Source organism: Paraburkholderia fungorum (genome assembly GCF_046027605.1).
Classification (GTDB): Bacteria; Pseudomonadota; Gammaproteobacteria; order Burkholderiales; family Burkholderiaceae; genus Paraburkholderia; species Paraburkholderia fungorum_F.
Map to the genome: position 1 here is coordinate 1 of NZ_JAQQEF010000031.1, position 57,671 is coordinate 57,671.

The following is a 57,671-nucleotide window of genomic DNA, read 5'->3' on the forward strand; positions in this document are numbered from 1 at the left end:
ATTTTCTTAGGAGAACATTATGAAATGGCTGAAAACTCTCATCATGCTGTTAGCTGTTGCCGCTGGTTGTGCGAGCGGCGCAGCGCATGCCGATCGCGTCCGTGTCCTGGTCGGGCCGGCATACCCGTACTACTATCCGGTGGCCCCGGTTCCGTATTACTACCCACCTGTCGTCGCCGTGCCCGCCGCCCCGGACAACTACGTCGAACAAGGGCCGGCGTCAGCCGGACCCGCGCAACCGGACGGGTCCTGGTACTACTGCGACGCGTCGAAAGCTTACTACCCATATGCGAAGGAATGCCCTGGCGGGTGGCGTGAAGCGCCGGCCCAGCCAGCATCATCCAATTGACGACTGGGGGAATATGAAATGAAACGTTCTGCGTTCGTCCTACTCGCCTCGCTGACCTGCGTGAGCGCCTGCACGATCGCGCCGACGGTTCCCAGCGTAATGGCACTGCCGGGCACCGGCAAGACCTTCGACCAGTTCCGCATCGACGACGGCTCATGCAGGCAATTTGCATCTGGACAGGTGGGCGGCGTCTTGGCAAACCGGGTGGCAACCGCCAGCGGGGCGGGCAGCGCCGCGCTAGGTACGGCACTCGGTGCGGCTGCGGGCGCTGCGTTCAATGGTGGCCGTGGCGCCGCCGTGGGCGCGGGTGCCGGCTTGCTGGCGGGTAGCGTGCTAGGCGCTGGCGCTGGGCAGACTTCCGCGGATGAGGTGCAGCGCCGCTACGACTCCGCATATGTGCAATGCATGTACGCGGCCGGCGATCGCGTTCCGCTCTCCGGCCGCCTGATGAGCGCGCCGGCCGCTGGCGGTAATGTGCCTCCACCGCCGCCGGGTTCGCCGCCTCCGGAGAGCTGATCGTGAGGCACACGGCATGGGTGTGGCGGCTCAGAGGTAAACAACAGACTTGCAAGAGGCAGGCGCCGTCCCGTCTGTCAACCCGGACTGGGGCGTACCAGCAATTTTCAACGCAATCCAGATGTTCACATGAAAGGAGGATGCTATGAAAGCACCAGGCAACAAGCGTATGGCTCTCGCTGCGGCCCTCGTGGCGGCGTTAGCGTTCTGGCTTGCCGGCAGCCCGGTTGAGGCGCAGGCCACGGACGCGGTTGGCGGCACTGTCACTGACACCAGTCGCGCCGGTAACGCAAACGTCGCAGGCTTGCCGCGGATCCAGCAACAGGGCGACGTGTCCTACGTGTCGGGCGGCGTCGGCCAGGACGAATCGACGGCGCTGGAACGCGCGCGAAGCCACTGGCCGCTGTCAATGCAGTTTATCGGACCGAGATCGGACTTTCTCGCTGATGTCCACGTCCGGATCGTAGACGCACATAACAACGAGGTGCTGCAAGCCGATTCGCTCGGCCCTTTCATGCTGGTCAAGCTGCGTCCCGGCCGCTATACGGTGCACGCGACCTACAAGGACCGCGATCAGACGAAGACCGTCAGCATTGCCAGCAAAGGCAGCGCGCAGGCGGCGTTCTACTGGAACGTCGAATAGCGGGAAGATCATCCTGGCGGGCCTGGTTTCTCCGCTGGTGAATTGCCACGGGGCTTGAACTGCACCCCAAAAGTTGGACACCCGTCCAACGATTTGGGGTGCAGTTCAAGCCCCGTGGCTTTTTGTTTTGGGCGGCTGCTGGCAGACGTGGATGAGTGGCCGTCACCCGGCAGCGCGCTGCCGCACACCACACCAGGCGCGGCCAGCAGTGGCCACACCACGCTCGCTTCCGCAGCACAGTAGAACTGCTTGCCGACAGATGCGGTGATACGTCTGCCTAACCGATACTGACGAACGCCTGATCTCTTTCCAGCCGAAAGGCCGGTAAGGGTTACGGTGATTCCTTCGCCCTTCGGGAAGCGGACATCCACGTCGCGGTGCTGGTTGGCCTTTGCCCGCGAACCGCGACCGTCAGTAAAGGCCGACTACGCGACAGGCATGATCCGCACACGACGGTCCGTTGTCTGGCGGAGCCGCCGTTCGAATGTTCGTGCGACAGCGCGAGCCAATGGCCGTAGATGCCCGCTCACTGCCCGTCGTCGATCGGCGGCAAGCGGCCCTTGGGGTGATCAATTCAAATCCAACTTCCAGTTGATAAACCGACACAACCCCTCAACATCGGGAAATAAGGTTCGTCGGTTGATGCCATGGCGATCAAGCGAGCGCAAAATATCTTCCCGTTTTTCGGCAGGGATTCGAATCTCTGTCAGTTCGGCTCTCGTCTTCCGATTGACGTCTAGCGGAACGAAGGCGCCCACACTCGACGAAAATCTGTGAAGAGTGAACCATCCGTGTTGAGCCACAATCCTCGGGTTGTTCAAGCGAGGCTGAAACGCCCGCGTGACCGGTACCAAGAAAGGATCTTTTACATCATACAGTCCTGTCTTCTGGAGTTTGTCAGCGACTAAGGCGTAGACGTAAGTATCGCCGTGCTTCGAATCTGCACAAGCAAACCAAAGGGCCGCCAATGGGTTGCTAGTCCAGTCGAGCAGTCTCGTCCTCAAGCCAAAATGTTGAGCGACGACTAGCAGGTCAAGCTGCGTCGCCCGATTCAGGTCTGCAAATGAGGCTCCCATAAGTCCGAGTTGGGCTAGTGCCAGTTTCTCCTTTGCCGTCGTATCTGCCTTGGGGTTGGTTCGGGCGATCCCAGGTAAAAGGCCGCCTTCGATTGCTTGGCCTCGGAACAGCACGAGATCAGCGACAAGATCGAATACCTCGGTTTCGTTAATGAACGCAGAAAAGCTCTCCGCAACAATTTTGCGCACGATGGCCTCTTGTAGTCGACGAAAGATGCACGCATGATGACGAACGCCCTAGCAAGCCACCTTGGGATCGCGCCCATCAAAAGCGGGGGGCGGCTCGCGGTGTGCCCAGATAGTCGGCCCATCGCTGCATTAGATCCCGACGTTCATTGAGCCATTGAGTTCGGTTGTACGCCTTTGCCAGACTATCACGCACCTCATGCGCCAACTGCATTTCTACAATCTCTGCCGGCATCTGCGGCACCTCAACCGCAACCTTACGGGCCGAACTCAGCCGGGTGGTGACTGGCTCGGTCCGGCCAGTTTCGGTCAATCGAAAGTGGCGCCTGGATCGTTGACGATCGGCACGACGTCCGCAATCGGTCGCACGCCATCAAACGAAACGAGCCCGTTCGGCGGGAGAGCCCAACACGGCACAGTCGCTGATTTATGGCATGCGATCATTAGCTCCCGGATCACAATCAAACTCTAATGACCACGTTTCCGACACTGACAACTTCGCGGCTATTATTGCGGGAGCTTTTGCCCGGCGACGCACCGTCGTTGTTTGCTGTCCATGGCGATGCTGAAGGCATGCACTGGTACGGTACTGATCCAATGACCGATATAGGGGAGGCCGATAAGCTGATTCAGGTATTCGCCGATTGGCGGCGCAGTGGCTCTGGCGTCCGCTGGGCCATCGAGAGGATTTCGGATGGCCTTTTCCTCGGTACATGCGGTCTTTTCCGATGGAATCGAAGTTGGCGAAGCTGCGTCGTCGGCTATGAATTGGCTCCGTTTGCGCGTGGCAATGGATATATGCACGAAGCGCTTTCTGCCGCGATCGATCACGGTTTCGATACGATGCAGATAAACCGCATCGAAGCCCAGGTTCACCCTCAAAACGCACCATCTATAGACACGCTGGAGACGCTGGGTTTTCTCCGTGAAGGGTTCCAGCGTCAGGCTGGGTACTGGCGTGGCACCTATCACGATCTCCTACAGTTCGCGTTGTTACGTGCTGAATTCCAGCGTCGGGTCTAGTAGACTGGTCAATGGTCGCACTTTTGCCATATGAGCGGCCGCTTTGGAGCAAACCGGATGACCGTAGCGGGTCGGGAGTGTGAATTCGCTGATGCAGGAAGCTGCCGCCGGCTGCTCGATGCCGCCGCCGTCAGCAATCCGCCACATTGCTGACGTAGAACCAGCCCGCCCCAATGTCGGCAATGGCCGATGATGCAATGTTCGACGTTGCGAATTGAATGACCGCTTCCTGGTAGAACCGACACCTGAGTGGCTGAGCGACATTGCGGGCGAATGGTGGTTCATGGCCGGCAGTACGCGTTCGTACCAACGCCGGAAAGCTGCCATTGAGAATTCCAGTATCCTCATTGCGGCTCGTTCATTGAACTGGTGCTATCGGCCAGGAGGCGTCATTTGCCGGTACCGTCGCTCGGACACTCAGATGTCAACTTGCGTCGGCAAACGGTCATTCGTTCGCTGAGACCCAACGTAGTCTCATTGCATCAAGTTTCGTTGGTCGAATGCAATTCGTAGACCGACTGCGCACAAGATGCAGGTCTCGTGCATGGAAGCGGTAGATGATCTTACCGCTCGTGCGTAGCAGCGCGGTATGTTCGGCACCCACGTGTCTTCGAGTCCCCAGTCGTTCCTCCCCAATCCCGAATCAAAATGCCGTCTGGCCTCGTGACGGCCGGATGTCCGCAGTTTACGGGCGAAGCGCGGCCGCGAAGACGCGTCGTCGACACGTTCGCTCAGGTAACATGGCGAGCAGAAAAATCATCGAGCGCAAAACATCATGGCCGTGCGGGTGGGTCGACTTGTCACGAGGGTAAAAGACGGCGCGGACATCTGGAAGATTCCCCAGTTTTTTGCCATCCTGTTCTTTTGCCAGAAGATCGTTCCCGCGTTATGGCCGTGGAAGCCGGAACGCTTCGACCTGCCGCCGGGTTCGACCATCCTCGGCTGGACGGTGTCCCTTGCAACCGGCACGGTGTCGTCACTGCTGCAAGGCGTGGTCGCTACCGTCGTCGCCGTGCTGATCGTCGGTCTTCTGTTCATGGAAGACCGGGAGAAGCGTTCGGCGAAGGAGCGTTTCTTCGGTCTCGAACTCGCATCGTCGATAGCCTTCGTGCTCCCCGCCACCCAGCCCGGCGGAGACGGCAATCTCAAGCTGTCCAACCGGGCGCTGGAGCATGCGAACACGCCCGGCTGGGGGTCGTTTCGCAATGCGTTCGCCTCGGTGCTCGGCACGGCGGACGTCAAGGCGTTTTCGTCCATCACGCAAAAGGCGAAGTCGATCGACATCACGCTCGGCGTTCAGGTCGATATCGACGTGGTCCACCTCAAGCGACTGGAGCCGCTGAAGTCGAAAGTGGAGGAAATGGCGTGCATGGTTTCGTTCGGTAGTCCCATGTCGAATCTCCTCACCAAGTGGATCTGCGAAGCGCATATGAGCGATCCGATCCTGCCTCGCTTCACGGACAACGCCGTGCAAATGAAGCGGCCGAGCACGGGCGCCGAAGGCCGGACGGTGCTCCAGTGGAGTGCGGAGCACACCGACTATGCCATCCTCGCGCGTTTCACCGATTCCACCGGCTTCAAGGCGCCGGCCACGTTCTTCGTGTGCGCCGGCGTCGATCAGGCGGGTTCCCTGTTCACCGCGCACAAGCTGTTCGACGACTGGGAGACGCTCCTCAAGGAGACCAGCGGCCGGGACTTCGTGTTTGTCTACGAGATCGACCGGGCGAATCTCACGAACGAGGAGACGTACGGGCAGGCGAGGGTGAGCAGGAAGTCGTCGTTCCTCCGGACGGACGGCGGTGCATGGCGTGAATTCCAGGTGACAGCCGATCAACCGGCCGAGATCGTGCGCACGGACGCCTGACGCTCGGCAAGGAGTTTTGCGCGCTCGGCCGCTATCACCTGATGACCCACCCAGCTCTTGCCGGACAACTCGTCGACAACCAGCCGCGCGGGTCAGCTCTCGGGATCGTACCCGAACTCGCGAAGTTCCTGCGAGCAGCGGCAAGGTTTGGCGATCTTCGCGGCCCATTGGACAGCGGCTTCGCGCGACGAGAGTTCCAAGACACAGAAGCCGCCGTCGAATTTCTTGGTCTGCGGGTAGGTCTCGTTCGTGACGGTGCCGTCGGCGGCGACCAATAGCGGCGCGACGTCCTCATTGATGGCACCGCCGAAGACATAGACGCCGGCATCCTTCGCCTCGCATATGACCGTGTGTGCCGCTTCGCCGACCGCAGCCATGTCTTCGTCGGAGATGTCCATTGCCGATCTGGGGAAGGAGATAAGGTACTTCGTCATCGTTCGTTCCTCCGTGTTCGAGTTTTGGAATTGCGTGTGGGCGCTTCTTGGCGGATAACCACCACTAGAACCGAAGACCTCTTGCGGCAAATCGTGGGCTGTCTAGCATAAAGAGGAAACCTGGAGCACTGTGCGACGCCGGGTCAAGGGCAGCTATGCCTCCGGACCGGCCGTTGCGGTAGCTTGAATTCGAACGGCGGCTCAGGGTCGGCTTCGGAAATTCAGCTATCCCCTAGGTATCGCGGTGACAAAGAGATCTCGTATTTCCGGATGCGGCCATGAGCCGTCATTGGCTCACCTCATCTGTTCGACATCCGGGAGGCGGCTCGACTCCAAAAGCGGTCGCCTGAGGGCGACTCCAGGCAAATGCGTCATTCTCTTATTCGATCCTGGGAAGCCTACTTCGCGTGACGCAACGCATTAGCAACGACGACGAACGCCGGAGTCGGCTGGCAGCGGCTGGGATAGTACAGATGGAAGCCAGAGAACGACGGACACCAGTCGGACAGCACCCGCAACAACTCGCCGCTCGCAAGTTGCGTCAATACCCGTTCTTCGGGAACGAAGGCGAGGCCGATGCCAGCAAGCGCGGCCTTTACGGCCATCGTCGCCGTATTGAAGACAAGTTGTCCTTCTACGCGGACGTTGAGCTCACGTGTTCCTTTTTTAAACTCCCACGCGTAAATGCCACCGGCCGTTGGCAGCCGGATGTTAATGCAGTTATGTGCCGTCAGGTCTTCGGGCGTCTTCGGCTTCGGATGCATGGCGAAGTAAGCGGGCGTGCTCACAACAGCCATGCGCACCTCAGGACCAATGCGAACCGCGACCATGTCCTTTGCTATTTGCTCTCCGAGCCGCACGCCTGCATCCACCCGTTGCTCGACGATATCCGTCAGTCCGTTATCGATGACGATCTCGATCGTGATGTCAGGATAGTCGGAAGGAGCCGTTGAATTACAGGCCACAGCAGCAATTCAGCCGCGTGCTCCCCGGCGGCAATGCGCACCGTGCCCGCCGGCTTATCGCGCAAAGCGGTGAGCGCGCTTAACTCGGCCTCGATCTCATCGAGCCGGGGGCCGACCGACTGGATCAGACGTTCGCCGGCTTCGGTCGGCGAAACCTTGCGTGTGGTTCGTGCGAGAAGCCGCAGTCCCAGACGTGCTTCGAGATTCCGCACCGTCTGACTCAGCGCAGATTGGGAAACGCCGAGCTTTGCGGCAGCCTTCGTGAAACTGCCCTCGCGAGCAACGGAGAGGAACGCCGTGATATCGGATAAATCGGAACGCGCCATTTATAAGCTCCCCTTCTAACTTCATGCGGATTTTAGCTCTTAATCGCAGTGGGACGCGCTGCTACATTAGAAATTCACGGCAAATATCGCAAGGAGCATTCATGCAAATCATCAGATGCGGCTCGCAGCAATCTGCGACGGGACCGGCTGAATATTTCACCGGGACGGTCAGGATCGACGCGCCGTTCACTGGGGTCGAGCCCGCCCGGATCGGCGGCGCAACCGTGACATTCGAACCAGGCGCGCGGACTGCGTGGCATACACATCCGCTCGGTCAGACGCTGATCGTGACGGCAGGTCTCGGCTGGGTGCAGAGAGAAGGCGGACTGGTTAAGGAGATCAAGCCGGGCGACATTGTCTGGATCGCCCCCGGAGAGAAGCACTGGCACGGCGCGACCGCCACCACAGCGATGACGCATATCGCCATCGCTGAAAAGGTGAACGGCAGCCCCGTCGACTGGATGGAACAGGTCACGAACGAGGAGTATCGGGCCGGCGTGACCGTGGACGGTTGAGGAGCTAGATGATGAAGCAACGCATTCTTGGAAAGAGCGGGCTGGAAGTCTCGGCAATGGGCCTTGGTTGCATGGGGCTGAGCTACGGTTATGGGCCCGCAACAGAAAAGGCCGACGCGATCAGGCTGATCCGGTCCGCCTTCGAGCAAGGCGTCACGTTTTTCGATACAGCCGAGGCATATGCGCAAGGCGCGAATGAAGAACTGGTGGGCGAGGCGCTTGCGCCGTTCCGCGATCAGGTTGTAATCGCGACGAAGTTCGGTTTCGAGGGCGGCGACGTTCAGAAAGGCGTAAACAGCAAGCCGGACAATATCCGTGCGGTGACGGAGGCCGCTCTCAAACGGCTGCGTACGGATCGCATTGACCTCCTTTACCAACACCGGGTCGATCCCGACGTGCCGATGGAAGATGTCGCTGGCGCAGTCAAAGACCTGATTCACGAGGGCAAGGTCAAGCATTTCGGCATTTCGGCATGTCGGAAGCAGGCACCCAATCGATCCGCCGTGCCCATGCTGTGCAACCGGTCGCGGCGCTGCAAAGCGAATATTCGTTGTGGTGGCGCGAGCCAGAGAGAGAGATCCTGCCGCTGCTCGAAGAGCTTGGCATCGGCTTCGTGCCGTTCAGCCCGCTCGGCAAAGGCTTTCTGACTGGCGCTATCGGCGCAAACACCGGCTTCGACAAATCCGACTTCCGCAATGTCGTGCCGCGCTTCTCTGAAGAGAACCGCAACGCGAATCAAGCCCTGGTCGACGTCCTCAAGCAGCTTGCCGCGAGTCTGAACGCGACGCCGGCGCAAGTTGCGCTCGCGTGGCTGCTCGCGCAAAAGCCGTGGATCGCGCCGATTCCCGGTACGACGAAGCTGCATCGACTGGAAGAAAACGTCGGCGCTGCTGCTATCGAACTGACGGCTGGCAACCTGAGCGACATTGATGCCCGGCTCGCGGACGTTATGGTGCAAGGCGAGCGCTACCCGGCACACCTGCAGGCGCGCGTCGGCAAGTAACCGATCCTCTTATCGCGAAGGTTGCGACCGGGCTTGAACTCTATGCTTTGCCAAAGAATTGGCGTGGCATCAGTGAACCGGAACACACGGAAGGAAGTCATGCAGAAAGTTGTCGTTGTTATCGGCCCGGGATCAATCGGGCAGGCCATCGCGCGTCGGGTGGGCGCGGGAAGGCATTTGCTGCTCGCGGACCTGCGTCAGGAGAATGCCGATGCAGCCGCTAGGACGCTCAGCGAAGCGGGCTTCGAGGTCACGACGGCAGTCGTTGACGTTTCGTCGCGCGTGTCGGTCGAAGCTCTGGTTGCTAAAGCGATGTCGTTGGGAAGAGTCCAAGGCCTTATCCATGCGGCCGGCGTTTCACCATCGCAGGCTTCGCCGGACACGATCCTGAAAGTCGATCTGTACGGCACTGCGCTGGTTCTCGAAGAATTCGGCAAAGTGATTGCAGAAGGTGGCTCGGCAGTCGTCATTGCGTCGCAGTCTGGCCATCGACTGCCACCCCTGACGTCGGACCAGAACAAAGCGCTCGCGACGACGCCCGTCGAGGACCTGCTGAAGTTGCCGATGCTCCAACCCGATCAGGTGAAGGATCCGTTGCAGGCCTACCAGTTATCCAAGCGAGGTAACGCCTTGCGCGTCATGTTCGAAGCTGTCCGTTGGGGTGAACGCGGCGCACGCGTCAATACCATAAGCCCATGCATCATCATCACACCGCTGGCAAAAGACGAACTGCATGGTCCGCGCGGCGCCGGTTATCGACGGCTGCGCGGCAAAGCGGGCCGGTACGCCGGACGAAGTTGCCAACGTGGCGGCACTGCTGATGGGACCCGATGGCGGCTTCATTACTGGCAGCGACTTTCTGATGGATGGTGGTGTTACCGCCTCCTACTGGTTCGGATCGCTTGCGCCCCAGTAGTGGGACCTCCTTGCGCTGAAAGCGCGCAGTCCGCGTAGGTGGATCGGACGTTCGTCTCTCTCGGCGCACGGTCGAATCGCAAAGCTATTAAACGTCGGGTTTTGCGTCGAGAGCGGCCGTTGCAGCTTCGTGGGCCCAGCGGCCGAGTTGGGTCGTCTGCGGAAGTTCGTCAGTCGAGTCGAGCGTGCTGCGCATCGGCTTCCGATGGACTTCCGGCCATCAACAGTCGTTGGCCAAGTTTTTTGCGGACGTTCGAACGTCGCTTCTGCGTTCGGCACCGGAAATTGGCGCGGCAATCGCGCCGCTTGCGTCGTCATAATCGTTTGTTACATGCCGTGGAATGATACCGGCTATGATCATCGGCACTTTCCTGAACCCGAAATCGTCTCTTCTAGGCTACAGCCCGTTTGCCTCATTCCATTTGACGAAATCATCGTTTCTGCTAGGAGAGGTTTGCCGAGACCCCGACCACTTATATCTTTGCGCCCGGAACGTTCCGTGTTGATTCAGCTATTGTCCTTTTGCCGCATCGCTGCTCTCAATACGGTAATCGTGATTTAGTCGAGCGATTACTTATTTCGAGGCTCGTCTGAGAGGACGTCGCCATTCTTGCTGTGCCACACACCGTCTCCCCAAGCATCTGGCTTCTGATAAATAATCGCATCTTTTCTGTAGCAAAACGGAATTTTTCGTTCCCCGGTATCCTTTTGTATTTCTATGGCTCCATATCGACTGATTAGAATATATTCGTTTGTGTGCACCATATTGACGACCCCGGGATATTGAGGATCAACGCGAAAACATTCGGCTTGTGAAGTGTAGAGCCTGTCACTGATTGTTCCGTCCAAGAAAGTTCGCGGCAAGTCCCAAAAATCACCGAAATATGCGTCTTCGATTTCATTTAAGGTATTAGAAATTTGGGCGTATGCTTCGAGCCCGGAACGGGCATGCTCTAGTTCATCCAGTCTCGCCAAAAGCTCTTTAATGCGCTCATGTTTCTTGGGCGGGGCGATATTCGTCTTGTTACTCATAACGCGTTTCCTCAGTTTTCTACATGGATTATAATCACGACGGCGGCCCTAGATTCTCTGGGCGAGCATCTCTGTCTCCCTGCTCCATATACTTTACTGCCTTCCTGAAAAGACGAGTAATAGGGAGTTTCGTGGTTTCCAAATCTACGTTTTCGCCGATAAGCGATAGTGCTTCGCGCCTCCATTTCTGAGGAAGCAACTCACAGGAGGTTTCAATTTCGTTTAGAAGGGTTAAGTCGCCTATTTTTGCAGCCTTTGGACCAGACATGATATCGCACCAAATGATAGATTGCGCTTCATAATGTGTTTCGATTATGGGCCGCAACGGAAGATTTTTGGCAAACTCGATTTTTTCTCGCAGATGACTTAGCGTTGATATCGACCCGGGAACTTCGATATCGGGCCACAGTCCGTAGCGCTCATGTACGTCGAAATACCAAAATCTGAAATTGTCGACTTGATTACGCTCTTCTTTTCGGTTGCAAATGTAAAAGTCGGCATCTTGGTTGCTCACAGCATAGCCTTTTGCGAAGCCGCCAAACACGAATCCGAAGGCAAGATTGCTTCCGAAAATATTGGGCACCACGTTTCGGAATTCTTCGAAGACAGCATCGACGATTGAGACGTCAAGGAGCTTTTTGGGATCGAAAATCCGCGTATGTATGTCGTCAATTTTCTTGTCATTGATTTCGGGATTCATGATTTTGTCCGGCTGCTGGTGTAACTCTCATCCGAAAGGAACATTTTTTTCGGCTTATGACGGTGTCAATGCAGTTTTCACCGGTTAAACCCAAGTGGGGGTTCTTCGGCGGCTTTGAATTTAAAGTCCTCCTCCGGAAAAATACCTTGAATGGAACGCTCGGCCATATCGCTGATAGCCCCCAATAGTTCCGGTAGTTTTATTCCCAGTTCGAAATTGTTTTTGGTGACAATGTCACTAAATCTTTTTCCGTACATGTGGATATAGAGATCCGAAGGCGGCGCGCTGAAGGTTCTACGGGCGGAGAGGTCAATGATTCCAAAGCAATTGACGCTTGAGGCAAGCTCGGCGATCCTCTGCTTGTAATCATCGTCGAGGTCCAAGGAAGCTATTACGATGCAGAATCCGCAGCCAGGGTTCACTGTTGGCAGATCGCTTAATTTAGAGATTATGCACTTGTTGGATAGCAGCCTTCTTAGCTTTTTTGGGGTGCGCGTAATCAGAGTGATCTCGTTCCAGTTCCTCTGGAGCGCTGCATTGACAAGAGCACGACCTAACATTCCGCCGCCAATAATGAAGAGAGCGTTCTCGTCCACAGACCAGCGTTTTGTTGCGTCCTCCGCAATGTCTAGTGCTATTTCCGGGTAATCGCGTATTGATCTAAATTCGTGCTGAACTTTTACTTTCTTCGCGATTTGAATGGCTTTGTTACCGAGCCATCGCAATTGTGTGTTTTCTTTTGTGTGCGAAAATGCTCGTTGAACTTGATGTTCAATGTATTCTTCTCCGAGCAGCCAAGAATGTGCACCGGCTGCGATCTCTGATAGCCGTCTAAGGACTTTGGTAGTTCCACGTATCGTGTGTGCATTGTCCATCAATGGACCGAGTATTTCCGCTGCTAGCTCGCGGTTTAGCTCCCCAAAACAGTATAGTTCGGCGCGCTGACAGGTCACTAACACCGCCGCTTGGCCTTCGGATATGTCGGGAATGGTCCGTTGAAACGTGTCTTCTAAATAGTCGGAAATTGCCTGTTTCTCAATCATTCCGTGATCAACGAAATGACAGATAAAATTTTTATTTTCGGTTCTCATACTAAGATTCCTCTTAATATTTTTTGCGCACGACAGTTACGTTCCTCCCAGGCTAACAATGTCTTGAAGGTGCACGCGTATCGCAGTAGCAGTTGTGGCCGAGATATGGTGAGATCTGCATGTGCACCCCACTCCATGAAGAAGAATGCAGCGTAGTGGTCGCCTAAGTAACTTTGACTCCTGCTAGCGTCCCGCGCAAGCCTTTTCAATCACCAGACGAATTTCGTCGTTGTATGTTACGTAAGTCCACGCCGATCACTACTTTTAAAGTGAAAGGTGGCGACCGTTGGGTGTTAGCAAGCTCGACCGCAAACAATTTGACTCGATTCCACTAGACTTGTCGCCTACCGACGACCTTCTTATTAGCAAGCGCACTTTGTGCGCTATTTAGAGCCGGTCCAATGCGCCCAGCAGGCTGGGCCGAAACGAGGCGCTAGCAGCGGCCGCGGTCGGCGAAGACGATCTCATTTTTCTGCGTTGGACTAGCTGAGGATGCCGGGTGTTTGCCCGTTACTTGGACTTGTACGAGGGCGGTTAACGTTGCGACCCCGCGCCGTGTCCCGAGCGAGCGACGACGAACAGTTGGTTTTCCTCCTTGTAGTATTAGTGGTCTCCGCGAGCACGGGTAGGGCGAAGAGTTCCGTGACACTCTCACGTGGCGCGACACCTCGCCGAAGAAGTCAAAGATCCTCTGCCAACTCACCTACAGCCATCATGCTCCTTTCGCTAGCAAGAATTTGCTTTGCTTTAGACTCAGCGCTTTCGACGTTCTCGAAACGGGACAACAACGAGTCGCAGAGCTCGCCTGAAAGACGTTGCTGCATATACGTCATTGCCATCAAGCTAAGCCACTCACCATGTCGACGTCCAAAGGCAACTTTGTATTCGTTATCCCCGTCTTTGATCCAGATTTTTTCTTTTCGGTTCACGTACTCAACATGCCGGTTGCAATAAGACCAGTCTTCCAGGATGACCGGTGCATTCACCGCTAATACGGGAGCCAATGGTACCGCTCCGTACATTATTTGAAAACCTAGACGTTGCAACTCTAGCCCGATCTGGTTCGCGTAATCATGCGCTGGCGACGTTCCGTCGGTGGTAGATGTCAAGAGCGCTTCATACTTTGTTTTGACAAAAAAGCCATTTTCGTCTTTACAAGAATCTCGCATCCATTTGCGTACATCATTAACACTTCGGAACGTCTCGGTCCCTGCGAACGGACGCCCAAAATATGCATTATCAAGCATCGATAGGTAGCGCCCCAGTTTTTCGGATTCAAACGATTTATGCAACTCATACATCGAATGATCCAGTTGTCGGCTTTGAACGGATAGAGCTACGACAACGGCGACAAGAGTTAGTGCGGAGTACAAAGTCCCTAATGTCTGGTAGCTACCACCAAGTTCAGACCACTGGTGCATCGTGATACTGCGGTCTCGTGAATCGAACAGTGACCAAAAATGTAAGCCACTCACATGGAAAGTAAAAAGCTCGAACAGCACTGTTATCAATAAAAAAACTACAAGCGCGGTTGCGAATATCGGCAAGTTACTTTGCCGAGCAGCATCTGGAACTCGACGATGGGAAGAAGGTTTCAGAACCGGGCGAATCGGCATGTCTGAACTCCTAAATCGTAATAACGATGTGGGCGAGCTAACGATGTGGGCGAGCGCATATAGTGTAACGCGGGCGTGATGGAGCCCTCGTGACTGAGGTCATGGTTGCTCTGTGGTTACGTTGCGTTTTGGTGTTACGGGCGTTCGCAGGCAGTTCCATAGAGGATTTTTCGGAGAAATGTCGGTTTGCAGGGCGGCACGCGCCCGTCTCGCTTCTTCACCCGACACCATGGGCGACTCGCCCACAGCTGACGTTGAATTAAGACGTCTAGAAATCTGCGAAGGCCGAGGTCACGAGCAGCGATCCGCCGATGTCCGTTGCACTCCGAGATGAGCCGCACGGGCGTGAGTAAACGACTGGCTGAAGTGGGTCGACATGAGGCGCTCGCGTCAGGCAGCAGTCGGCCGGGGTTGGCTGAGGTGAAGGTCTCGGCCGCCGGCTCCCATGCACTGGTCGATTGCCTCTAGCTGCCTTGCGTTTTGTCGCAGATGACTCGACGCGATATCGAGGGGTGGCAACGCGGTAGTGTTTCGCCGGTCATGGCAAGTGCAGCGAGCATCTGACAAACTCTCCAGAAGAATACTAAGAATGGAGGCAGTTTGCGGACGGTCGAATACCGCTTTACCACCATTTGGCGCATCGATGCGCCAGTGCAGGAAGTTTGGGCGGCAATCCAGGATTCGGCGCGCTGGCCCGAGTGGTGGTCTAACGTCGAGCGCGTAGACCAGCTAGAGGCGGGTTCCGATCAGGGCGTGGGCCTCGTACAACGCTATACATGGAAAGGCTGGTTGCCCTATCGCCTCGTGTTCGATATGCGGGTGACGCGCGTCGACCCGTTGGTCGCGCTGGAGGGGGAAGCCAGTGGCGATGTCGACGGCGCCGGTCGGTGGAGCTTTTCGACCGACGGACGCAACCTTACCGTGGTTCGCTATGACTGGTGGGCGCATACGAACCGCGCGTGGATGAATGCATTGGCACCGTTGTTGCGGCCCGTTTTTCAATGGAATCACGACGCAGTGATGCGCGAAGGCGGCGCGGCGCTGGCACGGCGGCTGGACGCGCGGCTGCTTGGCATCGAGCATGATTGAAGCGAGCGCTGCGTCGATTGAACGCTCTGCAACGTCTCCCCTTTACCTCGACGGCATCTCTTGGCGTCGAGGCGGATGATGCGCGTGAGATGGCGGAGCAGACTTGAATTTGAAGCTAGGCGTTGCCAAATGGCGATCAACCATCGGTCGCTGTTCGGCCACCCACGGACGTCGGGACTGCGGGCTAAATCGTCGACAAATCTGACCTGCGATCCGGAAAACAATGATTCGCTAGAATCGACCGCAAAGCGCCGCCGACGATTGCAGGTTTAGTGCGGAGAACCCTTCGGGCGGGCTAGCTGCGGTCGCACAGACGGCCCCCTGCCGCCATTCACCTCCTGCACCTTTAGATCGTCGCACAACTGTCCGACGATGAAATAATTGAGGCGCCATAGCTGGCTCGCCGGACGACGACAAGGAGCGACATGCTATGCACGCTGATCCCGTGGAATACCAGGCATCGACGATCATGCCCCTCGCTCCGGCTTCCATTCCGAGCTACGCAGCAACAGCGATAGTCACTCACCGGAATGGGCAACGCGAAACATTTGGCATTCTTGGCTATTTCGCATCCGAGAGCGCCGCATGCAGGTTGCCATTGAATACGCAAAAAGCCCATATCGACGGTCGGCGACGGCCGAGGTCACCGTTTTCCCTTCGGTAGGTCTGCGCTAGCCGTTCGTGCCGTCGAAGTCAGCGGCGCCGGATGGCTCGCGTAAATGACGGAGCGATTCCGGATGCATAAAAAAAGCCGCAGACATTGCTACGGGCCAAACACACACGTCGCGCAAGGGGCGTTGACGTCGGTTCCATCCTACACATCTGTGTTTCTCAAGCAATCGGGTATCTCGTCTGGATATCTGCGAGAGGCCGCGTTGTCGCGTCTGCCGTGGAGCCGGCGTGTGTCATAGCTGACGCAAATGTTGCGGAATGGCTACAGCGCTGGTCGTCCGGCATCAGGATCATGTATCCGCACTTTCAGCTCGCCGGAGCATTCGCCGGAATATCGTCCTGCCGTGTCGATGAATCAACCTCCGTGCTGGCGAGGTTATCGTCGCGCGAATCGATCCAGTCAATCGCCCATTGGCGCCCAACCTCGGTCGCCTCGTCTTCGCTTTCGAACCAGGCAAGATTGCGCTCGATGTGCATTTCAGTATCCGCATCATCGTCAGGCGATGCTTGGATGATCCGCGCATGTGCAAAGAACTGTCCAAGCGAAAATTCCGGGGTTGCGTCGATGACCCCGCCGCCGTACTCGTACTTCATGATCGCCTCCGATAGTTGGCAAATCGAGATTCGACTGACAAAGCATGGATTCATCAGGCTGTATTCGTAAACCATCCAGGGATGAATTGCCGACTTCGGGGTCGGCAAGCAGGCAGGACGTCGTCTTCGGACTGCAATACTGTTATAGGTCTATCAACGAAACGCGCCAGTTCTTTGCACATCGCGTAGCGCTAGTTCACCAGTTGGTCTTGCTGCTGAGATGCCAGACGTTCGCCGGCGGCGCATTCAACCACACGGTTTTGATGCGCTGCCAACGCAAGCCTATAGGGGCGACGAACGGGACGCGCGGTTGATACGTGAACTGCACTAGACGTCGAGCCCGGTCCGCGTAAAGGAGTTCGGCGAAGGCCGCAACCGTTGGTTCGACGACACCAGACGAAAGCGAACGAAACGGCAGTCCGGAGACAATAATCGTCTTCGCTGGCAGGTCTTGCAGGACCGCAACGTTCTTATGAAACTCCCCGCCGACCACTTGCGCGTGAGGAAACCGCTCTCCCAGTTCGGTGGCCAATTGATCTCCGAGCTCGAATACGATCAGCCGTGCTGATGGGTGCCGGCGCACGAGAGATTCCGTCACGACGCCGGTGCCGGCGCCCACCTCGACGATAGCCTCGAACGACTCGACACCGTCCGCCATGGCGTCGGCAAGACAGCGCGACGAAGGGGCCACCGCACCTACAGTTGCAGGGGTTTTTAACCACTGTTTGAAGAAACTCAGGCTCATGCGAGGAAACACGACGCTGGTCGGTCTATGGATCTATCCGTGTCGTGAAGCAATTGCGGAGACCGCATCGAGGATATCAGGCAGTAGTTAACACGAAACGGACACGGACATTACAAATTTGCCATGAGGCATCTTTTTAATTCGAGGCTGCCGTCCATTGCGGAGAAAGCCGAAGGGTCGCAGGGGGGGCGACGATGGGCGTTCAGGCGCGCGCGCCTTCTTCTCAACCATACGCGGATGCTTTGTGGCGAAGAGTGCGCAGTCGGAGGCTTCCAACGGGAAGCGGGCGGGATGATACAGGAGCTGGCAGCCTATCTGGTCTGGCAGGTACACGGGCGTTCGCTCCTCGTTTATGGTTAACCTGACCAAGGGAGAGAACCATGACCGAGTGGGAAGTCACTCAACTATTCGAGGACAGGATCGCTGCAGGCTTGTCGCTTACCCAGACACTGCGCGGTACCTGCGGCGCGCTTGCAGACTGGGCCGCTCGCGAGTGGGAGAAACTCTCATCTGACGACCGGGACGAACTGGTGACAGTAGGCGCTGTGTTGCTTTGCTTATCGGTTAGGAGCAAACCTCCCCGGAGCGGGTAACCAGGTGGTGGATGCTGCAGGCAGCATAGATCGCCGACTGGGGTATAGCTTAGTCGGCCACGACTGGCAGTCCGCGGACAGAAGTGGCCGAACAGTATCGCTCCCGAAAGTGGCCATTTGGCCAAGGTCAAATCGCAAGTCCTACTTGCCCGCGATAGTAAATCAAATTTTAGTTGCCTTCTAACCATATTGCGATTTAATGTATCTATGTTCGATCATTGCCTCTACTTCAATTCTTCGGCACTCGCGCGCCTCGCTGAGCGCGAATGGGCCGCTGTGTACGCACCATTCGGGCTGACACCAGCGCAGGGATTTGTGCTGCGTGTAGTGCTTGCATCGCCTGGATGCCTGAGTAGCCAGGTTGCAGACACATTAGGCATTGCTCGTCCCACCGCCACACGCCTTATTGATAATCTCGCTGAAAAGCGATGGGTCGAAAGACGCCAGGCTGAATCGGATGGCAGGGAATGGTGCGTCTACCCAACCCGTACAGGAAAGGCGCTAGACCGGCCCATCAACGATGCCAGTGCAGAGATCGCGAGAACACTGCGGGCGAAAGTTGGGCCGGAACTGTTCGAGTCAGCTGTCTCGAGCATGCACGGCATCAGGAAGGCGCTTTCGTGATGTTTTTTTTGCTCCAAATGATTGTCTTGCTAATTAATTAGAAGGATCAATGAGAGAGGCCTCAACACAAAGTACGACTACCCTGCGAAGTCTGCAGCGAGGGTCGTGGAGCTCGGGGAATGGCGTGCGATGGACCGTGGGCATCGCCATTCCGGTAGCGGCGATTGCATTGTTCCTCACTGCTGTCGCTTGTGCGCCGGCAAGCATGCGCGCGAACAATAATCTTTGTCTTCAACAGGTCGCGGACGACGAACACGCGAATCTCGAAGCGTTTTTTCAGAATCCCGCTGAACAGGACGCCTTGTTCAAGCCATTACCGTCTGTTCGCGTTGAACAAGGAGAGTCCGCACGGACACGTCATTGACGAGCGTCTGCTTGTTCGTTTCTCCGGGATACGCTGTGGGGGGATTCCGGTTCTGCGCACCATCGACGTTATATCTACCGCAGTACTGGCATAAACGATCTTATTGAATAGTCCGCGTCGACGCCTTTTTCGTTCGCCTGGTCCTGGCTGGTGACGCGGACGGAAGTGGGTTCACGACGGCCGCTTCGACGGCGCCTTCCGCGGCACTGTTCGCTCTGACAAGCGTCGCGCCGGCAACAGAGATAAGGAGACCCGGAACCGATTTGGTCGAACCGGCCTGACTTCTGACCGATGTTCCGGTCGCGGCGAACTCGACGTTAAGTGTCCAGTGGCCCTCATGGATGCCTTGCGCGCGTAACAGGGCGATCAGCAACTCCTCGAAAGAGAATCTGTGTTCATTGGTCGGCATCGTGCTCTCGACGAAATGGTTGATTCACATACCAGCTAAAGATCGGCCAGTTGCCAATCTAATTGCGTTTGATCCTGTGCAGGTGCGCAGCACATCTATCATGGATATTCCGCACGATCTTGGACCGGTAATCCAGTCGCCATCCGTCTGTGAATAATCTGGCGAGCTCCGTTGATTCAGCGAAGCCGGGCAGCGTCAAAAACTCCGACGCCAGATCGATCGAAGCGTCGGCCAGATCGATCTGCTCGAGCCAGTCACAGGCCCCGCCGTTTGATGCTAGCCAGATTCGGGTCGACTCGACCAGATGGCTGGTACGCAGCCATTCACCGGTCCGTGAGTGACCAACCAGTTGCGCGACCAGCAGATAGCTGAGCAGTTCGGCGCGCGCCTCATCATCAAGGTTCGAGAAGTCTGGCATTCACGTTTCACATTTCAGGGGAGGCTCGCCGTAAATGCCGTCAGCATTGCGCGGGAGTCGCGAGACGTCAATGTACCCCAAAATCCAGGGCGTAAGCTGTTCAGACCGGCCGTGCGATACTAGGACGCGCAATTCTATCCGGCCGCTCCCTGAGGAGCCTTCATAGTCCGCTTTCCTGCCACAGACTGCCTGCCGGGCGAGAAAGGTAGCTTCATTGGCCGCCCTGGCTCTCTCGCTGCATCTGCCGCGCCTACGATGCGCTCAAGCGAGGCCAGATGATGCGGATGAGCTACGCGTAACCAGGCAAGTACGTCGGGACTGCGAATCCAGGTACGGACGAAACTTATGCAAACCGCCAGACCAACGAGGTTGTCGGCATGGCTCACGCAGAGGACCTGGCTGCGGGCGTGTAATCCGATCAGCCGCTTTTCACTCCTTGCAAAGCTCCTCATGCGTAGGATGTCGGATCGTTGGGTCTGCACGACGCACGATCTTTCGCCCGCAGGCGTTGCCGCCAGCAGTGCACATGCGAAATCGCCGGTGAAATTGTCCACCAACTTCATCACAGCGATGACTGCGCTCCGCCTTGATGGCGCCATTCGGGCGAGTGCCTGGACCGTTCTGGCGGGTAGCATTTTTCTGGCGAAGAGAGCAACCCCGTCATCGGGTACACCGATGCGTTTGGCATGCTCTCCACGTGTCCTTCCCGATGTCGTCCCTGACACCGCTGGAATAGCACGATTGACAGGTCGTTGTTCCAGCAAACTTCGTTGAGTGAGGCACGGAATCGTTGTGACGCCTGCCGCCTTGAGCACGGCGACGAACCCGGCACGAGACAGTAGCTCTGTGAGAAGACTGTCGAGCGTCGCGATCTGGGCAGCAGCGGCTTCCATCTCCGAAAGTGCATCACGTTGCCGCTTGCACTCATCGTTGAGCGCGGCGCGTAACCTGAGTTCTGCCGGCTTCCGTGCAACCTGTTTCCGGGTTTTCCCAGTTGTCTGTAGTTCCGCTTCTGCGCCGTCTTGGGATTGCGGCAATCTGGAGGTTGTTTTTCTGCGCATACCGGTCGCGTCCTGAATGCGGGAATTCATATCGCACCTGCGTCGGGAACCTGATTCAGTACTTCAAGAGTGACAGCATCTGAAATTTCAACGATGAATTTAAGGTCTGGATGTCGAAACTCTTCAAATCTCGAGGCGCCGTTTCTGTACACAACGGTATATGCCCCGGGCGCAATGCTGCCTCGGGGAAGAATGTGAAAATCGATCGGGTCGGGGGACGCACGCTCGATACGTACATACACAAGGAAATCGATTGCAAAGCAGTCTGGCCAGCGTGCGACCCAGTACGGCGAATGGCCGCGAATCAGCCACGAGCTTCTGACCACAAACTGCAGCCTGAGCGCATTGTCCAGACACATCACATTCGTGTGCTTCTCAAATTTCACTTCGTGTCCCAGCTCCTGCAACGCCTCTGTCGTGATTTCAACTAGCAGGCGCTCCGTCTTCCGCTCGACGTGTCTGTTCCGGGATCGCTCGGGATTCAGATACGGCGAGTATCCGATCTCCTCATACGCGCCGTACAGACTCCCGAATTCACGCATGACGCGTTCAACAGATGGCGCGTTTCGATAGCGCTTCAATGTCGCCTGGTTCAGTTTGCCCGCTTTCTCCAGGATCTTGCGCAGACCCACCACGATTTCGTCCCGGCTGGGTGTTTGCATGGCCCGGACGAGCCTGAGCCGGGCGGCGGCAAAGAGCTGGGCGTCAACGACCGGCTCGAACGCACCGGCTACCCGTACCCATTCCGCCTCGGGCAACTGTTCCCATGGGGCATCCAGCTTGGAAGATGTCCGGCTGTAGACGTTCGTGCCGATGTATTTTTCGTTGCGCAGAATCTGAAGAATATTTCGAGGCAACCACGGACGGCCGGTGCCATTGCAAATGCCGAAGTCGTTCAGTCGACGCGCTATGTCCGTGGCAGTAATTTTGCGCGTCACATACCACTCGAACATCTTTCTGACAATCGCCACTTCATGCGGTGGCCCCGGAGCGAGGACCACGCGGTCGGTCTGGAGGCTTTTGTACTGATACGGTGCAAGCGGCCGACGGATGCCACTCTGGGCGTCCACCAATATGCGCTGCAAGCCGTACCCGGGTGGCCCGCCAGAGTGGTAACCACGCTCGACATTGACACAATGCCCCAGGAAAACCTTGCGAGAAATCTCACGGCTGAACTCGCTGGCCATCGCGCGTTTGAGCGCTTTCATGACGCATGTTGCCGGGCTGGCGTCGTTTTCAAAAGGCTCTGCGACGTAGATTACCCTTACACCGGCGCGGCGACAGGCGTATTCGTAAAAAGCCGCTTCATCAACGTCCTGAAATCGCCCCCACCGGCTTACGTCGTAGACCAGAATGATGGCGAACTTGCGGCCCGGATTTTCGACGTCTATGAGCAGTTGGGTGAGGGCAGGGCGCTCGCGGAGCGTAAGCCCGCTGATACCGGCATCCTCATAGTCCCGAACAATCCGGATATTGTGGGCCGCTGCGTACTCAGCGATCGCATGGCGCTGGAAAATCGGAGAGCATTGCTGATGGTCGGTCGACATGCGCACATATTGCGCTGCGCGGACCGGCACGGTGAAATCAGATCTGCGGTCCCTGGAAGACGGCATCCAGCTTACCAGAGGGTAGTAATGGTTAGTGATAGCTCGGTCGTTTGTAAAGTCAAGTCGGTCCCGTTGGTGTCCGCGTGGCATTCAGTTCTCTGGGCGCTCGGACTGCCTCCCATTATGCATCGGTAGCTGAATCCATCTGGTGCCGGTGGGTCGAGTGTGTCGCTCTCGTTTTCGCAACCCTGCGAATCATCCGTAGTATTGGCAGTAGAAAAATGTTGATTATGGTCCGGGAGAAATTGGCCAGGTTCGGTCGTTCGTAGCCGTATAACTTGCGTGTATTCGGGTTGATGAAACGGGCGCGCGAAGCACATCGCAAAGCGACGCGCGCATACGTCCGTTCGCGGGCCGGGTTGCCGCAAAGCCAACGTTAGACAGGCAGTTCGAGGAGTCGTGGGGTTCATGTGTGATCCCGGCGCATGGGCGGTGCGCCGCAGTGCCGGCAGATAAAGACGGGCCGGGTTTCGATGATGGCGTGGTCCGATGATGGGCTGCTCGCGGGTGCGATGTGCAGCAGATCGCGCACCCTCGCGAGTCTGGCGCGGCGCACCGGGTTGGCGAGCAGTCCGTTGTGACGGATCCGATGGAAGCCAGCGGGTAACACATGGAGCAGGAAGCGGCGTATGAATTCGCCGGTTTCGAGGGTCATGGTCTTGTAGCGGGGGTGTCCCTTCGCGCGGTAGTCCTTCCAGCGGAACGTCACGCCGCGCTCATCGAAGGCGACGAGGCGCTGGTTGGAGATGGCAACGCGGTGTGTGTAGCGTGAGAGATACTCGAGCACCGCCTTCGGTCCGGCGAACGGTCGCCTGGCGTAGACGACCCATTCGCAGGTCCGCAGCGGCGCAAGCCACCGGGCAAAGATGGCGGGGTCAGCGAGCCCGGTATCCTCGCCGAAGAACTGCAGGTCGCCACGGTGGTGAGCCGACTGGAGTGCCTCGGGGAAGCGGCGCCGGAACAGGCGTGACAGAACACGCGCGGGCAGGAAGAAGCCGGGGCGGCAGGCGATCCAGCGCTCACCGTCAACCACTGGCAGCAACTGGCTTTCGATGAATGCCGTCGCACGGTTGAAGACAGGTTTGCGCAATGTGAGCGCCTCGAGGCGACCTTGCACGAACCGGTCGTCGGCTGGCGATTCTATCCGGCCATACTGGGTCTGCAGACGATGCGCGGCATACAGTTCATCACCGCCGTGGGCATGCTCTCCGAATTGGGGGACCTCTCTCCGCTTCGAGCACCCACGCCAGCTGATGGCATGGCTGGGCGTAACGCCCTCAGAGCATTCTTCGGGTGAGCGGCGGCGTCAGGGCAGCATCACCAAGAACGGCAACAGCTATGCGAGAAAGCTGCTCGTTGAGGCCGCCTGGAGCAACCGATACGCGGCACGGGTCAGTCCGGAAATCCAGCGCCGACATGAAGGTATTCCCAAATGCATCCTTGACCGTGCCTGGGACGCACAGGTTCGACTCTGCCGCCGATATCGCAAGCTGGCCGCGCGCGGCAAGAATGTGAACATCGCTGTTGTCGCCATCGCACGGGAGCTTGCGGGGTTCATCTGGGACATCAGCAAGCTCGCGATGTCGCTTGCCGTAACGCGAAACGAGCGCCCGGCGTAGTGCTGAGCTCTGCTACACAGATTCGACGAGTTTCCTGAAGGCGGCGTAGCCCGGCACGCGAGCAACCCGCGGCTGGACTATGCAACGGACATCATTCGATTTGCGGCTTTAGATAGCAGCAGGCTCAAGGGGCGGACCTCTGTAATGCGGTAACCAACCCGCGGATATCAGTGCGATCCACCGTCGAGACTTACTGCTACGCCGCCTCCAGGAAATTCATGCGCCCACCAGAGGAAAACCAAAACCGATCCTGATTGACACGGAAAGTCATATCAGTCCGTCGGCCATGACGAGACATCCCCGGGAAACCGCTGAATGACCGGTCACCGTTTCGTTGCGGTCAACCGACCTCGCAGGACAGGCGGACAACGCATCGTCAACGCTTTCTTCCCTTCGCTCGCTTGCACAAGCGTCCCTCGCGCTGAACTCGCCGTCGGCTTCGGCCGCAGCAAAAGACCTTGATTGCCCGGCCGAGCGACCGAAGAAAAGAACGCGCGGGTCGCCCACCCTGATCGCATCGAATGACGAGGTAATATGTTGGCCAGTCACACCACCCTCGAAGACAGTCAAATCGGGAGTCGAATATGCCGAGCAAACGGCAACCAGGCGATACGATCCGGAACTGGACAGACAAGTGGGTTGCATCTGTCTCTGACTATTCAATTTGTGCGATTTCGTTGGAAGGCCGGATTCTGACTTGGAATCCCGGCGGCATAACTATCCACGGATACCAGCCGGACGAGATCATTGGCCAGATGCTGGACATCCTGTACACAGAGGACGACCGCCAGAAAAGGGCGCCTGCGGTCGGCCTCGAAAGTGCCCGACGGACAGGGCGCCACGACACCGAAGGCTGGCGAGTTCGCAAGAATGGGTCAACGTTTTGGGCCAGCGACTTGACTACCACATTGCATACGGAAGGCGGGCGACTTGCCGGTTATGTGAATATCGTGCGCGATATCACGGAGAAAAAGGCCGCGCACGAGGCGGTGCAGGAAAGCGAGCGACGCTTCCGCGTGCTGGTTAACGGCGTGACTGACTACGCGATCTTCATGCTCTCGCCGGAAGGCGTGGTCACAAACTGGAACTCCGGCGCACGGCGCATCAAGGGCTACACCGCAGAGGAAATCATCGGATCGCATTTCTCGCGTTTTTACACGCCGGAAGACGCTGCGACAGGCCTCCCGCAGCGCGGGCTGAACGCTGCTGCAAGGGACGGGCGGTTTGAAGCGGAAGGATGGCGGGTCCGGAAAGATGGCAGCCGTTTCTGGGCGCACGTCGTGATCGACGCGATCCGCGACGAAGATGGAGCACTTGCTGGATTTGCGAAGATCACCCGTGACATCACGGAGCGGACGGAAGCGAACCGGGTTCTAGAGGAGACCAGGACGGCACTGTTCCAGTCGCAGAAGATGGAGGCCATCGGTAAGCTGACGGGCGGCGTTGCGCACGATTTCAACAATGTATTGCAGGTATTGCGCGGTAACCTGGAACTGCTGGAAAACCGTCATGCCGGCGACGGATGGACCCGCGAGCGGCTCGACAAGGCGATCGACGCGGTAGAGCGCGGCGCGAAACTGGCATCCCAACTCCTCGCCTTTGGACGCCGGCAGCCCTTGCGACCGGTTGTGATTAACCTGGCACCCGCGATACGGGGCATGGATGATCTGCTGCGGCGCGCACTTGGCGAGACCATTGAAGTGGAGACGGTTGTCGCTGGCGGACTATGGAACACGATCGTGGACATCCATCAGCTGGAGAACGTCATCCTCAATCTGGCAATCAACGCGCGCGACGCGATGCCGGATGGCGGTAAGCTGACCATGGAACTGGCCAATGCAATGCTCGACGATCAGTACGTTGCCGGCTTGCCCGATGTGCCGGTAGGCCAGTACGTCATGGTTGCCGTCACCGACACTGGCAGTGGCATGCCGGCCGACGTGCTTGAGCGGGCATTCGACCCATTCTTTACGACGAAGCCTGAGGGGTCCGGAACCGGCCTGGGTTTAAGCATGGCCTATGGTTTCGTCAAACAGAGCGGCGGACACACCCGCATCTATAGCGAGGTCGGGCACGGCACCACCGTCAAGATCTACCTGCCGCGGTCCACCGAAACGGCAATCGAGCCTCCTGCGAGACCGAGCGTCAGGTTGCTGGGCGGAACGGAGACCATCCTCGTCGTGGAAGACGATCTGAAAGTGCAATCTACCGTTGTCGATACGCTGTCCGACCTTGGCTACAGTGTGCTGAAGGCGGACGGCTCAGAGCAGGCGTTGGCTGTGATTCGAAGTGGCATCCATATTGACCTGCTTTTTACGGACGTCGTCATGCCCGGGTCCCTGCGCAGCCCCGACATGGCCGCCCAGGCGGTGCAGCTTCTGCCGCGCCTGAAAGTGCTTTTTACTTCCGGCTATACGCAGAACGCGGTCATTCACGGCGGACGGCTGGATCCAGGTGTTGAACTGTTGAGCAAGCCATACAGCCGGGAACAACTCGCCTACAAGATCCGCCAGATGCTGGGCGCTACTCGCGCGACCCGTGAAAGCCAAAGCCCAACGCTGTCAGTAGCAAATTCTGGCACGAGAGGTCTACGGATTCTTCTAGTCGACGACGATCTCGCGTTACTGGAAGCTACGAGCGAACTGGTGAAAATGCTCGGACACGCTCCGGTTACGACTGGCTCGCCGGAAGAAGCGCTGCGTTGGCTTGGGGACGAGGCATTCGACGTTTTACTCGCCGATCTCGCGATTCCAGGCATGTCCGGAATCGAACTCGCCGGAAAAGCGGTTCAGTTACGGCCAGCGCTGCGCGTTATCTTCGCCTCAGGCAACGAGATGCCGGCTGTTCCAGCGCTAGCGTTCCGCTGGAAGGCGTTGCGCAAGCCTTATACCCTGGACGCACTGGATAAAGTACTGGCCAGTTCCGAGTTTTAGATGCGCTCAACGACGCGGAGCAGGACCGCGTTATTCTCTTCTGCGATATTGAGAGGCCAATGAAATTCGCCTGGGCGCAGGCGATCATCCGGATAGTCGGCGATTTTCTGCTACGCGCCGCGGCATCGCCGAATGAACTAGGCGATCGGACAGGCGGCCTGAATCGTGTATTCCGCTATGTGTACTCCGTGTGGCTAGCTGGCAAGCGGCTAAAGGCTTGGAATCGAACCACCTATTACGTCATAAAGTGGTGTCTGTTTACTGCGATCGCGATAGCCATCGTCTGGCACTAATGTGCTTTTGGGTGAGAATTGAATTTGAATGGCTGCTTGAGAGCACGTCGAGGGACCGCTCCGGGTCGATACTGTTGAAAAAATCGGTGACTGTCGTTCTAACCCAGTTTTCACGGGTCGCTTTTACTCTTAGCCGATGCTCGCGAGCGGTTTATGGGACGATCTGAGAGGTCGAGTTTTCGCTCGCGGTGTTAGGGCGATACACCACGACTTTTTCAAATGTGAGGGACTTCCCCATCTCGAGGCGACGTTGAGTCGCGCGGCATCGAGTGCCAGGATTGAGGTGTCAGCCGTCAATCTGAACAGGAGGGGAAGTCATGAACCAGCTTACTACCATCGGTATCGACCTGGCAAAGGATGTCTTTGCGGTCTGTGTTCTCGACGTGACGGGTGCGGTCATCGAGCGACGCGCGTTGCGACGCGATGCGTTTATAAAGTGGGCCGAACGACTGTCCCCATGCCGCGTTGCAATGGAGGTCTGTGGCTCAGCCCATCACTGGGGCCGGTGGTTTCAGCACGTGGTCACACTGCCTGTCTTATCGCCGCCGAGTTCGTCAAACCGTTCAGGCTCGGCGGCAAGAACGATGCGACCGATGCCGAGGCGATCGCCATCGCGGCCCGCCAGCCAACCATGCGGTTCGTTGCAATCAAGTCTGTCGAGCAGCAGGCGATTCTTGCCTGACACAGTGTACGAGCAGGCTGGCAGGAAGAGCGCACGGCATTGCTGAACCGGACACGCGGGCTGCTCGCTGAATTTGGCATGGTGATCGCGCGCTCTGCCGACCGCCTTCTTGCTGCATTGCCTGGTCTGGTCGAAGACGCGAGACTGCCTGACCCAGTGCGCACCATGCTGCTGGAAGTGTGTGAGCAACTGGTCGCGCTGAATGCGCGGCTTGTCGCCTGCGACAGGCAGATTGCCAGTCATGCTCGGCAGTGACGTCGCACGGCGTGCCAGCGAACTCCTTGGCGTTGGTCCTGTGACGGCAAGTGCGCTGGCCGCTGAGGTTCCTGATGCAAAGGTCTTCCGCAATGGCCGGCAATTTGGTGCCTGGCTCGGCCTGACGCCACGACTGCACAGCTCAGGCGGCAGGACACGACTGGGACACATCAGCTTGCGCGGCAACGTCCATCTACGAACACTGCTTGTTCAGGGAGCCCGAAGTACGTTGCAGTCAGCGCTGCATGTGACCCCGCGCACGCAGGCCGTCTGCAACGGTGGATCAGGCAGCTACACGAGCGCAAGGGCTACTACAAGACGCTGATCGCGATCGCCAACGAACACGCCCGAATGCTGTGGGCGATGCTCGCCAGGGGCGAGCGCTACGATGCTGATGCGTGGCAGCGTCATCCCATGAATCCATCTGTACGACCTGCAACGACATGACCCGATCACTTTGAAACTCCACTACTGCTCGACGCGATAGCGAAACGAGGTTGGACCGAACGGCAGAAGAACCCGACGATTCTGTTGGCGACTCAAGAGCGCATGCCGGTTCACCTCCATGCCTGATCGCCGGTTTTCAAATAGGGTTCTCCTGTGCGGCTCATACCGTGGCCCGCCCGACATACCGGGCAACAAGCCCGTTTGCAAAGACGCAGTCTATTCCTTGGTTTGCATTGCAAAACAGCGGTGGAAGAAACCGGAGAGCTGTCATGACCGAACAACCAACGGGGCCACCGGCGTCTGCGCCACGCATTGGCTGACATCCACAGACAACCGAGCTCGACTCTCGGGGGAAGTCCTTGCAACAGTATCGACCCGTTGCGGTCTTTCGCTGCACTGGTTTATGAGTAACCGCTGGTTTGTCAGGTCCGGACGAGGGAACTGCCAACGCCCGGACGCAGTACTTACACGTTCGCGATTTTAATCACCACCTTACCGAACGGACCTGACGACAGGTGCTCGAAGGCTTGCACGGCCTCATCAAAGCTATAAACGCGGTCGATGACGGGTTTGATCTTATGCAGATCGAGGAACACGTTCATACGTTCGAACGAGCTGCGCGGTGCGGCCGCGATGCCCCGAATCGTCGTCTGGCGAAAAATCACGGGCATGAGGTTCAGGGCAGTCGTCTGCCCTGTGAGGAATCCAACCTGGGCGATGATGCCTTGCACCTTCGTCGCGGCAACCGACTGATTGATACCGTTCCCGCCCGCGACGTCGATTGTGATGTCCACGCCGATGCCGTTCGTTAATTCGAGCACCTTGCGCTCCCAATCCGGATGCGTCCTGTAGTTGACGCCTTCGACGTTACCACGCCCGATCAACGCCTTCACCCTGGCGAGGTTTTCGTCCTTGCTCGACGTGACTATTACTCGCGCGCCGTGCGCGGCGGCGATCTGCGCCGCGAAGATGGATACACCGCCCGTGCCCTGCACCAGGACCGTCTGCCCTGGTTCGAGACGGCCGACGTCCATCAATGAATACCATGCCGTGAGCGCGGCGATCGGCAGCGTCGATGCCTCTTCATCGCTCATCGACGCGGGCGCGCAAACCGCGCTCTCCTCATGGATGATCATGTATTCCGCGAGGCCACCCGGAAGAGGCATGCCGAGGCAGTAGTTCGGTTCGTCCAGACCGGGCGCGCCGTCGATCCATCGCGAGTAGAGCGTCGAGTTCACACGGTCGGCTACCTTGAAGCGCGTGACGCCTGAGCCGACGGCCACGATCGTGCCCGAGGCATCCGAGACGGGAATCAGCGGCTTCGGCACGCGATGCGGTTCATAGATGCCGTCGACGATTGCTTTGTCGCGGAAGTTCAGCGACACCGCGCCGACCTTCACCAAAAGCTCGCCCGCCTGCGGGTCCGGCGTAGTCACTTCGCCCGGCTGCAGGTTTTGCAGACCGAAATCCTTGAGAAGCCATGCTTTCATTTCAATCCTCGCGTTTAACTTGACGGCGGGTGCCATCACGATGACGAGTGTAATTTCGGCCTCAAGGTTTAGTTAGGGGTTAAAATTCCAGACATTCGATCGTGGAATTCCTGAATCAATGACATATGACCGGTTTGCCGGCATTCGAGAATTCGTTGCGACCGTCGACCTTGGCAGTTTTACGGCGGCCGCCGAGACGCTCGGTATTACGGGCTCCGCGGTCGGCAAAAGCATATCGCGGCTAGAAGCGCGTCTCAGCGTACAGCTGCTGCATAGAACGACGCGGCGCATCGACCTCACGACCGCGGGCGAGACTTTCCTGCTGACGTGCCGCCGGATTCTCGAAGAACTCGATCAAACCGAAGCCTTCCTTTCCACCGGCCATGAGCAGCCCATCGGGAGGCTGCGCGTCGACCTGCCGACGACGTTCGGCCGCCGTCGTGCGGCGTTCCTTCGCTTGCCGACGACCTGCTTGCGCACGACTGCCTCATAGGCTGGAGACGGACTGGGCGCCCCGGTTGGCTAATTGCCGGGACCGACGGCGAAACGTCGTATTTCGACGTGCGTGCGCGGCACGAATTGACTGATGGAGACGCTCTGCTGTGCGCGTGTATTTCGGGCTGCGGCCTCGCCCAGCTTCCCGGGTGGCTGGCCAAAGACGGCTTGCGAACGGGCGCGCTGCGCGAGGTTCTGCCTGAACTTTCGACCACCATGCCGATTTACGCGATATGGCAGAAGACGCGCCACCTCCAACCGAAGGTGAAGGTTGCCGTCGATGAACTGGTCAGGCTCTCACTGGATGAAGCGCTCATCTTTAGCCCTTGACCACGCTCAGTTCTCGATGTCTCTTTGCGGATCGATATGCGACATCCAGATGCACCGTTCCGCTCCCGGATGGCCGTCCGAAACTGGCCGTTGTCTACCCATCGACGATAGGAGGAGCCGCTTCCTTGTCACCGCCATCTCCGTAATGAATCGACTTTTTGGCTACAACGAATAGCAGCAGGACCTAGCCCAGATGATCCATTGCGGCTGAACAACGCGGTCGTATGCCGGACCAGTCGTTGACGCGACACCGACCGCGAAGATCCAGGTCCTTCCATGCGCGCGCCGCTATCGCGAAGGCCACAGACCGACGTCTCTCGGCGGCTAAGACGCGTAATTGGCGATACCGCGCGCAATAGCGTTGCCGCCCCCGGCGGCCGAGGACATAAGTTACTTGAAAGGGTATCGGAGCGATGACATGCAGGGGAGCAGCAGACCACGCGATGCGCTCCAACATGCGATACTTTTTGTCCCGCTACTCCTACCGCGTGGTATAGCTGCCGCGCGGTTCTAATCAGAGGAACCTCATGCCATCCGCTCGCACTCCCTCGGCCACACCCGTTTGGTTTATTACCGGCTGTTCCACCGGATTCGGCCGCGAGCTTGCACGTGCCGTCCTTGATAAAGGCTGGCGTGCTGTCGTGACAGCTCGTCAACCCGGTTCCCTGGCAGAATTTGACGAGCGCCACGGTGAACGCGCACTGGTGCTCGAACTCGATGTAACCCAAGCCAGTCTGATCAAACACGCGGTTGAAAAAGCCCTGCAACATTTCGGCCGCATTGATGTGTTGGTCAACAATGCCGGCTATGGCTACCTGAGCGCCATCGAGGAAGGCGACGATCAGGACGTGCGCGAGATGTTCGAGGTCAACTTCTTTGGCGTTGCCGATACCATCAAGGCCGTGTTGCCCGCGATGCGAGAACAGCGCGCCGGGCACATCGTCAACATCACGTCCGTAGGTGGCCTGATTGGCAATCCGGGAAGCGGCTACTATGCAGCCAGCAAGTTCGCCGTGGAAGGCCTGAGCGAAGCGTTGGCCGCCGAGACCGCCGATTTGGGGATCAAGGTTACGGCGGTTGAGCCCGGGCCGTTCCGTACCGATTGGGCAGGCCGTTCGCTGAAGCAAGCCAAGAAGCCGATTGAGGCCTACGAGGCGGGCGCCGGCAGGCGCCGCGCTACCATCTCGACCGGTAGTGGCACGCAGCCAGGCGACCCGGCGCGCGCGGCCCTTGCTATCATCGCCGCAGTACAGTCACCAACGCCTCCGGGTCATTTGATTCTGGGCAGCAACGGGCTGGAGCGTGTCAAAACCAAGTTGGAGGCTTTGCGCGCCGAGATCGCCGCGTGGGAAGCCACCACCCTGAGCGCCGATTTCCCTAGCTAGGTAGATCCTCGCGGTTGCCGGCTCGATTCCAGTTCGATTGGACCACTGGAACGAGCGGCCGATGCCGGTCCGGTTCGGCTCCATGGAAGTGGCCGAACTCGACAATGGAGCTCGCCTGGTTTTCGCCGTTACCGATGGACCGGCCCAGCCGCAACACTACGGCTCATGATCAACGAGGTCGATTCGGATGCTGCCTTCGGCCGTAAAAGTCGCGTCATGGGCCAACCATTTTCGCTTGTTGGTGATGGGGGATAACGATCCTATTGAAATCGGTCGCCACTGGTTTTGTGACTTCATCGTCATTGCCACATTTCTTGGGCTGAGCGCGTGATAAGCGCTGGTCACGCTCCTGTCCTCTGATGCAAGGCAGCCGCCAATCGCGGACAACGCCATCACTTGTACGAATGCCAAGAGGCGTTAGGCAGCCCTTTGCACGTCACATTAGCACTGCCCGCTCAGCGCCAGACCCCGCTGTTCTCTGCCACGTTTACCGATGATATCCGCGCCATGGCGGCGGGCATTCTGCACGGCCCGGTCAATATCAGCGTCAGCCCGCCCAATGCCACGGCCAGCAAGATCAAGGAGTGGGTGGTGCTGGTGGATAAAAAGAACAAGCCTGACCTCTTCATGCACCTTGTGGCTGAGAACAACTGGGAGCATGCGCTGGTGTTCGTCAAAACCCGCAATCGCGTGGATTACCTGGCAGCTATGCTGGATGACGCGGGCTATGCGGTCGACACCATCCACGGCGACAAACCGCAACCCGCGCGCCTGCGTGCGCTGGAGCGCTTCAAGACGGGCGAAGTACATATGCTGGTAGCCACCGATGTGGCTGCGCGCGGGCTGGATATCGACGACCTGCCGTTGGTGATCAACGTTGATCTGCCGATCGTGGCGCAAGACTATGTGCATCGTATTGGCCGTACCGGCCGCGCGGGCGCCAGCGGCGTGGCGGTGTCCCTTGTGTGTGCCGATGAAGCGCCGCAACTGGCCGCGATTGAAGCGCCGATCCGGCAAACGCTGCCCCGTGAAGAAGAGCCGGGTTTTGAAGCCAAACACCGCGTGCCGCAAACTAGCGCGACGGGCCAGATCATCAAGAAACCCAAAAAGCCTAAGAAGCCCAAAGTGCCACAAGCTGCGCCGGGCGCCGTGCAGGTGCTCAGCAAAAAACCGCGCCCGCAAAGTGGCGAAAACAAACGCAAGCCTGCGGCGCAACGCGCTGTGGCCGCGGGTAAAGGCACAAGCTTGTCCAGCGGTAACCCATTCAGCGCGCAAAAGCCCCGCAGCAAACCCGTCAGCAAGCCAGCTGCGGGTTCACGTAAGCCGGCGGGCAAATTCGCGGGTGGCAGCGGCAAACGCCAACCTTGATGCGAGGGAACCCACTGCGTCAGATGGCGATCCGTTATCAAGCATAGCCGCGAGCCCGGTCCGTCCGAGCGGAAGTTCAAGCCGTGGGAGGACCAGCGGTCGAAATTGCCTGACGCCATCCACCGCATGTTATTTGACAGAACATATTTAGCCCTTTTATCTGCCTTGACTCCAAGCGCTTACGCCCATTGGATCTATAAGCTCCCAATGCCCGATTGCCCGAACTTGCCGATGCCCGGATGATGACCATTGGTTAGCGGCGAACATTGACCTGCATGACGGTTAACCTGGCCCGCGAGTCATGGGGTGAAGACTACCGGCACTGGCTTGGTGAACTCAAACAGAGGGTCGACCGAGCCCGACTTCGAGCAGTCACCAGCGCGAACCGCGAACTCGTGACGCTGTCCTGGCAGATTGGCCGGGAAATCCTGGATCGTCGGCAGCGATAGGGGGCGCCGGAGTAGTAGACCAGCTTACCCGGGACCTGAAAGCTGCGTTCCCGACGTGCGCAGTTTTTCCCCGCGCAACCTGAAATATATGCGCTCGCTGGCGCAAGCCTGGCCGGACGTGGAATTTGTGCAGCAGCCTGCTGCACAATTGCCTTGGTCCCATCTATATGTACCATGCTGGACAAGGGCAGGGATCCAGAGCAACGAAGCTGGTATGTCGGCAAGACCCTTGAGCACGGTTGGTCGCGGCAAGTAGCCGACATGGGGACAAACTTACCTCGTCCCTATGTGCGTGAGGGGAGTTCGACCTTAGACGTTCACATCGACCGGCGCGTCCGCGGCTTTGACCGCTTCAGCGGTCTCGGGGACGATGTCGGCCGGGCCGCCAGACTTCCTCGTGGAAGGCGTCTTTTCGGCGGCAACCTTCTTGAGGGTAGAACGCTTGACCACGACGTCTGCACCTCGGTTGGCGGCAGCCTTCTTTGCGGACGATGCTGAAGCCTTCTTCGATGCCGTTTTCTTACTTACAACAGGCGACTTCTCTACTGGCGCTTTCTTAACAACAACTTTTTTCGTTGTAGCATTCCTCGCTACGATTTTCGTGGTCGCTACATTCGGCCCGTCTGTCTTTGACGCCGTCGCTGGTGCCGCGGTCGCCCCATCAATCAAGAACTTTGAACGGTCTTTGGCACTTGCCAGCCACGCCGGCGCACGACCGCGTCCCGACCACGTTGCTCCCGATTTTGGGTCGCGATACAACGCCCGTTGCGGGCCACGGACATAAGCTCCCGCTGATTTCGTTTTGCTGGCAGGAGCCTGCTTCGCAATCGCAGGAGGTGCGTCTATCAGAAATCGGTCGCGGTTCTTCGCGGTTGCAATCCAAGCCGGCGCTCGTCCATGTCCGGACCATGTCGCACCGGTTTTTGGGTCGCGATATCTGGCGGCAGATGGAGTGGACTTACCGGTAGGTCGTTGCGCAGTTTTTTGGGAGCGCTGTTTGCCGGGAGCGTGCGCATCGATATCCGCAGCCGTCAAATTGTGCTTTTCCATCAGGTCGCGAATCTTTTCGATGACACCCGATGTCTGCTTCGCAATAAGTGCCTCCGCTTGCTGTTCGAGTTTTCTGATTTTTCCCTGAACTACTTCCAATGTCGTTGCCATGGAGTGGCCCCCTCATGAGTGGTCGCACTATGCCACGGTCGGAAGTAAAAAGGCTAGGGCATCAATTGGACGCGTGGAATGTAACGAGTTGATCCGGCGTGGTAAGAAACGCCTGTGCTGATCCAAGCCGACACTTGTTCTTATTGTGGACGTTTGCGCGGGTCCACAACGAACGCTCCTATTTCGGCGGATAACAACGTGCGCAGCGCAATCCAGATTAGGACGATCGCAAGCCAACTGGCACTTAACCCGGTCCCCCGCGAAGGTTACTCGCGCCGAATTCGCGGATGCGACCATTGATGAACAGGCATGCATCGTAACGGGCTTCGGCAGCGCGACGTCAGCCGCGCTACCTTGTCGCACGCGCGATGCTTCGCATGTCGACGGTGCTGCGGTGGGTTAGGGTGAAGTTTGATCTGATGGAAGGGTGAAGGGGATCAGCATCAAGAGGGGGGCATAGCAGGTATCGCTTTCGATCGATCTTATCAGCGCTCGCCATTGCACAATGTCGCGTTGATGGGATGGACATCATCATCAACTTTTCCCGCTCACGTCTTCGCACTGAATCAGCAGACGTAGTCAGCATCCTTCCGTGCGCGGCAGGCGGCCGAGCGTCGCACATATTACCGGCCACATGAAAGTGAACTTCTGTGTCCCGGCCCTTTTCATCTCCGTCACCCTTGCTAGGATGTGACCCAATTCTTGGCACACCCTTTGCGGCTCTCGACAGAAAATGCAACTAACCGTCAATTTCGCCACTATACTTACTCAACCCCCACCCCGAAGTTATGTAGGAAACGGACTCGGCGGGTCGCGCAAAGCACGGTGCACGCGCTGTCCGCATCGTCATCAAATCACAGATGCTTCCGGCCGCACCTGTGCGTCGGCCAGAAGGACCGGCAATGGATCGCAACGGCGTTGTCAGGTTGTTGGGGTCGTCGCGTCAGATGGCGCGATGAAGAAATCAAAATCGCTGTATCACGGTCACCGTTTCCCCGCTGGTGTTATCAGTTGCGCCGTGCGTTGGTATTTTTGCTTCCAGTTGAGCTTGCGCGACATTGAGGAGTTGCTCTTCGAGCGCGGCGTGGTCGTGACGTACGAGACGATCCGATGCTGGTGCGACAAATTCGGTGCAGGCTTTGCTCACCGCGTGAAAGCGGCCCGACGCAAGACAGGCAGCACCTGGCATCTCGACGAGATGTTTGTGACGCTGCGCGGGGAGCCTTACTTGCTTTGGCGCGCGGTTGATGAACATGGCGCCGAGCTCGACATCCTGTTGCAGAAGCGACGCGACAAGGCCGCCGCCAAACGCTTCTTCAAGCACCTGCTTCGTTCGTGTCCGGTGCCACGCAAAATCGTCACCGACCAGCTGCGCAGCTACCCGGCCGCGAAGGCGGACATCCGCGAACTGGCCAACGTCAAGCATGTGTTCGTTAAGGCCGCCGCCCGGTTAAACAACCGAGCCGAGGACAGTCATCAGCCCACGCGCGAACGTGAGCGTCGCATGCGGGGCTTTCGTGAGCGCAAACGCACGCAGGCATTTCTATCGAGCTTTGGTCCGATCCGGCAGCACTTCGCGCTCAAGCGACATCTGCTGCGTGCTTCGCTGTACCGCAAACAACTCAGCGAACGCTTTGCCGCGTGGCATCGATTCACTGAGCTCACCCAAAATCCGTCGACTGGTTTCTGAGCGATTGCCAGTTATCCTGAAGTCCGCCTGAATACGGCAAGTTGACAAAGCCGTACGAGACTCTGGGTCTCGAGCGCAGCGCGTCTCAGGAGGACGTCAAACGTTCGTATCGGAAGCTCGCGCGCAAGTATCACCCGGACCTCAGCAAGCACACCGACGCCGAGGATCGCTTCAAGGAACTGGGCGAAGCCTATGAGGTGCTCAAGGACCCGGAGAAGCGCGCAGCCTACGACCGCATGGGCAGCGAATGGCGCAACGGCCAGGACTTCCAGCCGCCGCCGAATTGGGACGAGGGCTTCGAATTCCGCGGCGCGGGCAACGAGACCGGCGAGCAAGCCGATCTCCACGATCTCTTCGAGAAGATGTTCGGCGGCGCGCGTGGCGCGCATCCTGGGCAGCAGCCTTTCGATGTGCGCGGCGAAGACCATCACGCGAAGGTACTGATCGATCTCGAAGACGCCTATCGCGGCGCCCAGAGCTCGATTTCGCTGCAAATGCCGGTGATTGATCAACAAGGCCATGTTTCGCTAGAAACACGCACGCTCAATGTGTCCATTCCCAAGGGGATTCGCGCGGGCCAGCATCTGCGACTGAGCGGGCAGGGAGCCGCAGGAGCAACTCCCGGAACCGCGGGGGACCTCTACCTGGAAATCGACTTTCGGGAACACCCGCGCTTTCGCGTGGACGGGCGTGACGTCTCGCTCGAGTTGCCAGTGGCACCGTGGGAAGCGGGCCTCGGTGCGCAGGTTACGGTGCCGACGCCTGACGGTTCGGTCGAGATGACGGTGCCGGCGGATTCTGCCGGCGGCAGGCGCTTGCGGCTCAAAGGCAAGGGCATTCCAGGCGACCCGCCAGGTGATCTGTATGTGATTCTGAACATCGTGCTGCCGCCGGCGAATAGCGACACTGCGAAGGCTGCCTACGATGCGATGCGGCGGGCGTTCAACTTCAATCCTCGCGCGAACTTCTATCGGTGATCATCGTGAAAGAGACGAGTACCACGACCTATTTGCAAGGAGAGATTGTCGATGAGAACGTCGAGTTCACTCTGGTTGAATTGAGCCGGGTGAGCGGAGCATCGGCGGAGGACCGGACACTGTAATTGTCGCGCTCCACCCCGGATAGTTGCAGCCATCCGACCCTTCGTTTCAGGGCACCATCCCGCGCAGAGGATCAATCACGCCAGCAAGGCGCCGCGCAGTCAGAGCCGCGCCGGCGCTGGACCGTACTTGCTAGTGCGACCGCCAGTCGCCGGTCTGCGTCCTGGACGCGTACCTTGCGCTTCTGCCTGCAACGCAGCCCACGCTTTTTTGCGCAGCCTTTTTATGCAGTGAACACCAAACCACACGCCGTGCTCGTCGAGGTGTTTCTGCAAGCATTCGGGCTCGCAGTTCTCATGCGAGCGTTGATGCGCTGCGAGCGCTGTTATCCCTTTCCTGCAAAGGTGATTTCGCCGCAGCGGGCTTCTGCCTTCGCCTGCCACACCCATATCATTCCAGACATGTAACTGCGACCCCGCAGGATGCATATGAACACCCGCGAAGCCGGAAGAAGGAAGTTGAAAGAATGCACGCAGATCGCGCTCTGCTGTCGTCACGACACGAACTGCGTCGCAGAAGAACACTCCCGCGAAGACTCGCGGCCATATAGACGCGCCATGGGGGGGCTGCGTGGTTGGAGTGGCTGGCGTGGCCTGCTATGGCCTCGTCGGCAAACTAACCCCGCCGATTTCTGCGTCCGGGAGTGTGTTTCTTTCCCTCCCCGCACTGCATGTTTCCGGCGACCAGCAGGTACAAGCGCAGTGAGCGCGCTACCTGCAGTCAAGCTCCGCCATAACTCGCCCCGGCCGAGTCACGTACTTTTCTAACCCTGTCGTTTCCGGCGTCTTCATCTCAACCGTTTCGGTTCCTCGGATCGCTTTTAGCTGAATCTGCCAGTTCATCGCGCGAGCAAACATGTCGAACCTGCGTGCCAAGGTAGAGAGTCTCCCGAACCCGGATCGACATTCAGCTAATCATGGGATGCGGCAACACATCACATTCAATCAAACGCCAATTCTGAAGGCAGACGCTTCCCGCCACCGATCGACAATCGTCATGATTCTCATGTCCGTTGCATTCGCTTCCTGCGCGGTGCGGGCCCTCTGGATTCAGGTTATCGATAACAAGTTCTACCAGAAGGAGGGCGCGTCACGAGTTGAACATGTCATTGATGTTCATGCGGAGCGCGGAAAGATACTGGATCGAAACGGCATGCTGCTGGCGACGAATGTTCCGGTGAGATCCGTCTGGGCCGATCCGAAGGCAATTCCGGACGACCTTGAACCCGGAAAACTTGCAATGCTGGGCCGCCTGCTCGACATGCCGGAGCAACAGATCAACGCCCAGATCGACAGTGACAAGACGTTTGTCTATCTCAAGCACCAGGTGCCGCTTGGCATTGCTGGCGAAATCAAGGCGCTGGACATCCCGGGCATCTACCAGATTCCGGAGTACAAGCGCCTGTACCCGGAAGGCGAGGTCACGGCGCAACTGGTCGGCTTTGGCGGCATTGCCGGTGGCGGCGAAGACGGCGTCGAGCTTGCGCAGGACGTGAAGCTGAAGTCCGTGGACGGTACCAGGTTGGCCATCCGCGATAGAGTCGGGCACGTAGTTGAATATCTTGGCGACATAACCGAGCCGCATCCTGGCACCGACATCCAGCTCGCGCTGAACAGCAGCATCCAGTACAGCGCCTTCAACGCCTTGCGATCGGCTGTGACCAGTAGCAATGCGGAAAGCGGTTCGGCAATCGTTGTTGACGGCCACACCGGTGAAGTTCTGGCTCTCGCGAATTATCCGAGCTATGACCCGAACGACCGGTCCGCGCTGCGCGGCCCCGCATTACGCAACCGCGCGGTGACGGACGTATTCGAACCGGGTTCGATAATGAAGCCATTTACCGTGTCGCTCGCTCTCGACCTCCGCCGGCTTACGCCAGATTCGCTCGTTGAGACAAACCGGACCTTCTCGCTGGACGGAGCTACCATCACCGACGACGCAAACTTCGGCACCTTGACAGTGGCGGGCGTGATCCAGAAGTCGAGCAATATCGGCGCGACGAAGATAGCGCTGACGATGAAGCCTGAAGAAATGTGGAATATGTACACTGCGCTGGGCTACGGCCAATCCCCGGACCTCGGGTTTCCGGGCGCGGGTGTTGGTATCGTGAGACCGTGGCGGAAGTGGCATCGCATCGACCAGGCGACGATGTCATACGGTTACGGTGTGTCCGTCTCTCTCGTTCAGCTCGCTCACGCTTACACCGTCTTCGCGAACAATGGCAGACTCGTGCCGCTTTCGCTCTACAAGACGGACGAAGCATCGATCACCGGTACGCAGATTTATACGCAACGTACAAGTGATGAAGTCAGGGCCATGCTGGAGAGTGTGGTCGCAAAAGGTGGCACCGCCCCTCAGGCTCAAGTCCCTGGATACAGCGTCGGTGGCAAGACGGGAACGGCATACACCGCCACTCGCCATGGCTATGAGAGGAACACCTATCGCGCCTCGTTCGTTGGGATCATTCCAATCAGGAACCCAAGACTTGTGATCGCTGTCTCGGTCGACAAGCCTAAAGGTGCCAGGCACTATGGCGGTGACGTTTCAGGCCCTGTATTCGCTGAAATCGCGCAGGCGGCCATGCGAGCGCTGGATGTCGAGCCGGACGAACCGATAGTCGGCACAGCCAAAACCCCGCGATGAAGCGGCACGCGGGCGCCATTCTGTGGATAGGTACATCTTGCGCGGCTCCAACTCGCTTCACGTCACCGATGGCAGTGCAAAGGGCTTTGTCACGTTAAATTGTTCGCGTCGCAGTAGTGCGATGGACGGAGCTTTCCTTAAAAGCCGGACGGGTTTTGGGTAAGCTCGGTGAAACGATGTCATGCGGCAAAGCGTTCGCCGAGTTGTTTGCGGTAGACAGACGCGCGCAGCAAATGTCGCTTGATCGCGAAGTGCTGCCGGATCGGTCCGAAGTTCGAGAGAAACGCCTGCGTGCGTTTTGGGTCGAGAAACCCGCGCAAGCGCCGCTCACGTTCACGCGTAGGTTGATGGCTATTGTCGGCCCGATTGTTCACACGGGCTGCAGCCTTCACGTACACGTGCCTGACGTTTGCCAGCTCGGGGATCCTGGACTTCGCGGCCGGATAACTGCGTAGCTGGTCGGTGACGATCTTGTGCGGCACGGGACACGAACGAAGCACGCGCCTGAAGAATCGTTCGGCTGCGGCCGTGTCGCGCCGCTTCTGAAGCAGGATATCGAGTTCGGCGCCGTGCTCGTCGACGGCTCGCCACAGCACATAAGGTTCACCGCGCAGCGTCACGAACAACTCATCGAGATGCCATGTATTGCCCGGTTTTTGCGGGACAGCCTTGACCCGATGCGCGAACCGGTGCCGAATTTATCGCACCAGCGGCGCACGGTTTCATAACTCACCACGATGCCGCGCTCGAACAGCAACTCTTCAGTGTCACGCAAGCTCAAATGAAACCGAAATTACCAGCGGACGGCACAACTGATGACCACCGCTGGAAAGCGATGTCCGTGATAGAGCGATTTAGAATTCTTCATCTCAAGAATTCTACGCGACCGCCTCGGTAACGTGACAAAGCCCGCAAAGCTGGTCCAACGGGTGGGTCAGAATTCAATGCAAATCCCGGGGGTCAGGATTCCATGCAAATCAATATGCTGTGAGTAGAACCAGAGCTCGACGCATACGTAACTGACGCAAAATCACCATGGACCAATCTCCAACGATTTCAACGAAGCGAGCCATGAACGCAGACCGACTCACTCCAGCGATAAGCGCTAGCGACTGTATTGAATGCGGCGTCCCCGCGCGCGCGACCATATCGGAAAATGCACGGGTGCGTGGCGCTCATTGATGGCCGCCGTGGCCCAGAGAGGGCCCGACACCCAGGGATTCCGCTTTGCGGACAAGGTCCGGCATAGAGCGCGACCTCATCTTCCGCATGACCTGTCCTCGGTGAACCTTGACCGTGATTTCGCTCAGGTTCATCTTAGAGGCAGTTTCCTTGTTCAGCAGGCCAGACAGCACGAAGGCCATCACCTCTTTCTCGCGCGGCGACAGGGATTCATACGAGGCGCGCAGATCGGCCAACGCCGCTTCCGTCGCGAGCCGCTCACTATCTCGCAGCAGCCCGTGAGCCACTGCGTCGAGCATGTCCTGGTCTTTGAAGGGCTTGGCAAAGAAGTCCAGCGCGCCGGCCTTCATCGCCTTCACACCCATCTCGATGTCTCCATGGCCGGTCATGAATATGACGGGAATACGCATGCCGATATTGACGATTTCCTGATGAAGATCCATACCGCTTTTTCCGCGGAACCGCACGTCGAGGATGACACAGCCCGGCCCGGCGGAGTGCGGAAATCGTAGAAATTCGTCAGGGGATTCGAACACCTCCACGCGATAGCCCACGGAGCGCATCAGCGAGCTGACGCCAAGCCGGATCGCGTTGTCGTCATCAACGATGTAGATGACGGGACCGTCGGTTATTGCCTTTTCAGTTGCCATTCGGTGGGGTGGACCAGCAGTCATCAATGGGTTATCTCGCGTAGCCGGGACGCGGTCGTCTCAAATACTCATGTCACATGGCTCACGTCGCAGACGCTCGCGCGGAGCATCGGCGTGATCGTGGAGAACTGCCAAAGGCTCCGCGATGGCGAACGACCAAAAACGACTGGCGATCGTCAGCGGCTCCTCTCGAGAGACTTAACAATATAGTCGGGTTGACCCCGCATCGACTTGCGATACACATTAGCCGTCTAATCTGGGAACACCGTCAGTCTTCGGGATGGTTGCGTTGTTTCGCCCTGTGCCATGACCGATCGCCGCCGGCATCGCATTCAGTGTCCGGGACGCGCCCTAAGTGAAGAGAATAGCGGTCGAAAGCCGTCATCTGTCAACCGCTCGAGTGCGAACAGGATCTCATGCTGTCGATCCGCGTCAAGATTCGCCGCCGCGATCTGGCGAAACTTTGCCGCCACTTGTTGCCTGTTCATAGGATTGGCGACGTCCCCTAACGGAAAGGGCACGGTTAGGCTCTGAGGTCCTTCGCCTTGGTCCAGGATCACACGGCAAGGTGTGCTGTTCGGAAATGTATTGTCGAAATCCTCGTGTGCAGCGAGTTCAATGCGAGCAGCAAGGGACAGTACTTCAGGATCGCGTAGGCTTTCAGGATCAACGGGCTGCAACGCTGCTGCACCTCGGAGAGCCGCCAGCGCGCAACTAAAATAGTAACTGTATTGGCCAGCTTCGAGAGTTTCTGGTGCGCGCTCGTTTGCCAATTTGAGGCCACGTGCGAAAGTTTCGATACGGAGACTGTTAATCGGCTTTCCTGAATGCCGCAAAGCCAGAATCCCATCTACAGCCGCGTGCATGTAACGACAGCATGCATATGGCTTGAGATAGCAGTCTTGCAGCAGCCAGCGCTCACCCAATCCACCGGTGAGCACCGACCGTTTGAAAAGTTCGTCCCGGTCAAGGAGATCACGCGGGCCCGTGCCGCCCGCCTTCGCGCGAAATGCAGCGGTCAGGCCGGCCACCACGGCGGGAGGAATCATTTCTTTGACGGTGCTGCCCGAAGTAGATCCAATTGGCCCCTCGGCGCCAGCGATTCCCAGTGCGTGCGCGAGCTGGAGCGCATTAAGGCCGAGCATCCAGCCGGCGGCGGCGGCAACGCCGTAATTGACCCAGCGGCCGCTCGCGTAGGTCTCTATTGTTGGCGTTGGGCGAGCAGAGGCAACCCGGAGGCCCACATCGTAGCCCAGAGCCAGGGCGTCGAAGATGCGTTGATCGGACACGTTGAGGGCTTGGCCAATTGCAAGGACAGCAGGAATGATCCCAGCTCCTGCATGCCCAGCCGCCCCTCGATGGCCGTCGTCGATGTCAAGGGCGCTTGCAGCCGCGGCATTAGCCATGGCCGCTCCAGCAATACTGAGCGCGGGGCCAGTCAACCAGACGTCTGCCTGGCCTGGACCAAATATTTGTTCGCTTGCGTTCCTTGCAGCTTTAGCCAGTTGCGAATTCAGCCCGCCCGCAGTCGCGCCGATGAGATCAGCAACCAACAACGAGCAAGTCTCGCGAGCTTGCTGTGGCAAGTCACCATCTTTATGACTGACCACAAACATCGCAAGTTCATCAATAGCGTGCATTGCTGTTCCTTCTATGTTTATGCACTTTCAAGTGGAAAGATTTCTGGTGTTAGACGTTATTTCCAGAGCTCGTCGCCGATGCATTGCCGTCGCTAGAGACAGTCGACAAGGGGAAGTAGCATGCCACGCGTCGCCCGGAGACAATTTCATCAAGACTTGGCATTTCCTTCCTGCACCGGTCCGATGCGCGTTCGCAGCGTGGGTTGAACGAGCAACCTGGCGGCATGCGAGTCGGAGAGGGGATCTCTCCCTTGATCTTGGAAAGCCTTATGCGAGCTTGTGGATCCGGGACAGGGGATGAATCCTTTAGAACACGAGTGTAGGGATGCGCGGGTGTGTCGAGCAATGCACGGGTTGGCCCACTTTCGACGATTCGGCCTAGATACATTACGCTGACCGTGTCGCAGAATTGACGCACGACACCCAAGTCGTGCGACACAAAAACGAACGACAAACCGCGTTCTTTGCGAAGCTTTGAAAGCAATTGGAGAATCTGCGCCTGCACGGACACGTCAAGAGCCGATACAGGTTCGTCCGCAATGATCATGTCCGGGTCGAGAACAAGTGCACGCGCGATGCCGATACGCTGGCGTTGACCGCCTGAGAATTCATGTGGGTATCGGTCGAGGACGTCGACTGGTAGGCCGACTTCGCTCAGCGTGCTGGCGACCTTGTCAGCGATCGAGCGTCGATTTCCCCGACCGTGCACGCGGAGTGGCTCTTCCAGCGTCTGACGAACAGTACGGCGAGGATTTAGCGATGCATAGGGATCCTGGAAAACGATCTGAATACGTTGTCGCAACGCGCGCATCTGTGACGTCGTGGCCCGTCGTACGTCGATTCCATCAAACAGAATTGAACCGGAGTCGGGCTCCATCAAACGCAATAACATACGCGCAACAGTCGATTTTCCGCAACCGGACTCTCCGACTAGGCCCATCGAGCCGCCCCGTTCGACTGTGAACGAGACTTCATTCACTGCTCGCACGGTCTTACGTGGCGCCCCGAACAGGCCACCACCGCTAGTGAAATGCTTGACCAGATTCTCTACGCGCAAAAGCTCACTCATAGCGACGGCTCCAGATCATTTCGCGATTGTTTCAACACCACTGGACAGCGCACCATATGACTATCATTGTCGTCAGATACAGTCATCAGCGCTGGGTGCTCTAGTTCGCATTGGGGTTGCCGGAATGAGCACCGTGAAGCGAACGCGCACCCGCGAGGCATTGCCGCCAACGTGGGCGCTCTACCGGGTATGCCCTGCAGCTCGTCGCTGTCAAGATCTACTCGAGGCATTGCCTGCAGTAGAGCTCGCGTGTAGGGGTGAGTGGGTTTAGCGAAAAGCGATTCAACGTCGGCCAATTCAACAATTTCGCCGGCATACATCACTGCAACCCGATCGGCAATCTGGGCGACGACGCCAAGATTGTGGGTTATGAAAAGGATGGACATCCCGTGCGCGGCCTGCAGTTGAGCCAGCAGCGCAAGAATTTGGGCCTGTATCGTTACGTCGAGGGCAGTAGTGGGCTCGTCAGCCACCAGTAGCTTTGGCTTGCATGCGAGCGCCATGGCAATTAAAACGCGTTGTCGCATGCCACCCGAAAACTGATGGGGAAAGTCGTTCAGGCGACTCTCCGCACCGGGGATACCGACTTCGCGCATTACGGCGAGTGTCTGCTCACGGGCAGAGGCTCGAGAAACCTTATTGTGTTGGCAGATAGCTTCACTGATCTGATCACCGACGGTCATCGTTGGATTTAGGGATGTCATCGGATCCTGAAAGACCATCGCGACATCGTTTCCTCGCACGTGTGACATTTCTTCTTCAGAAAGCGACGTGAGATCGCGCCCCTCGAGAAGAACGTTTCCACTCGTGTAGCGAGCACCGAAAGTCGGCAACAGCCTGAGAATCGAAAGCGCTGTCACGCTTTTTCCGCTGCCGGACTCCCCGACGAGCGCAATCGTCTCGTTCTTTGCCACTGAGAGTGACACGCCACGCACGGCTTCGTGCCATTGCTTGCGAATACGGAACTCAACGTGCAGGCCTTTAAGTTCCAGAACTGGTGAATCGGAGTTCATTGACCTTCTCCACGCAACTTGGGATCAAGCGAATCGCGCAAGGCATCGCCTAACAGATTCAAAGCCAGCACCGTAAGCAAGATGGCCATGCAAGGGAAGACGATCAACCACCAGGCATCCAGAATGTGATCGAAACCTTCCCGTATCATGTTGCCCCACGTTGCGATTGGGGGCTTCACGCCAAGTCCTATAAAACTAAGCGACGCCTCGGTGCGGATCGCTGAAGCCATCCACAAAGATGCAAGCACTACTACATCCGATGCTAGGTTGGGCAGAATATGTACGAACATCAGACGTATTGGCCCAAACCCAAGAGCTCGGCCTGCGTCAACAAAGTCGCGCTGCTTGAGCGAGATTGTTGGTGCTCGCGCGATTCGCACAAAGGGAGCGATCTCTGTAATGGCGATCGCGAAGATCAGATGTTGGAGACTTGCGCCGAGCATAGCTGCTACCATCAATCCCAATAGCAGTGTTGGGAAAGACAACAGCACATCAACTAATCCCATCAGGAGTTGATCAACCTTTCCGCCCACATAGCCAGCAAGTATGCCTAGGGACGAACCGATAAGCATGGCGATCGTTACTGCAACAAAGCCGACCGTCAGAGAGATACGTGCACCGTAGATCAGACGCGAAAGGACATCACGACCGTAACTGTCTGTTCCAAGGAGGAAGTCCGACGATGGCGGTTCCAGTCGATAGACGATGTTCTGCTCAAGCGGATCGTGCGGTGCAAGCCAGGGAGCGAAGATCGCCGCTAGCACGATCAACGCTAGCACGGTCATGCCAATCAAGGCGATCCTATTGGAATAGAATGCCCGCCACAGGCTGATAGGCCGGCCAGCTGAGGAAGGTGGCAGGGCTTCAGAATCTTGGGTAGATGCGTTGGTGCTCATTTGTATTTCACTCGAGGGTCGACCCATCCGTAGGTCAGGTCAGTCAACAGGTTCACCACGATCACACAACTGGCGAATACGATCATGAGTCCCTGCAACAATGTGTAGTCACGCGAATTCAAAGCGCCGAGGATCAACGTACCCAGGCCTGGCCGATTGAATACGATTTCGGTCAATACGGAGTTGCCGATCAGCGTGCCAAAATAGACACCGACTACGGTGATGACGGGGATCATTGCGTTCCGAAGAGCGTGACGCAAGATCAGTTGGCGCGGTCGCAAACCCTTAGCGCGCGCCGTGCGCATATAGTCCTCGCTGAGCACCCCTAGCATCGAAGAACGAGTGACCCGCGTTACATAGGCCGCCATGATCAGCCCTAAGTTAAGGGCGGGAAGCACGAGACCCCGCCATTGGCCCCAAGGACTGCCGGAGGTGGAACTGCCGATGACTGGGAACCAGTGAAGCTCGATAGCGAATACCAACAGCATCAGAATCCCCGAGACAAAACCGGGAAATGACAGTCCTGCCATCGACAAAAGACTGCTCATGTAGTCGGGCCATGATTTTCGACGAATCGCCGCCCAAATGCCTATTGGAAGGCCTACTACAACGCCGACAACAATAGACGCGACGGTCAACTGAAACGTCCATGGCAGGACCTCAGCAACTTCGGTCAGAACGCTTCGTCCGTTGGACAGCGAATGGCCGAGATTACCTTCGAGGACGTCGCGCAAAAAAAACAGATATTGGACGTACATTGGCAGATTCAGGCCCAGTTGGTCTCGCAATGCCGAGAGGGCCGCAGCGCTCGCTTGATCGCCCAGGATGGCGACGGCAGGATCCCCCGGCACCAGGCGCACAAGCACGAAGATGGCTGTCAACGAGGCCAGCAATGTACAGATGGCGAGTAACAGTCGTTTGATGATAAAGAGCCTCATGTCGAAGCCTCCGTGAGACGCGGTTCGATCAGACCTTGATCGATGGTCTGATCGATGAAAAGCACATGTACGACAGGCATATGCAACATACTGGTTTCCACCGTTGTCAATGTCTTCATTCCAGCGTCAAGCGCCAGATGTTCAATGGAACTCGGTAAGGTAGCGCTAAATCAGCGCAACCATCTAGCGAGTTTTCTTGTTACCGTACAGACGAACCTGCAAAGACTATCCGACCGAATTGATAGCCTTATTGGGCTTTCAGCGACGTGTTTTCAGTGATCGGCGGGGCAAGATTCATTGAACCTTTCAGATCGTATCCATATACAACCCGATCGCTGTGAGCCCATACTTGCAATTTGTCAAAAAGCGGTACCGAACAGACTGCATCGTGGATCTTTTGTTGCGCACTTTTCCAATAGGCCAACTGCTTGGCAGGATTGGGCTCGACACGCGCCGAACGGATGTCCGAGTCTGCAGCGGAGCAATGCGAAAAATTGGACATTGCCGTGGGTGTATTGACCGTAGACGTAGAGTCGAAGAATTCAGTCAGCCACGTGTCGGAGTCAGGAAAACGCGCTGCACCATATAAAACAAGCGCACTCATATCTTTCCGGCTTTGCGCCTGATAGGTCGAGTGATCGACGACCGTCATGTCGAGCTTGATCCCTGCCTTTGCGAGTTGTGCCTGTACGATCTCCATCTCAGACTGCAAATCCGACAGGTTGGAAACGATTGACTTGATGGTGACACCATTCGGGTACCCAGCCTCAGCCAACAGTCTTTTCGCATCAGCGATGTTGTACGGATATGTTCCGGCCGAACAGTCGACGCCCAGGTAGTTGGGAGGCACGGCCGAACAGCCCTTGGAAGCTACGTCCGCGCCGACATAGTGAACGAGCTCGTCGAGATTGATCGACTCCGCCACTGCTTTGCGTACCTTAATATTGTTAAGGGGCGGCATTCCAAGGTTAAGGAACAAGCTATTGAACTCACCAGGCCGGAAGATGTCGACGTGTGTGCCGCTGCTTTTGCGGACTCGCTCCACCCAACGTTGTTCTCGTTTTCCGTAGATGATATCGAGTTCGCCGGAGGTGAACGCCAGTTCACGATCGCTATCCGCGGGGATCATGCGGTAGGTGATCCCCGCAAGCTTAGGCTTGCCCCGAAAGTACGATTCGTTTGCCGCCAACTTTACGAATTGCTGTGTGACATGTTCTTTGAATTCGAAAGGCCCGGTACCTACTGGGTGACTTCCAAACTGGTTGCCGTACTTCTCGGCGGCTTTCATGCTGACAATGAGACCACCGTGATAATTGGAAACACGCCCAAGGAAAGTCGCGTCCGGGTACTTCAATGTAACTCGCACGGTGTACGGATCCGTGGCCTCGACCTTTTCGATAAGGGTGTAGTTTGCTGCATAGCTCGACCTTGCGGGATCCGCTGCGCGCTTTAGGGAATAGACCACATCGGCTGAAGTTAACTCGCCCCATTCACCGTGAAACTTGACGCCATGGCGAAGATGAAACGTCCAGACTTTCTTGTCGCTCGACGCGTCCCAGCTCGCTGCAAGATCGGGTTCAAGGGATTTTGGGTCGGCACTACCCGGCGCAAAGCGTACGAGCCCGTTATAGATCTCTGCAACCATTCCAAGGTCACCGATCGAGGTGGCCCGGTCCGGATCAAGTGTTAGTACATCCGGTGCACTAGAACTGACGCGGATGACGGGGCGCTGATCTGTCTGCGCAAGCGCGCCGATCGGAACAATACTCGCCGTGACAAGCGCAAGCATTGCAGCCAGGCTGTTCCATGAGGACATAAGCTGGCGGACGTTCAGAAGACCCCGCTTACGCCGAATCGAAAGAGCAATAGCCGCGCGAGAAGAGGCGGCCCGCACCTCAAACAATTTAGATAAGTTCATCGTGAGTTCCTAATGATGATTTGCGGGTTGCAGCAAAGATGACTCTAAGAACCTGTCAACTGAAAAGGCCGAGAGCGGCGTTTCGGTCTCACCATCAAGAATCAGATCTGCCAACACTTCGCCAACGCCGGGAGCCAGGAGAAAGCCGCCGCCTGAGAAGCCAAATGCATGTAAGAGACCAGGGGTGGTTTTGCTTAAGCCGATAATGGGGTTGCTATCAGGTGTCTTGCCCTCCACGCCGCTCCAGGTTCGGATAAGCAAAGCGTTTCGCAGAGCCGGTAACATTGCGCAAGCCTCATGCATTGCCGCAAGGGTGATATCGTTGGACGGTTGCGCGTACTCCCCGTTGCCGCGTGCTCGGCCTCCACCGAGCACCACATTTCCCCGCTCGACCTGGCGGGCGTAAAACCCGCCGCCGTACGCCCCCAGGTTGACTGTGATGAACTGGGGCAATGGCTCGGTAACCCACATGTTCGGATACATCGGTTGCATGGGTATAGTCTCTTCAAATTGCGCTGCGACACTGTTCGCCCACGCGCCAGCCGAATTGATGAGCCAACGGGAACTGACGCGCCTATCACCCGCCATCATCTGGAAATGCTTTCCGTCGAAGCTGCAATCCTTGAGCTCAGTTTGTTCCCAGACATCAGCCCCGGATGCGCGCGCAGCTTGTGCGAAAGCGGGAGAAACGAGTCGGGGGTTTGCGTGTCCGTCGCTCATGCACAGCGATCCGCCGACCGTGGCATTCCCGAGCCACGGATAAAGCCTGCGAAAGGCGGGGCCTTCCAGCAACAATGTCTCAAGACCATACTCTCGTGCCATAAGTGCCCAGGCACTCAGCCCTTCGAGGTCTTCGTCGCGTCGAGCCAATCTAAGATGGCCCGAAACGACAAACTCGCCGTCGGTGCCGATTAGTTGGGGAAGGTCGTTCCATACGCATCGCGCACGCATCGCAAGCGGCATCTGTTCTTTGGGGCGACCTTGGCAACGCACACCGCCATAGTTAACGCCGCTCGCCTGTGAACCACAAAATCCACGTTCAATCAAAACGACGCGCATACCTCGTCGAGACAAAGCAAGTGCAGCAGACGAACCAACGAGACCTCCGCCAGCAATAGCGACGTCATAGTGCTGTAAGTCACTCATCTCGGTCGCCCTCCGGAATGATTTCCAAAGTATCTACATTGAGTTCCGGAGAGATTGGTATAGGCTTGATCGGTGACTGACTCCGCAATCTGCCTACTTCTTCGGGTGTCTTTCCCAATTCCTCCGCGAGCAGGGCAATTGCGGCCTCACCACACATGCGACCTTGACATCGACCCATGCCGACGCGGGTTAAGGCTTTTAACCGGTTTATCTCCGTCGCCTGGCCGCTACGAATGCAGTGACGCAGCGTGCCCGCGGCGATCTCTTCGCAGCGACAGATGGTGAGGTTGTCAGGCCATGCACCGGCTGGATTCTTCGGTGGCGCGAAAGCCGTTTCGATTCCCGAGCGGAACACCGCAATCCTCTTCAACTTTCGCTCGAGGGTATCAACGTCGGAAGTGCCGTCACCCCGCGAATGAGCAATGCCAAGATCACTCAAAAGAGCCAGGCCGACACGGCGACCTGCGAGTTCCGCTGCATCGGCGCCAGCTATTCCAGCTCCATCTCCCGCCAGATATACGCCAGTGACCGAGCTGCGGCCGGCGGAATCTTGTTCGGGTAGCCAGCAGCAATTTAATGTGTCGTATCGGAAACGACAGCCGGCGAGGTCGGCCAGTTGCGTTTCAGGCCGTAGGCCAAAGCTGACACCAACAGAGTCGCAGTCGATCCATCGAGCGGAAGCTGATGTAGCCGCATCCTTGTTTCGTTTCCAACGGACACCACTGATCGCCCGCTCTCCTTCGAAACTGATCAGAGAAACATTGAACTCGATCCGAATGCCCTTAGCTTTTAACCAGCTAAGGTAGTAGATACCTTTTGCGAGGGTGGCAGGTTGCCGCGATAACTTGGGTAGCGCCATTGCTTGCCGCAAGAACGGACTGGTGTCGAGTACTGCAACAACATTCGCGCCTGCCTTACAGTACTGGTACGCGACCAAATAAAGGAGAGGGCCTGTCCCGGCAAGAACTACGTTACTTCCGATTGCGCACCCCTGTGCCTTAAGGGCAATCTGAGCCCCGCCAAGCGTGTAGACGCCCGGCAAAGTCCAACCCTGCAGAGGAAGCACTCGGTCGGTTGCGCCGCTGGCGATGATGAGATGCGAAAACGCAACTCGCCCTGGGCGGCCACCGCTCAGTGTTTCCACGTGACCTGGCTCGCATGCCCATACAAGCGTTTCGGCGCGATAGTCAACTTTGGGCAAGAGCGCGGCCATAGCGGCGTGGAGAGAATCCGCTTTGGCGGCCTCAAATCCATACAGGTCTTTCTTCGTTCTCCGGAAGCCAGCGTTCGCAGGTGGCTGGCGATAGATCTGACCTCCCCAAGTGGGATTCTCGTCAATCACGATAGGTCTGATTCCTGCGCCTACGATCGTTTCAGCTGCACGGATCCCGGCGGGTCCTGCGCCAACGATTACAACTCGAGGTTCCGCGCTCATTGTGCGCCTCCAGCTGAATCGGCTGTGTTGTTTGTGATGAGTCGAAGACCTGCACGCAATGGCGTCGAGCAAGCTCGTAATTTAGTACCGTCCTCACACCGGACCCAGCAGTCCTGACAGGCGCCCATAAGGCAAAACCCTGCGCGGGGCTCACCGCTGAATTCAGCGTGACGCAAATAGCGCTGATTACTCAGTATGGCGGTGAGAACGGTGTCGCCGACCAGCGCGCGAAGCTCGACACCGTCAAGGTGGAAAGTGATAGGAGCGCGCACCGTTTCGGACACGCGGACTAGTTGCTGTTTGGACTGGGGCATTGCATAGCTTTAAAGGTAATGACTAGCGACGACGTACAACGGCCCGAAGCTGGTCTGATGTGCTCGAAAAATCGAAAACAAATGACCTAGAAAATTTAATAATCCTACAAATGCAGCAGGTCGCATTTGATTCTGAACGACTATTAGCATTACTTACGACATGTTCGTTTTCGCTACCACAACTCCTTGAAACTGAACAATATTCGCACGCTGGGCTATTTAGGAAGTAGCGCTATGGGAGACGCTCGCTCAATGTTGACCGCAGTCGTCCTGGACTGGGTCATGCAATGGTGTTCGAGATCAAACGTGTCTGCTTCTCAACGCACTATTGCTCTGATGTTTGGATCTGATTGCCTGTTCACTTCCTTAGACAAGCTCGATCCGCCAGTTTGAACTTCCACATGCGCGGGTCCTCGCTCGGCTAATGTAGGTAACTGTAGGTAGCCAAATCGTCATAGTCAACTAGGTATTTCCACTCAAAGGATTTAAAATCAATAAACATTCGATAGATGGAATATATGTTGGTATATATGAAGAATAATTTTGACAGGTGGATGATAAAAGAAAAGGCTGTTGAGGTAAGATGTGCCAAGACCTTGTCGGTTCGACCGGCGGAATGTGATGAAATGCTTAAAGGCAATGAAATGAAATCTGCGGAAGGAGCGGCCCCGGGATCTGTTGATTCCTCCGATACGCCCGGCGTCGGCGTTATACATAGATCCTTTGCGATTATTCGGACACTGGGGTCCTCCCAACCGGACGGTTGTCGGGTGACCCAACTCGCGAAGGTGCTCAGGCTAAGTCAGCCCACGGTCCACCGCCTCCTGGGTGCGCTTATCGAGGAGGGGATTGTTGAACAGGACACTGGCACGAAGCGATACCGGTTAAGCGTGGAATTTTTCGCAATGGCCGCTCAGGCTGGAAATCCGAACGGGATGCGGGAACTCTGTAGGCCCTCTTTGTTGCAACTCTGTTCCAGTCTCGGGGAAACTGTTTTTCTGCTGGTCAGGAGTAACTTTGACGCAGTCTGTCTTGACATGTGCGAAGGGCCTTTTCCAATCCGCACGTTCACGGGCGACATCGGGGGACGGGTTGCGCTGGGGGTGGGGCAGGGAAGTTTGGCGATACTCGCGTTTCTTCCCGAAGACGAGAGGGAAGAGATCATTCGTTACAACGTTCCTCGATTGCGCGCCTATGGGGTACTCGATGAGGTGTACTTACGCGCGGAGATCGAACGGACCCGGTCACTTGGTTATGCGGGCCGCAACTCCAGTTTGCTGGAAGGCATGGCGGGGGCGGCAGTGCCTATCCTGGACCGTTCGGGCCGCGCGATTGCTGCATTGAGCATCGGTACGCTTGCCACGCGGCTTGACAATGATCGCTTGCCGGTGGTGATTGATTTGCTGCGCCGCCATGCGGACAAGATCGGCCCGCGGACCAATCCGTTTAACGTTGGCGTGGGCCGTTCGCTTCACGGCTTGTCACGCAGAAAAATCCAGCCTGATGAGGTGCAGATAACCTCAACTTGATCGCTTTGTCGAATCATTTGTTGGAACGACATTGCTTTTTTGGCATCATACAAAAATGCCGTGCCGTCCAATAAAAGTAAATGTGCGCCAGCGGCGCTTGTCACCGAGTCTGCCAGACGTGCAAAGAATAGCTGTCTTTAAACGTGTCCTTCTTCGTGCGCGCATAGATAACGCTCAACAATGCACGACGGCACTCAGCGTTTTGCCCTTGTTCCTGGATAAGTGGTGCGGTGAAAAGCGCAATTGAGAATTGCTGGAGCGCCGCCGGTCAAGTGGTCTTTGAAGATGTGTCATCTGCAGTCCTGGGAACCGTGCGCGATCCATTGAGCGGGACGCGGGTCACCTTGACGCCGTTATTGCAATACTGCTGAAACTCATGGTCGGCCAGACCATCATCAGTAATGATTTCGTCTACAGCTGTAACGTCGACGACGTTGTGAAATGCTCGCCCGGCAAATCGACTACTATCGATTAGCAGAAATGTTTTGCTCGCTGCGCGGATCATTGTTCTTTTGAGGGACACTAAATCTAGAAAAGTGTCAGATACGCAATGTTCGTCAACTGCTTGCGCCGAAAGATAAAAATGGTCGACCCGAATATCGCGTAGGAAAGATAATCCGGGCTCCCCCAAGAGGGTATAGGCGCGAGGTCGGCACTGCCCCCCGGGCACAATGAGCTTCACGTTTGATTTTCGCGTCAACAGGTTAGCAACTAGAAGGTCACTCGTGACCACTGTTAATGAAAGATTGAGTTCCGCAACGACCTGCGCAAATTGATGCATCGTTGAGCCGGTGTCAATAAGAATGCTTTGCCCATCGGATAGGCGCGTCGCAGCCTCAACAGCGATCGCATGCTTTTCTTCAACCGCTGTGCCACGCGCTTCATCTATGCTCGGCTCGTATGTCGAACGCTGACGGATGCGGACCGCACCTCCATGCGTTCTTCGAAGCACGCCGCGAACCGCCAGAGCATCCAAGTCTCGACGTATTGTCGACGCCGACGTTTTGAAGATGCGGGCAAGTTCTTGATTCGAGGCGCCAACGTTAGACTGGAACCAATCTGCCATCCGCTGTTGCCGCTCAGCCTGGATCATGTCCTCCGGGATGTCGGGAGGCGGTTCTTCTGTATTGTTCTTGCCATTCGCGTCGCTTTCCGTCATTCGAGTAACCTCTGGGGCAAACTAAACTGTGATTTTGGAAAGATACACGAAGTGCTCCTGCTCTCTCCGACGGTCAATTGAAGACGTACTCGATTCCTGGGAATACGCTGACCGGCTGATACGGCCGGCCAGCGCCACACTATAGGGTGACCCGCAATCTTTCCGTTTGGGCGGCGCCGGCACCTCGATAAGCGGTCACTTCGATCTCGACGAGATAATCTGGACCTGCGAGGGGTGTCGCTGTGACGGTGCTGGCAGGGTCGATTCCCTGGAATTTTTCTGCGACGACCGCCACCACAGCAGCCTTATGTTCAAGCTTTGGCACGGCAACGCGCACACGCACCACGTCAGCGAGACCTGAATCGACCGCCTTCAAAGCACCTTCAATGTTTGCGAAGCACTGACGTGTCTGTTCCGTCGGATCGGACGACATCTCGCGTGTCTGGTAGTTGCGGCCTGCCGTGTTGGACACGAAAACCCAGTCTTGTACTACCACGGCCCGTGAGTAGTTGTTCTTGTCTTCGAAGATGCTGCCAGACTTCAATTTTTGAACCTTCAGATCTGCCATTTGATGAACTCCTGGTGGAAGTTTGTGGAAAATTTTGTATGAAAGCGGCGGTTCGCTATCGGACGCGCGTAGCTGGAGCGGCTGCTCAAGCCTCTTCGGTGAAGGGGAAGGCCCCTATGAGGGCGTCCGAACAAAGCTCGCGATAGTTTCTTGGATGAGAGACTATGACTGAATGATAGTGGTTTCGAGCTCACATGTGCTCATTTATATTTGGAGTTTACCTTTTGTCGTTGAAAAGTAACGCTTTTTGAAGTGACATGGTGCGCTCGGCTGCTCATTCGTATCGATTTTGTGATAGAACGTGATCGATTTGCTCATATCAATCGAACTCGACATAGAACTCCCTGACGGGCTGCAAGCCCTTGCCAGTCAAGGAGCGTCCGGGCTCCGCGTTGCATCTCGTATCAATCAAAATTGACTTGAACTTGCAACTTTCCAGGAAATTGAACTAGGGTTGGAGCATTGCTGTCGTCCCGACTTGCAGCAATGCGATAGCCTGTTCTGCACCCGTTCAGCGTCTTCCCAAGCAGACGCTGTCGCGTCGGTGACGGAGCCAATAGCTGACTTCTGGGTCGTCCGTGACGGAGCAGAACAGTGGCTGATCATTAACGACAATGTCGAGCAAGCCGATGCTCATGGTCCGCAAGTAGCTGACCAGACCACCCGATCTGTACCTTGCGTCGAAACCGAGCAACGATATCGAACGCCATTGCAGCTGGATTCAGAACTGGATGTCATTACTTCCCTATCTGGCAACCGGGAGTCGCCTGATGGGATTCCGCCCAGGCGCAGATGGAGCATGCCGCGCAGGTCTCCCTTTAGGAGTGCCACGCGTGCGCTTGTTCAAGTCACATCGGTACCGGTGCCCATCGCAATTTCCACGTTGGCCTGAGCGGGAGCAGGCGCATCGTCGACACCGTCGCCCGCCATGGCGACAACATGACCTTGCTGTGGCAACTCCTGAACGCGTTTGTATTTGTCCTGAGGCAGTACGCCAGCTTTGACTCCATCGAGCGCCGTGGAGGCGCGGGATTTAGACCATCAGCTCAGCGGAAAGCCGTCCACGAATGTGTCGCGCAGATGAGCTACAAATCGGCCTATAGCCCGCGGGACCTGCGAGGCGTACGGCCTCACCACGAAAAGCTGGTCGGCAAACGCGCCTGTTGGACGCCAGTCTTCAAGCAATATCTGCAACCGTCCCTCCAGCACCGCTGTCTGCGCGGTGAAATCGGGAAGCAGCGCAATTCCAAGGCCGTCCAGCGCAGCGTCGCGAAGCGACTCGCTGTTGTTCGCCGCGAATGGGCCGTCCACTTTAACTACCTGCATCGACTCGGGCGCCCGTTTCTCCGAGGTCAGTTGGAAGGTCCATTCGGTGGCTCCCCGCGCGCGAGGATAAAAAAGGCAGTCGTGTCGCGCCAAATCGGCGGGATGTGTGGGATGCCCG

Annotated in this window: 45 protein-coding genes and 10 pseudogenes (1 of these 55 running past the window's edge); 24 read left to right on the plus strand and 31 right to left on the minus strand. The window is 57.3% G+C overall.

Going from position 1 to position 57,671, the window contains the following annotated elements; translation table 11 throughout:
- Positions 1-19: 19 nt before the first annotated feature.
- The 3 genes from PQR53_RS33120 (at position 20) to PQR53_RS33130 (ending at position 1,508) form a co-directional block, all read left to right on the plus strand.
- On the plus strand, positions 20-349 hold the full coding sequence (locus PQR53_RS33120; protein ID WP_408463827.1) for a hypothetical protein: 330 nt from the start codon (positions 20-22) through the stop codon (positions 347-349).
- 18 nt (positions 350-367) lie between these two features.
- The gene (locus PQR53_RS33125; protein WP_408463830.1) at positions 368-865 is read left to right on the plus strand and encodes a hypothetical protein; all 498 of its coding nucleotides are present in this window, start codon (positions 368-370) and stop codon (positions 863-865) included.
- Between the two features lie 145 nt (positions 866-1,010).
- Positions 1,011-1,508 carry a carboxypeptidase regulatory-like domain-containing protein gene (locus PQR53_RS33130; RefSeq protein WP_408463833.1) on the plus strand — a complete coding sequence of 166 codons (498 nt, stop codon included), beginning with the start codon at positions 1,011-1,013 and terminating at the stop codon, positions 1,506-1,508.
- A gap of 569 nt (positions 1,509-2,077) precedes the next feature.
- Here the strand turns inward: PQR53_RS33130 and PQR53_RS33135 are convergent.
- Positions 2,078-2,773 carry an FRG domain-containing protein gene (locus PQR53_RS33135; RefSeq protein ID WP_408463835.1) on the minus strand — a complete coding sequence of 232 codons (696 nt, stop codon included), beginning with the start codon at positions 2,771-2,773 and terminating at the stop codon, positions 2,078-2,080.
- Between the two features lie 468 nt (positions 2,774-3,241).
- Here PQR53_RS33135 and PQR53_RS33140 point away from each other — a divergent pair, with 468 nt between their 5' ends.
- Together PQR53_RS33140 and PQR53_RS33145 are read left to right on the plus strand one after the other, a co-directional pair.
- Complete coding sequence (locus PQR53_RS33140; protein WP_408463837.1) at positions 3,242-3,793, plus strand: GNAT family N-acetyltransferase; 552 nt, start codon at positions 3,242-3,244, stop codon at positions 3,791-3,793.
- Between the two features lie 775 nt (positions 3,794-4,568).
- Complete coding sequence (locus PQR53_RS33145; protein ID WP_408463840.1) at positions 4,569-5,657, plus strand: hypothetical protein; 1,089 nt, start codon at positions 4,569-4,571, stop codon at positions 5,655-5,657.
- Between the two features lie 92 nt (positions 5,658-5,749).
- Here the strand turns inward: PQR53_RS33145 and PQR53_RS33150 are convergent, their stop codons facing one another.
- Together PQR53_RS33150 and PQR53_RS33155 are read right to left on the minus strand one after the other, a co-directional pair.
- Positions 5,750-6,091, minus strand: coding sequence for a YciI family protein (locus tag PQR53_RS33150; RefSeq protein WP_408463843.1), 342 nt, complete (start codon positions 6,089-6,091; stop codon positions 5,750-5,752).
- Between the two features lie 398 nt (positions 6,092-6,489).
- Positions 6,490-7,382: pseudogene (locus PQR53_RS33155) on the minus strand (LysR family transcriptional regulator).
- Between the two features lie 101 nt (positions 7,383-7,483).
- Here PQR53_RS33155 and PQR53_RS33160 point away from each other — a divergent pair.
- The 3 genes and pseudogenes from PQR53_RS33160 (at position 7,484) to PQR53_RS33170 (ending at position 9,816) form a co-directional block, all read left to right on the plus strand.
- Positions 7,484-7,897, plus strand: coding sequence for a (R)-mandelonitrile lyase (locus tag PQR53_RS33160; RefSeq protein ID WP_408463846.1), 414 nt, complete (start codon positions 7,484-7,486; stop codon positions 7,895-7,897).
- Positions 7,898-7,908: 11 nt separating this feature from the next.
- A pseudogene (locus PQR53_RS33165) lies at positions 7,909-8,900 on the plus strand (aldo/keto reductase).
- 99 nt (positions 8,901-8,999) lie between these two features.
- Positions 9,000-9,816, plus strand: a pseudogene (locus tag PQR53_RS33170) (SDR family oxidoreductase).
- Between the two features lie 569 nt (positions 9,817-10,385).
- On the opposite strand, the gene PQR53_RS33175 reads toward PQR53_RS33170, so the two are convergent.
- From PQR53_RS33175 to PQR53_RS33190, 4 genes are all read right to left on the minus strand, one after another.
- Complete coding sequence (locus PQR53_RS33175; protein ID WP_408463849.1) at positions 10,386-10,847, minus strand: hypothetical protein; 462 nt, start codon at positions 10,845-10,847, stop codon at positions 10,386-10,388.
- Positions 10,848-10,881: 34 nt separating this feature from the next.
- Positions 10,882-11,547: a hypothetical protein gene (locus PQR53_RS33180; RefSeq protein ID WP_408463852.1), complete on the minus strand. Its 666-nt coding sequence runs from the start codon at positions 11,545-11,547 to the stop codon at positions 10,882-10,884.
- 77 nt (positions 11,548-11,624) lie between these two features.
- Entirely contained in the window at positions 11,625-12,638 is a 1,014-nt protein-coding gene (locus tag PQR53_RS33185) for a Rossmann-fold NAD(P)-binding domain-containing protein (RefSeq protein WP_408463855.1), read from the minus strand.
- A 680-nt stretch (positions 12,639-13,318) separates the two neighbouring features.
- Entirely contained in the window at positions 13,319-14,254 is a 936-nt protein-coding gene (locus tag PQR53_RS33190; protein ID WP_408463858.1) for a hypothetical protein, read from the minus strand.
- A gap of 600 nt (positions 14,255-14,854) precedes the next feature.
- Here PQR53_RS33190 and PQR53_RS33195 point away from each other — a divergent pair.
- Positions 14,855-15,343 carry an SRPBCC family protein gene (locus PQR53_RS33195; protein ID WP_408463861.1) on the plus strand — a complete coding sequence of 163 codons (489 nt, stop codon included), beginning with the start codon at positions 14,855-14,857 and terminating at the stop codon, positions 15,341-15,343.
- 978 nt (positions 15,344-16,321) lie between these two features.
- Here PQR53_RS33195 and PQR53_RS33200 read toward each other — a convergent pair.
- Both PQR53_RS33200 and PQR53_RS33205 read right to left on the minus strand, forming a co-directional pair.
- Positions 16,322-16,684 (minus strand): hypothetical protein, encoded by a 363-nt coding sequence (locus PQR53_RS33200; protein ID WP_408463863.1) that lies wholly within the window; start codon positions 16,682-16,684, stop codon positions 16,322-16,324.
- Positions 16,685-16,805: 121 nt separating this feature from the next.
- Positions 16,806-17,354 carry a class I SAM-dependent methyltransferase gene (locus PQR53_RS33205; protein ID WP_408463866.1) on the minus strand — a complete coding sequence of 183 codons (549 nt, stop codon included), beginning with the start codon at positions 17,352-17,354 and terminating at the stop codon, positions 16,806-16,808.
- Between the two features lie 800 nt (positions 17,355-18,154).
- On the opposite strand from PQR53_RS33205, the gene PQR53_RS33210 reads away from it, so the two are divergent.
- Together PQR53_RS33210 and PQR53_RS33215 are read left to right on the plus strand one after the other, a co-directional pair.
- On the plus strand, positions 18,155-18,571 hold the full coding sequence (locus PQR53_RS33210; protein WP_408463964.1) for a MarR family winged helix-turn-helix transcriptional regulator: 417 nt from the start codon (positions 18,155-18,157) through the stop codon (positions 18,569-18,571).
- A 136-nt stretch (positions 18,572-18,707) separates the two neighbouring features.
- Positions 18,708-18,935, plus strand: coding sequence for a hypothetical protein (locus PQR53_RS33215; RefSeq protein WP_408463869.1), 228 nt, complete (start codon positions 18,708-18,710; stop codon positions 18,933-18,935).
- Positions 18,936-19,035: 100 nt separating this feature from the next.
- Here PQR53_RS33215 and PQR53_RS33220 read toward each other — a convergent pair whose 3' ends face one another.
- The 5 genes and pseudogenes from PQR53_RS33220 to PQR53_RS33240 all read right to left on the minus strand — a co-directional run.
- Positions 19,036-19,344, minus strand: coding sequence for a hypothetical protein (locus tag PQR53_RS33220; protein WP_408463871.1), 309 nt, complete (start codon positions 19,342-19,344; stop codon positions 19,036-19,038).
- 58 nt (positions 19,345-19,402) lie between these two features.
- The gene (locus tag PQR53_RS33225) at positions 19,403-19,762 is read right to left on the minus strand and encodes a hypothetical protein (RefSeq protein WP_408463874.1); all 360 of its coding nucleotides are present in this window, start codon (positions 19,760-19,762) and stop codon (positions 19,403-19,405) included.
- A gap of 134 nt (positions 19,763-19,896) precedes the next feature.
- Positions 19,897-20,853: a hypothetical protein gene (locus PQR53_RS33230; RefSeq protein WP_408463877.1), complete on the minus strand. Its 957-nt coding sequence runs from the start codon at positions 20,851-20,853 to the stop codon at positions 19,897-19,899.
- Entirely contained in the window at positions 20,850-22,436 is a 1,587-nt protein-coding gene (locus PQR53_RS33235) for a recombinase family protein (protein ID WP_408463880.1), read from the minus strand. The genes PQR53_RS33230 and PQR53_RS33235 overlap by 4 nt, the downstream gene beginning before the upstream one ends.
- A gap of 400 nt (positions 22,437-22,836) precedes the next feature.
- A pseudogene (locus PQR53_RS33240) lies at positions 22,837-23,457 on the minus strand (IS91 family transposase); the annotation flags it as partial.
- 6 nt (positions 23,458-23,463) lie between these two features.
- Between PQR53_RS33240 and PQR53_RS33245 the strand changes: the two are divergent.
- The 4 genes and pseudogenes from PQR53_RS33245 to PQR53_RS33260 all read left to right on the plus strand — a co-directional run.
- A pseudogene (locus PQR53_RS33245) lies at positions 23,464-24,049 on the plus strand (transposase); the annotation flags it as partial.
- Between the two features lie 584 nt (positions 24,050-24,633).
- Positions 24,634-26,982, plus strand: a complete 2,349-nt coding sequence (locus tag PQR53_RS33250) for a PAS domain S-box protein (RefSeq protein ID WP_408463883.1) — start codon at positions 24,634-24,636, stop codon at positions 26,980-26,982.
- Positions 26,983-27,005: 23 nt separating this feature from the next.
- A pseudogene (locus tag PQR53_RS33255) lies at positions 27,006-27,275 on the plus strand (lipid A hydroxylase LpxO); the annotation flags it as partial.
- Positions 27,276-27,592: 317 nt separating this feature from the next.
- Positions 27,593-28,659, plus strand: a pseudogene (locus PQR53_RS33260) (IS110 family RNA-guided transposase).
- A 464-nt stretch (positions 28,660-29,123) separates the two neighbouring features.
- Here PQR53_RS33260 and PQR53_RS33265 read toward each other — a convergent pair.
- Positions 29,124-30,149 (minus strand): zinc-dependent alcohol dehydrogenase family protein, encoded by a 1,026-nt coding sequence (locus PQR53_RS33265; protein WP_408463885.1) that lies wholly within the window; start codon positions 30,147-30,149, stop codon positions 29,124-29,126.
- Between the two features lie 118 nt (positions 30,150-30,267).
- On the opposite strand from PQR53_RS33265, the gene PQR53_RS33270 reads away from it, so the two are divergent.
- The 5 genes and pseudogenes from PQR53_RS33270 (at position 30,268) to PQR53_RS33290 (ending at position 34,432) form a co-directional block, all read left to right on the plus strand.
- Entirely contained in the window at positions 30,268-30,642 is a 375-nt protein-coding gene (locus PQR53_RS33270) for a LysR family transcriptional regulator (protein ID WP_408463888.1), read from the plus strand.
- The gene (locus tag PQR53_RS33275) at positions 30,639-30,974 is read left to right on the plus strand and encodes a LysR substrate-binding domain-containing protein (protein WP_408463967.1); all 336 of its coding nucleotides are present in this window, start codon (positions 30,639-30,641) and stop codon (positions 30,972-30,974) included. Before PQR53_RS33270 ends, PQR53_RS33275 begins: the two co-directional genes overlap by 4 nt.
- A 527-nt stretch (positions 30,975-31,501) precedes the next feature.
- Positions 31,502-32,359, plus strand: a complete 858-nt coding sequence (locus PQR53_RS33280; protein ID WP_408463891.1) for an oxidoreductase — start codon at positions 31,502-31,504, stop codon at positions 32,357-32,359.
- Between the two features lie 435 nt (positions 32,360-32,794).
- Positions 32,795-33,727 (plus strand): annotated as a pseudogene (locus PQR53_RS33285) (helicase-related protein); the annotation flags it as partial.
- A gap of 537 nt (positions 33,728-34,264) precedes the next feature.
- On the plus strand, positions 34,265-34,432 hold the full coding sequence (locus tag PQR53_RS33290; protein WP_408463970.1) for a hypothetical protein: 168 nt from the start codon (positions 34,265-34,267) through the stop codon (positions 34,430-34,432).
- Between the two features lie 53 nt (positions 34,433-34,485).
- Here the strand turns inward: PQR53_RS33290 and PQR53_RS33295 are convergent, their stop codons facing one another.
- Entirely contained in the window at positions 34,486-35,337 is an 852-nt protein-coding gene (locus PQR53_RS33295; protein WP_408463894.1) for an H-NS family nucleoid-associated regulatory protein, read from the minus strand.
- Between the two features lie 955 nt (positions 35,338-36,292).
- Here PQR53_RS33295 and PQR53_RS33300 point away from each other — a divergent pair.
- Positions 36,293-37,027, plus strand: a complete 735-nt coding sequence (locus PQR53_RS33300) for an IS6 family transposase (RefSeq protein WP_408463973.1) — start codon at positions 36,293-36,295, stop codon at positions 37,025-37,027.
- A 41-nt stretch (positions 37,028-37,068) separates the two neighbouring features.
- Positions 37,069-38,004 carry a DnaJ C-terminal domain-containing protein gene (locus PQR53_RS33305; RefSeq protein WP_408463896.1) on the plus strand — a complete coding sequence of 312 codons (936 nt, stop codon included), beginning with the start codon at positions 37,069-37,071 and terminating at the stop codon, positions 38,002-38,004.
- A gap of 292 nt (positions 38,005-38,296) precedes the next feature.
- Here the strand turns inward: PQR53_RS33305 and PQR53_RS33310 are convergent.
- Positions 38,297-38,447, minus strand: a pseudogene (locus PQR53_RS33310) (IS3-like element ISBvi4 family transposase); the annotation flags it as partial.
- A 535-nt stretch (positions 38,448-38,982) separates the two neighbouring features.
- Between PQR53_RS33310 and PQR53_RS33315 the strand changes: the two are divergent.
- Positions 38,983-40,770, plus strand: coding sequence for a peptidoglycan D,D-transpeptidase FtsI family protein (locus PQR53_RS33315; RefSeq protein ID WP_408463899.1), 1,788 nt, complete (start codon positions 38,983-38,985; stop codon positions 40,768-40,770).
- 179 nt (positions 40,771-40,949) lie between these two features.
- On the opposite strand, the pseudogene PQR53_RS33320 reads toward PQR53_RS33315, so the two are convergent.
- The 11 genes and pseudogenes from PQR53_RS33320 to PQR53_RS33370 all read right to left on the minus strand — a co-directional run bounded on the left by PQR53_RS33320 (position 40,950) and on the right by PQR53_RS33370 (position 52,971).
- Positions 40,950-41,638: pseudogene (locus PQR53_RS33320) on the minus strand (IS6 family transposase).
- Between the two features lie 307 nt (positions 41,639-41,945).
- On the minus strand, positions 41,946-42,602 hold the full coding sequence (locus PQR53_RS33325) for a response regulator transcription factor (protein ID WP_408349438.1): 657 nt from the start codon (positions 42,600-42,602) through the stop codon (positions 41,946-41,948).
- A gap of 332 nt (positions 42,603-42,934) precedes the next feature.
- Positions 42,935-44,242: an MmgE/PrpD family protein gene (locus tag PQR53_RS33330; RefSeq protein WP_408349436.1), complete on the minus strand. Its 1,308-nt coding sequence runs from the start codon at positions 44,240-44,242 to the stop codon at positions 42,935-42,937.
- A gap of 49 nt (positions 44,243-44,291) precedes the next feature.
- Positions 44,292-45,311 (minus strand): ABC transporter ATP-binding protein, encoded by a 1,020-nt coding sequence (locus tag PQR53_RS33335; protein WP_408434220.1) that lies wholly within the window; start codon positions 45,309-45,311, stop codon positions 44,292-44,294.
- Positions 45,308-46,324, minus strand: a complete 1,017-nt coding sequence (locus PQR53_RS33340) for an ABC transporter ATP-binding protein (protein WP_408349430.1) — start codon at positions 46,322-46,324, stop codon at positions 45,308-45,310. The genes PQR53_RS33335 and PQR53_RS33340 overlap by 4 nt, the downstream gene beginning before the upstream one ends.
- Positions 46,321-47,220, minus strand: coding sequence for an ABC transporter permease (locus tag PQR53_RS33345; RefSeq protein WP_408349427.1), 900 nt, complete (start codon positions 47,218-47,220; stop codon positions 46,321-46,323). Before PQR53_RS33345 ends, PQR53_RS33340 begins: the two co-directional genes overlap by 4 nt.
- A complete protein-coding gene (locus tag PQR53_RS33350) occupies positions 47,217-48,158 on the minus strand; it encodes an ABC transporter permease (RefSeq protein ID WP_408463904.1) in 942 nt (313 codons plus the stop codon). The genes PQR53_RS33345 and PQR53_RS33350 overlap by 4 nt, the downstream gene beginning before the upstream one ends.
- A gap of 247 nt (positions 48,159-48,405) precedes the next feature.
- Entirely contained in the window at positions 48,406-50,076 is a 1,671-nt protein-coding gene (locus tag PQR53_RS33355) for an ABC transporter substrate-binding protein (protein WP_408349422.1), read from the minus strand.
- 9 nt (positions 50,077-50,085) lie between these two features.
- Positions 50,086-51,222: an NAD(P)/FAD-dependent oxidoreductase gene (locus PQR53_RS33360; RefSeq protein ID WP_408463908.1), complete on the minus strand. Its 1,137-nt coding sequence runs from the start codon at positions 51,220-51,222 to the stop codon at positions 50,086-50,088.
- On the minus strand, positions 51,215-52,657 hold the full coding sequence (locus PQR53_RS33365; protein ID WP_408349416.1) for an FAD/NAD(P)-dependent oxidoreductase: 1,443 nt from the start codon (positions 52,655-52,657) through the stop codon (positions 51,215-51,217). Before PQR53_RS33365 ends, PQR53_RS33360 begins: the two co-directional genes overlap by 8 nt.
- Positions 52,654-52,971 carry a (2Fe-2S)-binding protein gene (locus PQR53_RS33370; RefSeq protein ID WP_408349413.1) on the minus strand — a complete coding sequence of 106 codons (318 nt, stop codon included), beginning with the start codon at positions 52,969-52,971 and terminating at the stop codon, positions 52,654-52,656. The genes PQR53_RS33365 and PQR53_RS33370 overlap by 4 nt, the downstream gene beginning before the upstream one ends.
- Before the next feature lie 644 nt (positions 52,972-53,615).
- Here PQR53_RS33370 and PQR53_RS33375 point away from each other — a divergent pair.
- The gene (locus tag PQR53_RS33375) at positions 53,616-54,500 is read left to right on the plus strand and encodes an IclR family transcriptional regulator (RefSeq protein ID WP_408349862.1); all 885 of its coding nucleotides are present in this window, start codon (positions 53,616-53,618) and stop codon (positions 54,498-54,500) included.
- Between the two features lie 268 nt (positions 54,501-54,768).
- On the opposite strand, the gene PQR53_RS33380 is transcribed toward PQR53_RS33375, so the two are convergent.
- From PQR53_RS33380 to PQR53_RS33390, 3 genes are all read right to left on the minus strand, one after another.
- Positions 54,769-55,659, minus strand: coding sequence for a DeoR/GlpR family DNA-binding transcription regulator (locus PQR53_RS33380; RefSeq protein WP_408349410.1), 891 nt, complete (start codon positions 55,657-55,659; stop codon positions 54,769-54,771).
- Positions 55,660-55,798: 139 nt separating this feature from the next.
- A complete protein-coding gene (locus tag PQR53_RS33385; protein ID WP_408349407.1) occupies positions 55,799-56,227 on the minus strand; it encodes a Rid family hydrolase in 429 nt (142 codons plus the stop codon).
- Positions 56,228-57,268: 1,041 nt separating this feature from the next.
- Positions 57,269-57,671 carry the 3' portion of a LysR family transcriptional regulator gene (locus PQR53_RS33390; protein ID WP_408434227.1) on the minus strand. It continues 545 nt past the right edge of the window, so only the last 403 of its 948 coding nucleotides appear in the window; the start codon falls outside the window, past its right edge; it ends in the stop codon at positions 57,269-57,271.

What these genes read in the sequence shown, in the direction of transcription:
- PQR53_RS33365 (WP_408349416.1), bottom strand. Translation starts at nt 52,657, where the DNA reads ATGAGCGCGGAACCTCGAGTTGTAATCGTTGGCGCAGGACCCGCCGGG.
- PQR53_RS33180 (WP_408463852.1), bottom strand. Translation starts at nt 11,547, where the DNA reads ATGAATCCCGAAATCAATGACAAGAAAATTGACGACATACATACGCGG.
- PQR53_RS33120 (WP_408463827.1), top strand. Translation starts at nt 20, where the DNA reads ATGAAATGGCTGAAAACTCTCATCATGCTGTTAGCTGTTGCCGCTGGT.
- PQR53_RS33355 (WP_408349422.1), bottom strand. Translation starts at nt 50,076, where the DNA reads ATGAACTTATCTAAATTGTTTGAGGTGCGGGCCGCCTCTTCTCGCGCG.
- PQR53_RS33125 (WP_408463830.1), top strand. Translation starts at nt 368, where the DNA reads ATGAAACGTTCTGCGTTCGTCCTACTCGCCTCGCTGACCTGCGTGAGC.
- PQR53_RS33185 (WP_408463855.1), bottom strand. Translation starts at nt 12,638, where the DNA reads ATGAGAACCGAAAATAAAAATTTTATCTGTCATTTCGTTGATCACGGA.
- PQR53_RS33375 (WP_408349862.1), top strand. Translation starts at nt 53,616, where the DNA reads ATGAAATCTGCGGAAGGAGCGGCCCCGGGATCTGTTGATTCCTCCGAT.
- PQR53_RS33190 (WP_408463858.1), bottom strand. Translation starts at nt 14,254, where the DNA reads ATGCCGATTCGCCCGGTTCTGAAACCTTCTTCCCATCGTCGAGTTCCA.
- PQR53_RS33290 (WP_408463970.1), top strand. Translation starts at nt 34,265, where the DNA reads ATGCGCTCGCTGGCGCAAGCCTGGCCGGACGTGGAATTTGTGCAGCAG.
- PQR53_RS33360 (WP_408463908.1), bottom strand. Translation starts at nt 51,222, where the DNA reads ATGAGTGACTTACAGCACTATGACGTCGCTATTGCTGGCGGAGGTCTC.
- PQR53_RS33265 (WP_408463885.1), bottom strand. Translation starts at nt 30,149, where the DNA reads ATGAAAGCATGGCTTCTCAAGGATTTCGGTCTGCAAAACCTGCAGCCG.
- PQR53_RS33380 (WP_408349410.1), bottom strand. Translation starts at nt 55,659, where the DNA reads ATGACGGAAAGCGACGCGAATGGCAAGAACAATACAGAAGAACCGCCT.
- PQR53_RS33145 (WP_408463840.1), top strand. Translation starts at nt 4,569, where the DNA reads ATGGCCGTGCGGGTGGGTCGACTTGTCACGAGGGTAAAAGACGGCGCG.
- PQR53_RS33205 (WP_408463866.1), bottom strand. Translation starts at nt 17,354, where the DNA reads ATGAGCCTGAGTTTCTTCAAACAGTGGTTAAAAACCCCTGCAACTGTA.
- PQR53_RS33315 (WP_408463899.1), top strand. Translation starts at nt 38,983, where the DNA reads ATGTCGAACCTGCGTGCCAAGGTAGAGAGTCTCCCGAACCCGGATCGA.
- PQR53_RS33350 (WP_408463904.1), bottom strand. Translation starts at nt 48,158, where the DNA reads ATGAGGCTCTTTATCATCAAACGACTGTTACTCGCCATCTGTACATTG.
- PQR53_RS33325 (WP_408349438.1), bottom strand. Translation starts at nt 42,602, where the DNA reads ATGGCAACTGAAAAGGCAATAACCGACGGTCCCGTCATCTACATCGTT.
- PQR53_RS33130 (WP_408463833.1), top strand. Translation starts at nt 1,011, where the DNA reads ATGAAAGCACCAGGCAACAAGCGTATGGCTCTCGCTGCGGCCCTCGTG.
- PQR53_RS33300 (WP_408463973.1), top strand. Translation starts at nt 36,293, where the DNA reads ATGAAGAAATCAAAATCGCTGTATCACGGTCACCGTTTCCCCGCTGGT.
- PQR53_RS33140 (WP_408463837.1), top strand. Translation starts at nt 3,242, where the DNA reads ATGACCACGTTTCCGACACTGACAACTTCGCGGCTATTATTGCGGGAG.
- PQR53_RS33225 (WP_408463874.1), bottom strand. Translation starts at nt 19,762, where the DNA reads ATGCCAGACTTCTCGAACCTTGATGATGAGGCGCGCGCCGAACTGCTC.
- PQR53_RS33235 (WP_408463880.1), bottom strand. Translation starts at nt 22,436, where the DNA reads ATGCCGTCTTCCAGGGACCGCAGATCTGATTTCACCGTGCCGGTCCGC.
- PQR53_RS33345 (WP_408349427.1), bottom strand. Translation starts at nt 47,220, where the DNA reads ATGAGCACCAACGCATCTACCCAAGATTCTGAAGCCCTGCCACCTTCC.
- PQR53_RS33385 (WP_408349407.1), bottom strand. Translation starts at nt 56,227, where the DNA reads ATGGCAGATCTGAAGGTTCAAAAATTGAAGTCTGGCAGCATCTTCGAA.
- PQR53_RS33250 (WP_408463883.1), top strand. Translation starts at nt 24,634, where the DNA reads ATGCCGAGCAAACGGCAACCAGGCGATACGATCCGGAACTGGACAGAC.
- PQR53_RS33370 (WP_408349413.1), bottom strand. Translation starts at nt 52,971, where the DNA reads ATGCCCCAGTCCAAACAGCAACTAGTCCGCGTGTCCGAAACGGTGCGC.
- PQR53_RS33230 (WP_408463877.1), bottom strand. Translation starts at nt 20,853, where the DNA reads ATGAATTCCCGCATTCAGGACGCGACCGGTATGCGCAGAAAAACAACC.
- PQR53_RS33150 (WP_408463843.1), bottom strand. Translation starts at nt 6,091, where the DNA reads ATGACGAAGTACCTTATCTCCTTCCCCAGATCGGCAATGGACATCTCC.
- PQR53_RS33200 (WP_408463863.1), bottom strand. Translation starts at nt 16,684, where the DNA reads ATGGTTTACGAATACAGCCTGATGAATCCATGCTTTGTCAGTCGAATC.
- PQR53_RS33280 (WP_408463891.1), top strand. Translation starts at nt 31,502, where the DNA reads ATGCCATCCGCTCGCACTCCCTCGGCCACACCCGTTTGGTTTATTACC.
- PQR53_RS33270 (WP_408463888.1), top strand. Translation starts at nt 30,268, where the DNA reads ATGACATATGACCGGTTTGCCGGCATTCGAGAATTCGTTGCGACCGTC.
- PQR53_RS33340 (WP_408349430.1), bottom strand. Translation starts at nt 46,324, where the DNA reads ATGAACTCCGATTCACCAGTTCTGGAACTTAAAGGCCTGCACGTTGAG.
- PQR53_RS33330 (WP_408349436.1), bottom strand. Translation starts at nt 44,242, where the DNA reads ATGCACGCTATTGATGAACTTGCGATGTTTGTGGTCAGTCATAAAGAT.
- PQR53_RS33175 (WP_408463849.1), bottom strand. Translation starts at nt 10,847, where the DNA reads ATGAGTAACAAGACGAATATCGCCCCGCCCAAGAAACATGAGCGCATT.
- PQR53_RS33335 (WP_408434220.1), bottom strand. Translation starts at nt 45,311, where the DNA reads ATGAGTGAGCTTTTGCGCGTAGAGAATCTGGTCAAGCATTTCACTAGC.
- PQR53_RS33220 (WP_408463871.1), bottom strand. Translation starts at nt 19,344, where the DNA reads ATGCCGACCAATGAACACAGATTCTCTTTCGAGGAGTTGCTGATCGCC.
- PQR53_RS33160 (WP_408463846.1), top strand. Translation starts at nt 7,484, where the DNA reads ATGCAAATCATCAGATGCGGCTCGCAGCAATCTGCGACGGGACCGGCT.
- PQR53_RS33210 (WP_408463964.1), top strand. Translation starts at nt 18,155, where the DNA reads ATGTTCGATCATTGCCTCTACTTCAATTCTTCGGCACTCGCGCGCCTC.
- PQR53_RS33295 (WP_408463894.1), bottom strand. Translation starts at nt 35,337, where the DNA reads ATGGCAACGACATTGGAAGTAGTTCAGGGAAAAATCAGAAAACTCGAA.